This window comes from Flavobacterium sp., assembly GCF_031381455.1.
In the GTDB taxonomy this organism is placed as follows: domain Bacteria; phylum Bacteroidota; class Bacteroidia; order Flavobacteriales; family Flavobacteriaceae; genus Flavobacterium.
In genome coordinates this window covers 1-57,671 of record NZ_JANMXZ010000013.1, presented here as the reverse complement: position 1 = coordinate 57,671, position 57,671 = coordinate 1, and the positions used below count along the sequence as shown (strand labels likewise).

Here is a 57,671-nt window from a genome sequence, read left to right as displayed (position 1 = left end):
GAGTATGAATCTCGATGTTGATGGTAAAGGATTTACTCAAAAATACATCAATACTTCTTTTGCAGGCGATGTTTTTCAATTGAAATATAACGGTTATAATTACACCAAAATCATTGTTGACGGCAGCTTCAAGCAGCCTATATTTAAAGGGAAGTTTTATGTAAATGATCCAAACTTGTTCATGGATTTCAACGGAGTTTTAGATTTATCCAAAAAAGAAAATATCTTTGACTTCCATACTAAAATTGATTATGCCAACTTAGTAAAATTGAATTTCATTAAAGATTCTATTTCAGTTTTTAAGGGCGATATTGTGGTAAAAGCTTCAGGCAATTCGTTTGATAATCTGCAAGGAAATCTATTGCTTACTAATGCCTCGTATCAAAATAAAAAAGACATCTATTTTGTTGATTATTTAAGTGTTAATTCAAGTTTTGATGCCAGCGGTGAAAGAGCCATCATCGTTAGTTCTCCTGACGCCGTTGAAGGTTCGGTGGTTGGTAAATACAAGTTCAATCAATTGCAGAAAATGGTAGAGAATTCTTTGGGAAGTTTTTACTCCAATTACAAACCCAATAAAGTGTTGCCAAACCAATATCTGAAGTTTGATTTTGATATAAACAGTAAGCTAATAGAAATCTTTAATCCTGATATTTCTCTGGCAAAAAACACCAAATTAAAAGGAAATATCAGTTCCGAAAGTAAGAATTTCAAACTCGATTTTAGTTCACCAAAAGTAGTTGCTTATGAAAATACATTTGACAATATTTTGGTTCAGGTTGATAACAGAAATCCTCTGTATAATGCCTATGTTCAGTTGGATTCTATAAAAACGAAGCATTACAAGATTCGGGACTTTAGTATGATTAATACGTTTTCAAATGATACGTTGCATTTCAGAACCGAATTTAAAGGAGGAAAAAGCGGTAATGACTTTTACAATTTGAATTTTTATCACACCATAAATAACGATAATAAAAATGTCGTTGGTTTTAATAAATCAGAGCTGCAATTCAAGGATTATTTATGGTTTTTAAATGAAAATGACAATCCGGAAAAAAGTAAAATTGTATTTGATAAAAAACTTAGTAATTTCTCTTTCGATAATTTAACTGCCTCACACGGAAACCAAACTATCAATTTTATTGGCACGTGGAATGGCAAGCAGAACAAGGATTTGCAACTCACATTTGATAATGTCAATCTGAATAAAGTCACGCCCGATGTCGAGAAATTTAAATTCGACGGAAACCTAAACGGGAAGATTAATTTCAAGCAAAGCAATGCTATTTTTCAGCCTACATCAACCTTGAGAATCGATAGCTTAAAAGTCAATGATATAGCACTCGGGAAGATGAATTTGGATATTCAGGGAGACGAAACATTGCGTAAATTCTATTTGAATTCCAATTTAGAAAATGAAAATGTAGAAGCTTTTAGTGCCAATGGCGATATTCAAATTGTAGACGACAAGACCTTATTGGATATTGATTTAAACTTTGATAAATTCAACCTTGGCGTTTTAGGAAAAATAGGTGGAGATGTCATTACTAACATTAGAGGATTTGCTTCGGGAAGTGCCAGAATTGATGGTGATTTCAACAGTTTAGATTACAACGGAAGACTGTTTGTTGATGCCGCCGGATTAACAATTCCGTATCTTAATACCGATTATGTGTTTGATAAGAATTCCGTAGTTGATGTTACCGAAAACAAATTTATAATCAGGGAATCTAATATTACCGACACCAAATTTAATACCAAAGGAAGCATCAGTGGATTTATCAAACACAAACAATTTAGTGATTGGCAGTTGGATTTGTCTATTTATACCAAACGACTTTTGGCTTTAAATACGGTTGACCAAGAAGATGCGGCTTATTATGGAAATGCTTTTATGAATGGTTCGGCCAGTATAAAAGGACCAACCGGCAATTTGATGATAAAAGTGGATGCAGAATCCGCTAAAGGAACGGATATTAAAATCCCGATAAACGATGCCGAGGCAGTTCAAGATAGCAAATTCATCCGTTTTAAAACGCCTGAAGAAAAGAAAAGAAAAGCAAATGCAAACGGTGCACAAGCTAAAAATTACAACGGACTTGAATTGGAATTTAATTTTGAGATTACCGAGATTGCGAATATTGAAGTAATCCTAAACAGAGAAAGTGGTCACGGTATGAAAGGCAAAGGAAACGGAACGCTGCTCTTTAGAATTAATACTTTAGGAAAATTTCAAATGTTTGGAGATTTCTCCGTGGTTTCCGGTTCTTATAATTTTAAATATGGTGGATTGATTGACAAAAAATTTGATGTAAAAAAAGGAGGTTCTATTATTTGGACAGGCGATCCAATGGCTGCAGTATTGAATTTGGATGCTGTTTATAAAACTACAGCAAATCCTGCTGTTTTGATCGACAATCCTTCTTTCAATAAAAAAGTGGATGTTGAAGTTATTATTGGTGTCAAAGGAAGTTTGAGTAATCCTGAACCCGATTTTAATATTAATTTCCCTAATGTAAGCAGCTCGTTAAAATCGGAAATTCAATATAAACTAGACGATAAAGATACCCGACAAACGCAAGCTTTATATTTGCTTTCTACAGGTAGTTTCTTGAGTCAGGATGGTGTTAGTCAAAATCAATTGTCTAATAATTTATTTGAAAAAGCCAGTAGTCTTTTTAGTGATATATTTTCAGGTGATAATGATAAAATTTCTATTGCGCCCGAATATATTGTTGCCGATAGAACTCCGGGACAACAAACGGACGGACGTTTTGGTGTTACCGTTTCTTCTAAAATAAATGATCGAATTACCGTTAACGGAAAAGTCGGTGTACCTGTAGGTGGAATTACCGAAACCGCCATTGTTGGAGACCTTGAAGTGCAATATCGTGTGAATAGAGATGGTACGCTTAACCTAAGAGTTTTTAATAAAGAAAATGACATCACCTATATTGGTCAGGGAATTGGCTATACACAAGGATTAGGAATGTCTTATGAAGTTGACTTTGATACTTTTAAAGAATTGGTAAATAAGATTTTCAAAAAAGATGTAATTGAAACAATTCCACCCAATGTCAAAATTAAGATGGATGATTCAATGCTTCCTGATGACATGGATAAACCTGAAGAAAAAGAAAAGAAAAAAGACGATCCAAAGCCAAATCAAGAGGCAATTCCGGTTGAGTAATAGCATCGCAATGGCACTAAAATTCTAATAACGTAAATAACTTATTAACGAAAACGTTTGAATTCCTCCAATTTATTAATAATATAAAAATATGGGGCTAACAATGGTTCTTCTTTGTTAATTTTACATTTTAATACTAAAAAAATGTCAAAAGCCATAAAAAAAATAGGTGTGCTAACTTCAGGAGGCGATTCTCCTGGAATGAATGCAGCCATTCGTTCCGTTATTAGAACTTGTGCTTATCACAACATTGAATGTATTGGTATTTACAGAGGTTACCAAGGAATGATTGAAGGCGATTTTAAAGAGATGGGACCAAGAAGCGTTAATAACATCGTTAACAAAGGCGGAACTATTCTAAAATCTGCACGTTCAAAAGAATTCATGACTGTTGAAGGCAGACAAAAAGCATATAAAAATTTAGTGAATGCCAAAATTGATGCCTTGGTAGTGATTGGTGGAGACGGAACTTTTACGGGTGCTGAAATTTTTAATACTGAATTTGACTTTCCTGTAATGGGAATTCCAGGAACGATTGATAACGATATTTTTGGAACAAGTCACACCTTAGGATTTGATACTGCCTTGAATACTGTCGTTGAATGCATCGATAAAATTCGCGATACGGCCAGTTCACACAACCGTCTTTTTCTTGTCGAAGTTATGGGAAGAGATGCGGGTCATATTGCTTTGAATGCCGGAATTGGTGCCGGAGCAGAAGAAATCCTGATTCCGGAACAAGATTTAGGATTAGAGCGTCTTTTAGAATCTTTGCGCAAAAGTAAAGCATCCGGAAAATCATCAAGTATCGTAGTCATAGCCGAAGGCGATAAAATAGGGAAAAGCGTATTCGAACTTAAAGAATATATCGAAGAACACCTACCTGAATATGATATTCGAGTTTCGGTTCTGGGTCACATGCAACGTGGCGGTGCACCATCCTGTTTCGACAGGGTTTTAGCCTCTCGTCTTGGGGTAAAAGCAGTAGAATCATTACTAGAAGGAAAATCAAATTTCATGGTCGGAATGCTAAGTGATAAAGTGGCACTAACGCCATTGGAACAAGCTATAAAAGGAAATTCAGAAATAGACAAGGAATTATTAAGAGTTTCTGAAATTATGTCAACGTAAAAATTAAAAAATGTTTGTGGTTTGTAGTTTATAGTTCAAACCATAAACCATAAACTATAAATAAAAAACATAAAAAGAATGTCAACAGTAAAATTAGGAATAAACGGTTTCGGTAGAATTGGTAGAATTGTATTCAGAGAAACCTATAACAGAGACAATGTAGAAGTAGTAGCCATCAACGATTTATTAGATGTTGATCATTTGGCTTATTTATTAAAATATGATTCAGTTCACGGTCGTTTCAACGGAAAAGTAGAAGTTAAGGATGGAAAACTGTATGTAAACGATAAATTCATTAGAGTGACCGCAGAAAGAGATCCAAAATTAGTTAAATGGGATGACAAAGATGTTGATGTAGATGTAGTTGCTGAATGTACTGGTTTCTTTACAACGATCGATACGGCAAAAGCACACATCGATGGTGGTGCTAAAAAAGTAATCATTTCAGCACCTTCGGCTGATGCTCCGATGTTTGTTATGGGAGTAAATCACCTTGAAGCTAAAGCTACTGATTTAGTAGTTTCTAATGCATCATGTACCACTAACTGTTTAGCGCCATTAGCTAAAGTAATCAATGATAACTTCGGAATTGTAGAAGGTTTGATGACGACAGTTCACGCTACAACATCAACACAAATGACTGCTGACGGACCATCTAGAAAAGACTGGAGAGGCGGACGTGCTGCAAGTGTAAACATTATTCCATCATCAACCGGAGCTGCAAAAGCGGTTGGAAAAGTGATTCCGGCACTGAACGGAAAACTTACAGGTATGTCTTTCCGTGTTCCTACGGTTGACGTTTCTGTGGTAGATTTAACTGTGAAAGTGGCTAAAGAAACTTCATATGAAGAAATCATGGCAGTGTTGAAAAAAGCTTCAGAAAATGAAATGAGAGGAATCCTTGGATACACCGAAGATGATGTAGTTTCTCAAGATTTTATTTCTGACACAAGAACCTCAATCATTGATGCTAAAGCCGGAATTGGTTTGAACTCAACCTTCTTCAAATTGGTTTCCTGGTATGATAACGAATATGGTTATTCGAGTAAATTGATTGATTTAGCTGTTCACATCTCTGGTCTAAAATAAAAGAACATAGAAAATAGAGTATAGAATATAGACAAAAAAAATATCTTTACTCTGTTTTTTATAACTAATCAAAATAGTGACAGAAATGGCTATATCTATTTTCTATATTCTATTCTCTATACTCTTAAAAAAATATGAAATTACTAGTTGATAGTGGATCTACCAAAGCCGATTGGATTGCCATTGATGATAATGGGAAAGTACTTTTTACTACGCAAACACTGGGTTTAAATCCGGAAGTTTTAGATAAAGCAGAAGTCATTGCGCGTCTTGACGATAAATTTGATATCGAACACAACAAAGAAAAAGCATCCCATCTTTACTTTTACGGTGCCGGTTGCGGAACCGATAGAATGAAAGACTTTTTGACCAAAGTGTTTCAGGAATACTTTACTAAAGCTATCGTTTTGGTTCATGAAGATACGTATGCTGCAGTTTATGCGACCACGCCAAAAGGCGAAGAAGCCATAGTTTGCATCCTTGGAACAGGTTCTAACTGTAGTTATTTTGATGGTAAAGTGTTGCACCAAAAAGTGCAGTCATTAGGGTATATTGCTATGGATGACGGTTCCGGAAATCGTTTTGGAAGACATTTACTCCGTGGGTATTATTTCAACAGTATGCCCAAAGAATTGGCTAAAGAATTTGCAGAAGAATACAATTTGGATGCTGATTATATTAAAGCTAATTTGTATAAAGAAGCCAATCCAAATGCGTATTTAGCGACTTTTGCTAAGTTTATCATAAAGCATAAGGATAATGATTTTTGTAAAAAGATTATCAAGAAAGAATTAAAATCGTTTACCAAAAACTATATCATGCAATATGAAAACCACAAAGAAGTGCCGGTGCATTTTGTAGGTTCAATAGCATTTTATTTGAAAGATGAATTGGAAGCTATTTTAGCCAAATATGAAATCAAAATAGGCAACGTACTAAGAAGACCAATTGACGGTTTGATTGCGTACCATGTTTTGAATAAATAATCTTCAGACCTGACTTGTTTTCTAACCCTGTCAGATCTTTTTTTAACCACAAATTACACAAATTACACAAATTTTCACAAATTAATTCGTGGGAATTTGTGGTTATTTTTTAGAACTAAAATCGTTTTACAAAACCTGATATAATGCTATCAAGTTTCTTTGCGTACTTTGCGAAAAAACTTTGCGACCTTTGCGGTTAAAATTTTAAAAGCTAAATGCGATTGTAAAACCTGATATAATGCTATCAAGTTTCTTTGCGTACTTTGCGAAAAACTTTGCGACCTTTGCGGTTAAATAACTTAAACTTGAGATTGCTTCGCAAGCTCGCAATGACATATGGAAATAGCCATTATAGCTCACGACGGAAAAAAAGCCGACATGGTTCAGTTTATCAATAAAAACAAAGCACTACTTCAAAAAGAACACATAAAACTAATTGCTACCGGAACAACAGGAAGTAAGGTAGAAGCCGTTGGCATTAAAGTAAAAAAAATGCTTTCCGGACCAATGGGTGGCGATGCCCAAATTGCGGCACGAGTTGCTGAAGGCAAAACCAAAATGGTACTGTTCTTTAAAGACCCAAACTCAAGTCATCCCCACGAACCTGATATTAATATGTTGATTAGAATCTGCGATGTGCACAATGTGCCTTTAGCCACCAATGAAGCCACAGCGCAGTTGTTATTGTTGGGATTGGATGAGATGTAATCCTGGATTGTCATTAGCTGCGCTCAGTTCGAGCAAGCTCTCGTGTCCCGCGCAGGCGGGAATCCATTCGTTCATTTTTGATGGTTACTTGTCATGCTGAGTATGCGGGAGCACGAAGATTTCATAAATCATTAACCAACTATTACCCGACAACATCATCAGCTTTATTCTCAACAGGTGTCGCTAACTGCGGTTTTTCTTTTTTCCAGCTAAGAAATCTGATTTTCTTACGCTGTAGCAAATGATTCACCACTTTATGCTCTACATAATGATGAAAAGGTAAGAGCATAGCAATCAAAATGATTTTAATAGACAGAATTTTCCAAGGTTCACCATGCGTTAGTTTGTGAATGGCAGTATCGAACAGTAAAATCAAGAATTCAAAAAAGAAGATAAAAGCAAAAAAGCTCAATCCTCTGATGATAGTAGTACTCGAACTAAAAACTCCCAACAGCACTAATAAGATAAATACAGAAGCTATCCCAGCTGTTATACCCATATACTGAATATTGTGGCTTGCTCTTGTTTCTGCTTGCTGTCGTTGATTCTCATTCACAATCTCCAATACTACTAAGTCACCATCTTTAGACAATACCGCTACACTGTCCTTAAATTGCATCCAAAGCGTTTTATATTGATACGCTTTTTCATAGTTTCCTTTGTTCGAATAGAGCGTATCAAGGTTGGCATAGCGTTCAATGCGTGCCTCAATATTGTTATCAAATCCTTCACTAGAATCTGCTTTACTATAATATACAGCTGCACTATCCGCATTATTGATAAGCTTGTAATAATTACCGAGGTAAGCATAATATGTCCAATTGTTCACTTGCTTTTTTGTGGTAGCTGATTTCATTTTTTGCAGGGAATACCATGCTGAATCTTTCATCCCAAGTTTTGTATAACATTCTGCCAGTCCGCCATAATAGTCATAAGCACTAGTATTACCATCCTTTTTGAAGAAACTTTTTTTAATATCATCCTTTTGAAAAAGGCGTAGCATTTTTTCATAGTCTTTGGCACCACTATAAATGTCCAGTAGGTCATTATCCTCTGTTATAGGAGTGTGGTTTTTCTTCCGGAACTTATTGGTTTCATTGTAATAATATTTTGCAGTGTCAAATTCACCAACATTGGTATAATAATGTGTTAGTAGATGATAACCACCTTCTATCCAGTCGGGCCAATTCTTTTTCTTGCCTGTTTCCAGTATTTTCAGGGCATATTCCTTTGCCTTTGGATACTGTTTCAAAGTGTTATAAAACCAAAACATTTGCCAGTAGGTACCTGCAGCTATCCGACCATCTCCTATTTCTTCTGACAACGAAAGTTGATGCATGTATGATTTGTATTCCAATAATCTTTCACCTTTGCTATTGTGAATGTTACCTATCATCCTGCTTGTCTCGAAAGCAAGGGAATCAAGTTGGTTGTCCATTGCAATAGTATTGGCTTCCCTTATTAGCTCTACAGCTTTAGTTGAATTGCCTTTTTCAAAATGCTGTATCATACCGCTATATAAATAATACCATCCCTGGAATTCTTCATTTTTTTTCTCTTTAGCCAAGGCAAACATTTTATCTAAGTACAATGAGACGGATTCTGGCCCTGACAACTGAGTCATAAAACGATAGGTACGCAACTGCAGGTCGGTATTGTTGCTTAGCTCGGCGTTGAGTAAGATTGCGCTCTTGTATTTGTCCCTTGGCTCTACCAACGAAGACAATTCTTGGTACAATTTGAATTTAGCTTGAGGGCTTTTTGCCTTCTTCAATTCACGTGTAAGGCTGTCAACCAAACGCTCATTTTGTGCATTGAGGTTGGATAAAGGGGACGCAATTATCAACAGCAATAATAGTAAACGTAAGTGCATATAGTTGTTTTTGAGGTAAATATAAATAAAATACCTTACATATACTTGCTACTATAACTTGAAATTTACACCATTTCAGAAACCAAAGTATTTTCTTTGTGTCTTTACTTTTTCTTTGTGCCTTTTGTGGTTAAAAGAAAATATAATAACTACAAATTATATAAAACCACTCCAGTATTATATAAGACATTTTCTGGATGTTAGAAGTAAATTTGACATAGTACCAATTCTAATACGTTACACTATGCCAACTGTCAAAATCCAACAAAAACTAACACCCTGCCTTTGGTTTGATTCCAATGCTTGGGATGCAGTCACTTTTTACACTACCGTTTTTAATAATGTCGAAAAAGGTAAAATCTCCTATTACGGATCCGATATGCCAATGCCTCAGGGCAGCGTACTAACGATTCAGTTTCAGATTGAAGGGCAGGAGTTTCTCGCGCTTAACGCGGGACCTAATTTTAAATTTACCGAAGCGGTTTCGTTTATGATAAACTGCGATACCCAGGAGGAGATTGATTACTATTGGAACAAATTAACCGAAGATGGTGGGGAAGAGGGCGTATGTGGCTGGCTGAAGGATAAGTTTGGTCTTTCGTGGCAGGTAGTTCCGGCTATTATGGGCGATATGGTTGCCAACAGCGATGGCAAAAAGGTTAACAAGGTAATGCAGGCGATAATGAAAATGAAGAAGCCCAACATTGCGCAGCTGGTAGAAGCCTATAGCGGAAGCCCTGACGTAATAAAAGCTTAAAAATAGATTAGTATGGAAAAGATGAATCCCGTAGTGCATTTTGAAATGCCTGCAGAAGACAGAAACCGAATGGCAGTTTTTTATGCCGATGCTTTTGGTTGGAAAACACAGATGCTGGGTGAAGATATGGGTAACTATGTCTTGGTTACAACCACAGAAACAGATGAAAACGGAATGATAGCAAAATCCGGAGCCATAAACGGAGGTTTTTATCCTAAAAATGAGGAAACACCCGATCAGTCTCCGACCTTGGTAATTGGTGTTGAAGATATCCGTGAGGCAATGAACAATATCATAGCCGCCGGAGGTAAACTAATTGGCGAACCATCAGAAATAAAAGGCTATGGTCTGTATATCTCTTTTTTTGATACCGAAGGCAATAGGGTAAGTATGATGCAACCTTTTATGAAAATGCAGTCTTCAGGATAATGAAAAAGTATTGCATAGCTGTAGTAGCTACTTTTTTTATCTTCTCCTGCAATCAAAAAGAGAATGTCAAAATCATTCCGGTTAATAGTACCGATACTATTGTTACCGAAAAGGATAGTGAGGCTCATAAGGATGTGAATGAACAACTGGCAGATACCATCCTGATGCTGTTGAAGGACGAGAAAGGAAGCTACACCGCCATTGGAAAAATTGATTCCATACACCCACGAATTTATTTGAAGTTCACTAACGAAGCTACCGGAAACGTACACGCAGTAGTTACTCCAATAAACGGAGAAGGTAACATCCGCTTTAACCAAATCCTATATCCCGATAAAACGGCTGACGGTCCTTTCGGTAAAGAGTTAGAATTAGAACTAAAACAAACCGGCGAACACTCGCTGATAATTGGTCATTCGTTAATGGTAGATTCTCAATATCAAGGGAAGTTCAAAGTGGAGCTAAAATTGAGTCATTAGAAAGCGAACTGTCAATTCGAGTTTTTTTTGCATAGCCAAAAAAGTTTCTAGAAGCCAAACCAATCTGATGTCATTAGCTGCGCTCAGTTCGAGCAAGCTCTTGTGTCCCGCGCAGTTTGTCATTCCTGCGCAGGCGGGAATCCACTCTCCAGCTTCAAGATGTTTCTATAACACCAATACAGCAGCACAAAGCCAAAAACCCCAAATGAACAATCAATCAATTGCCAGTAAAAAGGTATACCTCTTAGTGCTCCGGCAATAAATGCCAAAGGAAAAACCATAACACAGGCAATCATCCCAAATTGAATTACCCAAATGTTCTTTACAGGATCTCTCAACGGACCAATAAAGGCAACTGCAATGACAAGATGTGCAAAAGCAAGCCAATCGGTGCCATAACTTAGGTACGGATAATTGGTATTGGTGTCTTTTACTGCAAAATACACCTGATTAATCCAGAGTTCTAATGACTCAGGAAGAAAAGAACTATGTGCATTCAATACCGCCAATTGCGTTTCGATAGGGAAGGCGGTAATACCGCTTAGTACCAATCCTATGATAAAAAGGATGATAAGGTTTTTTATTCGTTTTCTTAGTTGGGTTTCTGGTGTCATAGGTATTTTGTTGTTTTTGTCATTAGCTGCGCTCAGTTCGAGAAAGCTCTCGTGTCCCGCGCAGGCGGGAATCCATTATTGTCATGCTGACAACGAAAGCATCTATATGTTACCACACGAAAGGATTCGTGCGGGAGCGGGGGAGCGAGGGTTAGTGTGGGTTGCATGGTTTTTTTTGTTTTTGTTCATTTAACCAATCTTCCATAGATGTTCTTATTACTGAACCATGGTAAAAATTTTCAGTATAATTTTTTGTTAGCATATCTTGATATAACTTATCATTAGTCCCTTTGAAACCATTTAAGTCATCATAAACGACTTGAGAGATAACGATTTCATTAATACCATTTTTATTTCCTTTATTACATAATTTACTGGCTTTGTTTACAACACCTCCCATATAAATGACATCATTGATACCACTACTTTTGAATCCTGCTAAAACCATCAATGCTTGACCTTTATCAATGCCAATACCAATTTTAATTGGATCAATCCCTTTATGACAAAGTTTATAATTCAAGTTTCTGATAATTGAAACAGAAGAGTAAGCTGCTTGAAAAACATTCATTACATCATCTTTGGTGCTATATTCAAATATAGCCCATACACTATCTCCAACAATATTTATTTCTTTGCAATCAACATATGATTGTAACAATGCTACTATTTAGCTTATGAATGCTCTATATATTTTTGCTAAAGTAGGTTTTCTATACTTTGTTGTTAGTGTTGAAGATTCTCTAACATCTATAAAAATTGCATAGCAATTTATATAATAACCATTATTATAAGTCAGTTTGTCACTGTTCGGAATATTTGAAACTTCATCAAATGTTTCTGTTGAATCTAAAATTTCTTGAAGTCTATCGAGACTTTTTGTTTCGTCGAAATTAATGTTACTTGTTACTCTCATTAACATAGATGTATTTAAAACAGCTATTACCAGCTGGCTTTATTTAATTAAAATGTATATTAAAAAAAATCCAAAAGTTACTAATGACCATAATAGACTTTTATTATAGTATTTAAATTTTTCTGTAACAATATTAGAATTAATAAATATTTGTGAATTTATATCATTTAGGTATTTTTCGTTATTCTCACCATTGGTTTCAATTTCAAAATCCTTAAAAGTCTTTGTAGAAATAGTTCCAAAAAAAAGATTGGAGTTTACATTCAATTTTTCTTGAGAGTATATCTTTGAATCAATTCTACCGATTAAGGTTAAATAAATATTATATAAAGTAATTATTGAACTAATAAAAAAAGATATTATAATTATTAAACCAATAAACCTCTTTACACTTTTCCAATCAATTTCATTTGCCTTTGAAAATGATAAAGATTGTATCATTTCGTTTCCAATATTTGAAGTAAAAATTATTGTTATAATGACTCCAAAGAACGTCATCACAAATGAACTTTTTGTATCACAATTTGAAATCCATTGATTAATGATTTCTAATTTTTTCAAGCTTTTTTCCATGTTTTTAAATTTTCCAATTTACTGTTCCGCCATATATGTTAGTAGCAACATTTTTTATTTGATGATTTGCAATTTCTTTCCAAAAATTACCAGTTATACAAATTCTAGTTGGATTTGCTTTTTTGAAGCCATTGTAAACAGCCGGAGTCATTAAGATAGGAGGAAATTCAATTTTTGAGTCTATTTTATCAAACCTAATTAGTTTTCCACCTGAATAACAAACACCAAGTGTGTTGTTAAAACTCAAACTTTTAGCAAATTCTTCATTTGTGTGAATTTTAGTTGTTGCAGTATTTAAATAAAAATCATTTGATTTCTTTACGGGCTGTTGTTCAAAAATACTAGTCAATCCAAACATATTCCCAAAATTATGAGGATAGTATGTTACCTTAACCGAAGAATTATTTATAGTTTTATTAGCGACATCAGTTAATCTTGATGCAATGTTAGCAGGATAACCAACCCAAACTAAATTTTTATTATCAATATTTTCAGTGCCTTTTCTATGCAATCCTACTTTTACAACTTTTAATAAACCAAAATCAATTCCAATACCGCATTTAAATTCAACTTCTTTGAAGTTTGAATTGATAATATATTCCGAAACATGATGAATAGAGATTGCACAGTCGACAGCATTTGTAAAACAGTCTTTAGTAGGAAATATAATCATAACTCTGTCACCGATAATATTTCTAACAGAACCTCCTTGTTTTTTCGCTAATTTGAGCATTGATTTAGAAAATATACTATAAATTCTTCCCATAGTTTGAGTATGATGTTTTCTATTTAATTCAACAGAATTTCTAATATCAACGTAAAGGACACAAGTTTCAATCTCTTTCCCTACCTTGTCTTGACCTCTTTCAAAAGTAAGAGAAGTATCGTGTCTTGAAGGGACAAGATTTGTAGAGGAATATTGAAAATTTTTGTTTTTGATGTCTAACACATCCGCAGTTATTTCATCAAGTATTCCCTTCATTTTATTTATAATATTTATTTGTTTGGGTATATTTATAATCTACACCTTTTAAATCAGTTGATATTGGTTTTATTTTCTCAAGAGTCCAAAGCAATGTGTTTTGATTTAGATTTTCGTTCCAGTTACTTACAAAAGAATACTTTACAAAATAGTTTATCTTTTCATTTTCACTAATTGATTCAAGTCTAAATAATTCCGTTAAAGGTTTTCCAACAATAGTCAATTCATTGTAAAATGCAGATTTATTTCTAAAATAATTTATTTTACCAAAATGAAATGCAACTTTACTTTTAAATTTTTCTACCTTATTTGTTTCAACTATTATTTTTTTTGCACATTTGTCTGCTTCAATAATGCATTCATTTATGGTTTTATTCAAAAATGGTTGACCAAATAGACAAATGATCCCATCCCCAATAATTTTATCGATTTCACCACCAAATTCATATATTATTGGTATTACTAAATCATAATATTCATCAAAAAACGCACTAATTTGTTTACCATTTAGGCTACTGTTTTTACTTGAAAAATCACAAATATCAATAAATAGTAATGCAACATCAGCATCTTTTCCGTCATCAAAGTATTGAATAAAGTTTGTTCCTAGACTACTAATATTATTTTGAATAGAAAGTTCAATGTTTTTAGAATCTAAAGATTCATTAATTGAAAAAGTTTTTATTGAACGAGTAAAAGCACTCGCTTTATTGTACTTTAAATTAAGTTTTTTTATTTGTTCTAAATTTGCCATAATATTGGTTTAAGCTTACTAGTAACTTATAAACAGCCGAAATCCATCTACTTATAAGCATGCTTTTTTACTCCCGATAAAACGTTTAGTGGTATTTGTTCCGGTAGGACAAAGCTAAAGTAAGAATAAAATTAACAAGTGGATATTTTTTGCTATTTATTTTAAAATTGTAATAAAATAAAATTTATATAAAAAATTATTACAAAACTGTAATAAAAGATTACAGTGGTATAAAAATTGTTACAAAAAAATTATGAGAGCAAAAAAACAACGTATCAGGGATTTATTAGGCCTTGCACAAGAACAGCTGTCTTTATTGTTGGAGGTAGGTCATAGTCAATTGTCGTTGTATGAATTGGGATTACGCCGGCTGCCATCAACTGCAATCCAAAAATTGGCTGAAATGATTGCTGTGGTAAATACAGCAGCTTCTTCAGCGTTTATGAAATCGGTTGCTGCCGAAGAAGCCGTTCAGCATAAAGTTATCATTCAAAAATTACGTAAAGAAAACAGTTATCAACAGGAACGCCTCTCTCGTATACTAGTTCCTTTGGAGCAAAAATACCAATCCAACCTCACAGCCTTGTATTTAGTGCAACAACTGCATGTTGAATGGGGAACTAAAGCACCGCACCAAATTGGATATCTGGGCACGTTGAAAAATAGTATAGGCAGCGCCTTAGAGAAAAACAGTTATTCTAAATTAGTGCAGTACCAAATCAAGTTGAAAGTATTGCAAGGGGAGGAGAAAATATTGCGTGAGGCCCTTGGACCCTTCGACTCCGCTCAGGGCAGGCTTGCTCAGGGTGACAGGTGAATAAAAGAAGAAGAGGCCTTAGGCCCTTCGACTACGCTAAGGACAGGCCTGCTCAAGGCGACGGAAGCAAAAGGCAAGAAGCAAGAGAAAAGACCCGAGGCGTAGCCGAACTGTATGGAGCGTAGCGGAACAATATAGAACATAGTTTGCTTCGCCAGTCGCTTCGCTCGTGTCCCTCCTGCATGGGTCACTTGAGCTTGCTCGAACTGAGCGCAGCTAATGAAAGAAACCTTTCGACTGCACACAAAATGGTCAAACCCACCTACACCAGCCATATTTGAATACACGGAGATGGGAAGATGGAAGACCGTTGAATATATTGTCCCTACGGGACTTGGTTTACCGGGGGTATCTTTTTCTACCGCTATTTCATCCCTAACGGGATATTAGATTACCCATTTAGGAGGTAATGTCACGTAGGGACAAAATATTGGTAGAAAATAAATAATCCCCATAGGATAAGTCCCGTAGGGACGATATAAAAAAGAAACAGGGAATAAAACCACCCCGCCTTTCAGACACCCCTCAAGAGGGGAAAGAGTAAAAATGATAAACGGATAGACGATAGACAAGAAACAAGTACATGGACTAACTTCATTAGAGATTGAACATATCTTTTAATTTAATAATTATTGATTATTATTTACTTATTTAGTACTTTAGCCTTTAACTACGGTAAATAAGTATTTCCTGCATAATTCATCATCTTGGATGATTATCCACCGAAACTCAAAACCTTAAGTAATTTAACTAGTTTCATAACGAATAAAGACGGGCATTTTTCCAGAATTAAATTGCCATTATTTTGATTAACAGTTTGGCTTTATGACCAAAAAAAGTGGAGAAAATGCTCGTGAATCGGGTGCTGGCATGAACGATATGGTTTTTCAGAATATTGCAAAATCTAAAAAAGCATTGGCGCATAGCATATCTGATAAGGAACCGGCAACACAGGATAACGAAAAAGAAAAACCTACTCCGAAATTGGTTACTACCAATGAGGAACTTATTTACCAAATACAGGAAAAAGAAAAACTTGCAATCGCTCTACTGGCTGTAAATCAGGAATTACTCTACCAAAACGCAGAAAACGAAAAGCGCGCTGCCGAACTTATCGTTGCAAACAAAGAACTTATTTTTCAAAATGAGGAAAAAGAAAAGCGTGCTGCCGAACTCATTATTGCCAACAAAGAACTAGCTTTTCAAAACAGCGAAAAAGAAAAGCGTGCGGCTGAGCTGATTATTGCCAATAAGAAACTTGCCCGTGAAAACATTCGCAAAGCAAAATTGAATGTGGAAAAAGTGCAACGCGCTACCGAATTAATTGTAACAAACAGGGAACTTGCCTATCAGGAAAACAGAGGCACAGAACTCACGCTTGCTATCGATGAACTCAATAAAGCCAAAGAGGAATTGGGTGCTTTTTCCTATTCCGTATCCCATGATTTACGCGCGCCGATTCGGGCAATAAACGGATATACGCAAATTTTAATAGAAGATTATGCTGACGCTATCAATGACGAAGGCAAAAAGGTGCTGGAGGCCGTTATTTACAATTCAAAAAAAATGGGACTGTTGATTGACGATCTCCTTGCTTTTAGTAAGCTTGGCCGTAAGCAGGTTACTTCAACCGATATTAACATGAACGCGCTTGTCAAAAGTGTGATAGAGGATATAGCTATTGAAGAAGGCGGCACAATCCCGCAATTTGAAGTGGCCAATCTCTTGCCAGCCAGCGGCGACCAATCATTAATTAGGCAAGTATGGATAAATTTAATATCCAATGCGATTAAATATTCAAAATACAAACCCGAAACCAGAATCAAAATTAGTGCAACCGCCGAAAATGGTAGTGTTGTGTATTGTGTACAAGATTGGGGTGCCGGTTTTGATATGGAATATTACGATAAACTGTTCGGTGTATTTCAGCGTTTGCATTCGCAGGAAGAATTTGATGGTACCGGAATCGGGCTTGCCATTGTACAAAAAATAATAGACCGCCATAACGGAAAAGTCTGGGCTGAATCTGCATTAGATGTAGGATCAAGTTTTCGCTTCAGTCTTCCTAGTACTAACCCATTAAATAAATAAAAATGAATTACGACAATGTTGAAATTTTGTTCGCAGAAGATAGTCCGGATGATGCCATTCTGACGATTCGCGCATTAACCAAGAGCGGTTTTACCAATAAGCTTCTGCATGTGAAAGATGGTGCTGAGGCGCTTGACTTTATGTATTGCAAAGGAATATATTCGGAAAGAAACCCGAAGTCCCGCCCTAAACTATTGCTTTTAGACCTGAAGATGCCAAAGGTATCAGGTATGCAGGTTCTTGAAAAAGTAAAAAGCGATCCTGATTTTAAATCGATTCCGGCAGTTATTCTGACTTCTTCTCAGGAAGATCCGGATATTGCAAAATGTTATGAACTTGGCGCAAACAGTTATATCGTTAAGCCAGTGGACAGTGATAAATTTTTCCATGCTATAAAGGAAATGGGGATGTATTGGATGATATTGAGCCAACCGTCTACCTAAACAACGTACGTAAGGTTGCCAAAAAAGCTACCCTGAATCCAACTTAAGGTTTTTATGCAAAAATCAATTAAAATTCTATTACTTGAGGATAACCCGGCAGATGCCGATTTATTAGCGCGGCAACTGGCCAAATCAGGCCTGTTATTTTCAATTGAAGTAGTAGAAACACGCGAAAAGTTTGTAGAATTGCTCAACTCTTTTTGCCCCGATTTAATATTATCAGATTATTCGATGCCTTCATTTAATGCCCTTTCCGCCTTTAATATCGTGAAAGAAACAGGGAATCCTATACCTTTTATAATAGTTTCTGGTACCATAGGCGAAGAGAATGCTGTAAATTTGATAAAGGATGGAGTAACGGATTTTGCATCCAAAAATAACCTTGCTGCACTTCCTCAAAAAGTAAACCGTGCAATAAAGGAAGTCGCAGAAATACAGGAGAAGAAGGACATTCTCGAAAAATTGAAAAGTCAGACTGCAAGTCTGCTGATTGCAAACGAAGAATTGATTTTCCAGAATGAAGAGAAGGAAAAACGCGCAACTGAACTACTAAATGCCAACAAGGAATTGCTTGCCTTTAATTATATCTCCAGTCACGACTTACAAGAGCCACTGCGTAAAATCCAGACCTTTATATCTATTTTGATGGCAGATGAAAAGGCAAATCTAACAGCAAACGGTGTAAAAAATCTTGACCGGATTCAATCATCAGCAACGAGAATGCGGGGTCTTATTGATGACCTGCTTGCTTTCTCGCGGATTAGTACAGTAGACCGTGAATACGAATTTACAGATTTGCATCCTATTTTAAATGACGTACAATCAGAACTGAAAGATGTTATTATCGAAAAGAAGGCAACCATTTCAGCAGTTGGGCTTTTGCCTGTCAATATTGTCGTGTTCCAGTTTCGTCAGCTAATCTATAACCTTATAAGCAACGCACTGAAGTTTTCATTTACAGGCAGGCCACCAGTAATTACAATAGAAACCCATATTATAAAGCGCGGCGATACCGAAATAAGAGCGCTAAAATCACTCCCACAAAACTGCGACTATTGGAACATTAATTTTAGTGATAACGGTATTGGTTTTGAAGCACAATTTAATGAGCGTGTTTTTGTGATGTTTGAGAGATTGCTTCCTAATGAAAATTATTCCGGCACAGGAATGGGCTTAGCCATTGTAAAAAAAATCGTAGAGAACCACAATGGTATAATTCGGGCTAAAGGCGAATTAAATAAAGGCACCACTTTTGAAATTTATATTCCCATAGTTTAAAATGCAAAACAAAAGACTCGACGCGTAGCCGAAACGAAACTTTAGCGAACTGGCGAAGCAATTGTTTGGAGTGCACCGAGATAAATATAGAACATTGAGAATAGACTTGTCTAATTCTAAAGACTTCTTTATTCTTTGCTCTTTGCTCTTTTTTCTTTTTTTTGAAATTGAAACACTTATACATTTAATCTACCATAGCATTAGTAGGTTAAGTTTATGGTAGATTTGGGGCAAAAAGGGTGAAAAGAAATTTTCACCTTTTTTATTTTATGTACATTATAAACCAGCTACACTTGTCACGAGTGCTTGCTCGAACTGAGCGCAGCTAAAAACAAAAACCTTTCGAATGCACACAAAATGGTCAAATCCACCCACATCAGCTATATTTGAATACGCGGAGATGGTAAGATGGAAGATGGAAGACCGTTGAATATATCGTCCCTACGGGACTTGGTTTACCGGGGGTATCTTTTTCTACCGCTATTTCATCCCTAACGGGATATTAGATTACCCATTCAGGATTCAATGTCCCGTAGGGACAAAATATTGGTAGAAAATAAATAATCCCCATAGGATAAGTCCCGTAGGGACAATATAAAAAAGAAACAGGGAATAAAACCACCCCCGCCCTTTGGGCACCCTCAAGAGGGGAATGAGAAAAGAAGCAAGAGTAGATTCCCGCCTGCGCGAGACATGAGAGCTTGCTCGAACTGAGCGCAGCTAATGACAAAAACGCCTGTGGGGGACTCGAGAGCTTGCTCGAACTGAGCGAAGCTAAAGACAATCCTTCGACAACAGTTCGACGCAGCCTCGACAAACCTCCGACGCGGCTTCGACAACTATTCGACCGTAAGCATGACAAGAAGCAAGAAGCAAGAAGTAAGAAAAAAGATAATAGAACATAGAAAATAGACTTTTCGGCTTCTACAGACTTCTTTCTTCTTTGCTCTTTGCTCTTTTTCTCTACTACAAATGCCTAACCTTTTCTTCCTCCATATCCAAATTATGCTGTAGCTTACGAACGATTCCCTCATCCAGATTTCCATTTTTGCGGTTCTTTTGAATCAGCCATTTTCGTTGTTGGCGAAGAATGTTGAGATAGATGATTTTACCATCGGCAGTCATTTCGGTGTCCTCGGTCAGCAACTTGCTGGCTTCCCATTTCTCGGCTATTTTTTGGAGTAATGGTTGTTCTTCCAATGCCTTTCCGTATTGGTTTTGTAGTTTTTCCAAGGCAAAGGCTGCCATTTCGTATTTTAGAAGTTTATACTGTTGTTGTTCTTCTGCTTCCTGTTCGGGTGTCATGAGCTGCATCCTGCGTATAAAGTAGGGTAGTGTTAATCCCTGTAAAATCAGCGTCAGCAGTATAACCACAAAAGTGATAAAAAGGATAAGGTTCCGTTGCGGAAAAGGATTCCCATTATTTAAGTACTCCGGAATCGATAAGGCTGCTGCCAACGATACCACACCGCGCATTCCTGTCCAGCCAATGATAAATGGTCCTTTCAAACCGGGGTTAGTTGTATCGGCTACTTTGATAAAATTGCGCATAATCATCGTAGTGATTACGGCTCCGTAAGCCGCCAACATCCTCACTATAAACAAAACAAGTGTAATCAGCATACCATAGCCAACCGCTGCATTAAAGCTAACACCTTCCTTTTCAAGTCCGGCTGTAACCGCCGGAAGCGAAAGCCCAATCAGCGTAAATACCAGACCATTCAATACAAAAACAAGGCTCTGCCATACGTTATAACCTCGTACACGAGACTCACTCGATAAAAAAGAATGCCTGTTATAGGATAAATATAAACCAGCACTTACGACAGACAATACTCCCGAACAGTGCGCTTCCTCTGCAGTAAGATAAATGATATAGGGCATCACCAAGGTAAAGACAATATCCATATTTGCATCGGTAGGAAGGTATTTGTGGAGTTTCATAAAAACCCATCCAATCAAAAGCCCTATACCAATGCCACCCAATACCATCCAGGAGAAACTAACCACCGCTTTCGAAAAGATAAACTGGGTTGTACTAACAGCCACTAAGGAAAACCTAAAAATGATTAGGGATGAAGCGTCGTTCAAAAGACTCTCGCCTTCTAATATGGAGGATATGGTGCGTGGGACTTTTACAAATTTTAAAATCGCACCAGCACTTACGGCATCGGGAGGGGAAACAATGCCTCCTAATAAGAAACCTAATGCCAGCCCGAATCCAGGTATAAAATAATTCGCGACTAAGGCAACTGATAATGCGGTCAGGAATACCACGACAAAGGCGAAGCTTAATATAACCCTGCGCCAATGCCATAGCTCTTTCCATGAGATAGTCCACGCAGCTTCATAAAGCAGTGGAGGAAGGAATATTAAAAATATAAACTCCGGATTTATTTTTATGGTTGGAATTCCCGGAATGAAACTAATCAATAATCCGGCTATGATCAATAAGACAGGGTAGGCAACCTTAATCTTCTCGGCAATCATCATGATGAGGACTATGGAGAAGATGAGGATGAGGTAAAAGGGGAAACTGTCGAGCATGACTTGGAGTTTAGGAGATAAACAAAGATAAGGTAATTTAGTAGTGTTCAGTAGCAGTTTTCAGTCTCAGTCTCAGTTTTCAGTATTCAGACTGCGACTGAGACTGCGACTGGAAACTTACTTCACCGCTATCATCGAAATCTCAACATTCACGCCTTTTGGCAGGCCAGCTACTTGAACGGTTTCACGTGCTGGTGCTGTTTTTTCGTCAAAGTAACTTCCGTAAACGGAATTAATACGAGCAAAATCGCCCATATTCATAATGAATATTGTCGTTTTTACTACGTTGTCAAAAGTCATATCGGCAGCTTCGATAACGGCTTTCATGTTTTCCATGACCTGTTTGGTTTCGGTTTCTATATCATCAAGGACTAATTCCATAGTCGCGGGATGCAATGCTATTTGCCCCGAAGTATAAAGTGTGTTTCCAACCAAAACGGCTTGGTTATATGGTCCAATTGGGGCTGGGGCTTTGTCTGTAAAGATTATTTTTTTCATAATTAAGGTTTTTGGTTTATAGTTTGTAGTTTACGGTTGTAAACTGTGACTGAACACTGCGACTGAGCACTGAACACTGAGCACTATCTCAAGTTTCTATCTGCCTGATTTCGTTTATCCCATTTGATATCGCTCAAAACACCCGATTTTATTCCGATAAAAAATCCCCAATACGGATTATCTCCAAACGGCACCCAATTGAAATCCATTCGCCAACTCAGCAAATCTCTTTCAAATCGAAGCTGTGTAAATGTGACTCCTTTTTGCACAAAATCATAACCTGTTGAAGCGCCAATTTTCCATTTAGGCGTTAAATCAGTATTCATAGAAACCATTAGCGAGTTTCCGGTTATTTTTTTCTCTCGATTGTTATTAGAATACGTCAGCGAATAGGCGAGTGTCACATTCCAGGGTAATTCATATTTAAAGAGCTCACTTGGGGCAGCTTCTTTGTCTTCATCATCGTCACCAAATTGACTCTGTCGTCTGTCGCTCAAATCAGTATTGCTACCAAACAAGTCGTCTTCACGACCACCATTTCTTTCACCTTGAGTGTTTTTCTTTTCCGCATCATCACCATCTTTACTAGAGAAAGCATAGTTTAAAGTCATATTAGCACTGGTCATTCTAAACAAACTACCGCCATTGTCAATGTTCCAAGTGTCTATTCGTCTTCCGGTATTGCTAATTGCATAGGGATCGAGTGTCACACCAAAATTCACATTCATCTTTTGTTTAAACAATAATGTTCCGCCGCTAACACGCATTGGAGACCATTTTAATGAATCTGCAGTAATATCATAATTTGTTGAAAAATTTAGATTGTTCAGCAACATTACTTTTTTAGGTTCTGTTTTGGTTGAATCTTTCTCGGTAACTTTGGCTTCAAAGGTATTGCTCAAATTGAATCCTAAATTATTGGACATATTTTTTCCCGGTGAACCAAAAATTCCGTTGTCAAATCGCGTGTACTCTTTTATCATAGTGCCACTTCCGTCAGAATCGTAGGTGTCATAGTATTTTGAAAAACTTGGCGTATAACTGTAGGAAACATTTGGACGCATTACGTGTCGGATTGCCTGAATTTTTTTGGTTTCACCAAAATTAAACGTCCCATAAATGGTTGTTCCTAATCCAGCGCTAAAGGAATAGGTTCTGAAGGCATCAAATCCTTGTATTTCAGTATCAACGACTTTATTCTGTCTTGCGTCATATTGACGTCTTATCGTTTTTAAATACCATACTTCATTGTAATTCATCGAAGTTGTTGCACTAAGATATTTGAAGACTTTAAAGTTTGTACTCAGCGGAATACTGTGTTGAAAACCAATTTTAGCATCCTTGAACATTTGCGGTTTAAAGAAAAGCGAATCGGTAGTTTGTATTCGGTTTTCGCCTCTTAGGTTGTATTGTAAATTAATGTTCTTAAAAAACCCTTTTTTAGTGCCGTCTTTTGGTGCAAAAGGATACATTCTGTCAACACTCAATTGCAAAGTTGGCAAGGTCATGTTAATTTGTTCGGTGTTTGTATTTTGCGAATGTGTAGCTGTCAAAGACAAATTCACTTGTGGCACAGAATTGAACGTTTTAGAATAAGAAATCGAAGAACTCAAAGTGTTGTTCAATCGTGAACCTACATTAACCTGATTGATAGAATTGACAAAATATTTACTGCTTCCAAGATTTACCGAAGCTGAAAAACGAGAGTTCGGATTTGATTTAGAATCTTTAGAATGTGACCATTGGATGTTGTAAATATTAGTTCTCGAATAATCTGGATAACCTCTTTCGCTATTGATGAGGTTTTCAAAACGGATATTTACATTTCCTGAAAATTTATATTTTTTGGAATAGGATGATTCGAAGCGCATGGCATAACTTCCGTTAGTGTAATAATCACCAAGAACAGCTAAGTCGTAGTTATCGCTTAACGCAAAATAATAACCGCCATTTTGCAATGAAAAACCTCTTGTATTACTGTCGTTATAATTTGGTATAATTAATCCCGAACGACTTTTCTCTGTCATTGGAAAGAAAGCAAATGGCAATGCTAAAGGTGTTGGAACATCGGCAATAACCATATTGGTAAATCCAACCACCACTTTTTTCCCTGGTACTAATTTTACTTTATTGGTTTGAAAATAATATTCAGGATCATCAACGTCTTGGGCTGTGGTGAATCGAGCTCTTTTCATAAAGTAAACGGAGTCGTTTTCTTTTTTTGTTATTTCCGCTTTTACTTTAAACTCTCCTTGGTCTGTTCTTGAATTCCAAACCAACGCTTTTTTAGTTTTAAAATTAAACCGAATAGAATCGGGTTCTACAACATTACTTCCTTGTTTAAAAACAGGTCTTTGTGTGTAAGCTCCGGTAGAATCTTTTATTCTTCCGGCATAAACTTCACTTTTATTATAATCAATGACAATAATTCCCGATTTAAGCTCGATATCCTGATAATACACTTCGGCCTTATTGTAGAGTGTGATTAGCTTTTTCTTTTGGTCAAATTTTTCGTAGTCAACCGCTTTTCGTTTTATCTTATCTTCTAATAAAGGCTTTTTCTTGAGGCTATCAGGTACTTTAACTTCGGTAACTTCTAAGACAGGTTCTGTAGTGTTTTCGGGCTTAGTTTCTTGATTTTTAGATGGAAACGAATTGGGCTCCTTTTGCAACTCTTGTGAATATATTTTTGCGTTTCCCAGTGTTAGGAAAATTGTTAAAAAAACGATATAAAATAAGTTTCTTTGCAAAGGTTTAATTCTATTTTTGTAGAAATATGGCTTGATTTTTGACGAGGCAAACTTACACAATATTTCCGGTCAAAAATAAGGAAATATTGGTATTATACCCTTTCGGTTTTAATTAAAATTAACTTTTGAGTGAATGAGATTTTTAAATAATATAAAAACCTGTTTTTCAATACTTTTCCTTTTTTGTATTCTGAATGTTTTTGGACAGTCAGATTCTAATACCTTTTCTATAGTTCTTGATGCAGGACATGGCGGAAAAGATCCGGGAAATTCCTATCACGGATTTGTTGAAAAAGATATTGCTTTAAAGACAACTCTTAAAGTAGGTAAATTTCTTGAACGAGAAAAAGATTTTACAGTGACCTATACCCGTAAAACAGACGAATTTATAGAATTGGTTAACCGTCCAAAAATTGCCAATAAGATTGATGCTAATTTATTTGTTTCTATTCATTGTAATTCGGTTAAAAACTTTGAACCTGCCGGAACAGAAACATTTGTAATGGGACTTTCAAGAACTAATATGAATATGGAGGTTGCCAAAAAAGAGAACTCGGTAATTTTATTGGAAGACAATTATAAAAAAACCTATCAAGGATTTGACCCAAGTAAGCCGGAAAATTTGATAGGACTTCAAATTATCCAGGAAGAGAATCTCTACAGCAGCATTAGTCTTGCAACAACAATTCAGGAAAATTTCACCAATCGTTTAAACAGAAAAACAAGAGGCGTAAAACAACAACCTTTATGGGTTTTGGATGCAGCCAAAATGCCGGGCGTTTTGATTGAGTTAGGTTTCTTATCCAATAAAGAAGAAGGCGAATATCTGAATTCTGATGAAGGGCAAACCGAAATGGCACGCCAGATAGCAAACGCTATTATTCATTACAAAAAAATGTACTTCAATGAACCATTAACGGAAGAAGATATAAGCGCTATTGATAAAAAATTCAAAGAAGACCAAAAGGAAATTGCAGATACGGCAATGGCTAAGCCTGAGGAAACTGTAAAAGTTGAACCTGGACAGGCATTATATAAAATTCAGCTCTTTGCCAGTTCCAAAAAGAAAGACTTATATTCAAATGATTTCAAAGGTCTTAAAGATATTTCGTTTACATTTGAAAACAATCTATACCGTTATTATTACGGCAAGTCATATGATTTAGAGTACACGAAAAAAATGTATAGCGAAGCCAAGAATCATGGTTTTTCGGATGCATTTATTGTCCTATTTGCAGATGGAAAAGCGTCTGCAGTAAAATAATTAATTAAGTAAATTTTGAAAGTAATAAAGCAAATAAAAATAACAACAATTGCAGCGTTTGCTGTTTTATTGTTTTCTAATACGGTTCATTCTCAAAAGTTTAAAGTAACACTCGATGCGGGTCATGGTGATCATGATTATGGTGCCGTGTATCATGGACATATTGAAAAAAATATTGCTTTGGCAGTAGTGCTAAAAGTCGGTAAGCTATTAGAGAAAAGTTCAGGTATTGATGTGATTTATACCCGAAAAGGAGATCAGTTCATTGATTTGGTTGAGCGTGCTAACATTGCCAACCGAGCAGATGCCGATATCTTTGTTTCAATACATTGCAATGCGAATGCAAACAACGCCGCGGATGGTTGTGAAACGTATGTAATGGGTATGTCTAAAAATGCTTCCAATCTTGAAGCGGCAAAAAGAGAGAACGCGGTTGTGACCTTAGAAAAAGATTATAAACAAAAGTATGAAGGTTTTGATCCAAAATCTCCTGAATCTTTTGCCGGAATGACAATGGCTCAAGAATTATATCTAGATCAAAGTATCGCCTTAGCAGGGAAAGTGCAGAGTCAATTCATTCAGTTAGGCAAAAAAAGCCGTGGCGTAAAACAAGCACCTTATATGGTTTTGCACAAAGCATATATGCCAAGAGTTTTGATTGAAATGGGTTTTATTTCCAATCAAGCGGAAGGCTCTAAGTTAGATTCAGAAGCAGGACAACAAGAAATTGCAGAATCTATTGCCAATGCCATTATTAGTTACAAAAAGGAATATTTTGGAGCCAGTGATAATGATAGTGCAATCAAGCCATCACAACAGATAGAGCCTGTGAAAATGATTGATACAATCGCTAAAAAACCAACAGTAAAAAAGCCAGAAGTAAAAAAACCAGAACCAAAACCTGAGTCCACTCGAGCCAAAGGCGAACAGAGCGTAGCTAAACCTGAGGTTGTAAGTTCAGCTGTGGCTTCATTCAAAGTGCAGCTTTCAGCTAGTGGAAAAAAATTGGAGCTTGTTCCGAGTAATTTTAATGGTTTAAGCAATATTTCAATTTCATCGGAAGGAAATTTATACAAATATATGTATGGAGAAACAACCAATTACGAAGAAGCAAGACGATTATTATCGGAAGCCAAAGCCAAAGGATATTCCTCCGCCTTTTTAATTGCATTCAAAAATGGGAAGAAAGTATCGGTTCAAGAAGCATTAAAGCAATAATAACAAGGAGTTTTAATTATTTATTTTAACTTTGCCACTCGAGTCTCGTCCTAAAGACGAGATGAACATTACAAAATAAAAAAAGATTTACATTGAAAATCACTAGAGAAATCAAGACAGCAATTTTAGTAATTGCATCTATTTTATTGTTTATTTGGGGTTACAGCTTTTTAAAAGGCAGAGATTTACTTACTGATTATAAAATATTCTACGTTCAATATGACAATGTTGAAGGTCTGGTTAATTCAGCACCTGTAACAATCAACGGACTAAACGTTGGAAAAGTTAGCGCAATCAAATTCTTAGGTTCAACAGGTAGAATTGAAGTGACATTACAAATAAAATCAGATTTTACTTTTTCAAAATCGAGTATAGCCTCTATTTACGAACCAGGATTAATTGGTGGTAAGCAAATTATGATTACGCCAAATTTTGATGATAAATCGATTGCTGAATCAAAAATGACTTTAAAAGGTGACATCAAACCGGGTTTAACTTCTTTGGTTGCAGAGCGATTGACGCCGCTTCAGGAGAAAGTAGAAAAAATGGTGGTTTCTGCCGATGCACTTTTGAAAAATGTAAATTCTGTTTTGGATTCAAAAACTAAAGCGAATCTAAAAAGCAGCATCGCCAATCTTGACGAAACTTTAGCCGAATTTAAAGGGGCTTCCAAATCGGTTAATGAAATGTTAGCTGACAACAAGGGAAAAATCAACAATACGATGACCAACTTTGACAAAGCTTCCGGGAATTTTGCCAAAATCTCCGATTCTATTGCAAAAGTAAATATTGGAGCCACAGTTAAGAAACTCGAAAAAACATTAGCTAGCGTTGATAAGATTATGGCAGATGTACAAGCTGGAAAAGGAACGTTGGGCAAACTTGCCAAAGACGAAACGATGTATACTAACTTATCTAAATCATCTAAAGAATTAGAATTGTTACTACAAGATTTGCGATTAAATCCAACGCGTTATGTAAACGTATCGTTGTTCGGAAAGAAAAACAAACCCTATAAAGCACCCGTAAACGATACTATTAAAAAGTAACCCAAAGCCATGATGTATATCGACAACATACTCTTTGCTATCATTCTTGTTATTGGAATTGGTTTTTTTGCTAAAAATGTAAAAAAACTAAAACGCAATATCAATTTGGGTCATGATGTTAATCGTACGGATAATCCATCAGCACGTTGGGCAAATATGGCAATGATTGCGTTGGGACAATCCAAAATGGTTAAAAAACCAATTGCCGGATTGCTGCATATTATAGTGTACGCAGGTTTTATCATTATCAATTTAGAAGTTTTAGAAATCATCATTGATGGACTTTTAGGAACACACAGAATATTTTCATTCTTAGGTGGATTTTATGGTTTCCTGATTGGTTCTTTTGAAATTCTTGCGGTATTGGTTTTAGTAGCCGTGATTATTTTTTGGATTAGAAGAAATATTATTCGACTAAAACGTTTCGCAAGTTCCGATTTGAAAGGCGCACCAAAAAGAGATGCGGATATCATTTTGTATTTCGAAATAGTTTTGATGTCTTTGTTTCTGATTATGAACGCAACCGATTTGCATTTTCAGGCAATGAATTCCGGAAACATCATTTCACAATATATTAATCCTTGGTTTTCGTCATTAGATGTGGCTCAAGTTGAAGCTATTGAAATGATTGCGTGGTGGATACATATTATAGGTATTTTAGTGTTCCTGAATTATTTATACTATTCAAAACATTTGCATATTCTTTTGGCTTTCCCAAATACGTATTTCGCCGATTTGAATCCGAAAGGACAATTCGACAATCTGGAAAGTGTTACCAAAGAAGTAAAACTGATGATGGATCCAAATGCCGATCCATTCGCAGCGCAACCTGTTGATGAAAATGCGGTTCCTAGTAAATTTGGAGCTTCTGACGTGCAGGATTTGAATTGGGTTCAATTGCTAAATGCCTACACGTGTACCGAATGTGGTCGTTGTACTTCTTCTTGTCCGGCAAACCTAACCGGGAAAAAATTATCGCCACGTAAAATCATGATGGATACGCGTGACCGAATGGAAGAAGTAGGAAGAAATATAGATGCCAACAAAGGTGTTTTTGTACCAGATAATAAATCGTTATTAAATGACTATATTACGACAGAAGAACTTTGGGCATGCACCTCTTGTAATGCTTGTGTAGAAGAATGTCCGGTAAATATCAGCCCGTTGTCAATTATCATGGATATGAGACGCTATTTGGTAATGGAACAAAGTGCCGCGCCACAATCTTTGAATGCGATGATGACAAACATTGAGAACAATGGCGCACCATGGCAGTACAACCAACAAGATAGACTAAACTGGAAAAATGAATAATAATTGATTTTATTTATAAATCTATAAAAATAAACAAATTGCCAAAAATGTGAGGCTTGGGAATTTGTCAAATGAATGTGAAATATTAAAAAAAAGTAAAACAAAATGGAAGCGGAAGACATTGACAAAAACTTGCAAAGCATTACCGAAAACGGGCAACATTTAAGCCCGATTTTACCTGAAGGAATTAAGAACTATTTAATCGATATTGACGGAACTGTTTGCGACGATATTCCAAACGAAGAGCCTGAAAGAATGCTAACTGCAGAGGTTTATCCTGATGCATTAGTTACGTTAAACAAATGGTATGACGAAGGTCATATTATATTCTTCTTTACTTCAAGAACAGAAGCACATAGAGAATATACTGAGATTTGGTTAAAAAAGCATGGGTTCAAATACCACGGAATTCTATTCGGAAAACCACGTGGTGGAAACTACCACTGGATTGACAATCACTTGGTAAAAGCAACCCGTTACAGAGGAAAATTCACAGATTTAGTTGAAAAAGAAGTAACTATTCAGGTGTTTGACGACGAGCACCATGAGTAATATTAAATATTAGATTTTAAATTTTAAATTTAAATATCTTATATCTAAAATCTAAAATTATATGTCAGAAGTATTAAATGTGCCCACAATGGCAGAAATGATGGCTCAAGGCAAACAACCCGAAGTATTGTTTTGGGTTGGTTGTGCTGGTAGTTTTGACGACAGAGCAAAGAAAATAACTAAAGCATTTGTACGTATTTTAAATCGTGCGAATGTCGATTTTGCTGTTTTGGGTACAGAAGAAAGTTGTACCGGAGATCCTGCAAAACGTGCAGGAAATGAGTTTTTGTTCCAAATGCAAGCCATGATGAACATTGAAGTTCTGAATGCCTACGAAGCTAAAAAAATCGTAACAGCTTGTCCACATTGTTTTAATACACTGAAAAATGAATATCCTGAATTGGGTGGAAAATATGAAGTAATTCATCACACTGAATTCCTAAAACAACTATTAGATTCAGGAAGATTAACTATTGAAGGCGGACAATTCAAAGGAAAAAGAATTACGTTTCATGACCCATGTTATCTCGGAAGAGCAAATAATGTATATGAAGCTCCTAGGGATTTAATCCAAAAACTGGATGCCGAGTTGGTGGAAATGAAACGTTCAAAAGCTAATGGTTTATGTTGTGGTGCCGGTGGTGCCCAAATGTTCAAAGAACCGGAAACGGGTAACAAAGACATCAACGTAGAAAGAACCGAAGATGCTTTGGAAACCAAACCGGAAATAATCGCTGCGGGTTGCCCATTTTGCAACACAATGATGACCGATGGTGTTAAAGCCAAAGAGCAAGAAGCCAATGTTAAAGTAATGGACATCGCTGAATTAATCGCTAACGCACAAGATTTGTAGTAGTAAGCATTTTTGGGCAAGTATTCAAAATCAATGAAAAAATATAATTGCCTTCTTTTTTTATTTTTTACAAGTATTTTAGGTTTTGGACAAAATGGAGTTGCTGATACGATAACAATATCGAAAAATAGGCAGTTACAATTTAAGTACCAACAATTAATAATTCCAGTAGCCCTAATTGGTTATGGAATAGTCGGATTGGAAAGTGATAATTTAAAACTGTTTAACAACAATATTAGCGAAGAAGTTACTGAACATATTGACGAAAAAATTACCATTGATGATTTTTCACAATATGCACCATTGGCGACCGTTTTTTCTTTAAATTTATTTGGAATTGAAGGCAAAAACAACACCAAAGATAAAGCTATTATTGCCTCAACTTCAGCACTATTGATGGGTATTACAGTTATAGGATTAAAAAATATAACACACGTTCAAAGACCTGACGGTAACGGATTCAACTCTTTTCCATCAGGGCATACTGCTAATGCTTTTATGGGTGCTGAGCTTTTAATGCAGGAATATAAAAACGTATCCGTTTGGTACGGAATTTCGGGTTATTTGGTTGCCACCGGAACTGGAGTTTTCAGAATGTACAACAATAGGCATTGGTTTACCGATGTAGTTGCCGGAGCCGGAATCGGAATATTGAGTGCCAAAGCAGGATACTGGTTATACCCGATAACGAGCAAATGGTTCTCAAAAAAGACCCGAGAGCTAGGCTCGAACTGGCGAAGCAATTCAACAAATACTAAAACAGCAATGATTCCGTTTTATAATGGTAAGACCACAGGCTTTGCATTTGTAAAAACATTTTAATTAAAATTATGTATATCCCTTTTGAAAATTTACCTGAAGATTCTAAAATTTGGATTTACCAATCCAATAGAAAATTTTCAGATGATGAAATGACTGAAATCGAAAATGAGTTAAAAGTATTTATCGAAAATTGGTCAGCGCACGGAACCGAATTGGAAGCTTCTTATCTCTTGAAATATAATAGGTTTATCATTCTTGCTGTCAATCATGAAGTGCAACAAGCAACAGGCTGTTCTATAGATTCTTCTGTGAGTTTTATTCAAAACTTGGAACAAAAATACGAAGTCGATTTGTTGGATAAAATGAATGTAACCTTTAAAAACGGTGAACACATTGCGCATAAATCACTAATTGATTTTAAACGAATGGCTAAAGAAAAAGCCGTTACTGCTAACACTATTGTTTTTAATAATTTGGTGAATAGTATCGAAGAATTTAACGAAAACTGGGAAGTTCCTGCGAGCGAAAGCTGGCACAGTCGTTTCTTTTAATCCATTTACATGAAAAGGTTATTATTCAGTATAGTTTTATGCACAGGATTGCTATTTTTGATTACGAATTGTTCGTCAACCAAAATTGTCAATCAGCCTATATTGACAATACCTAAAGCTGAATTAGCCTTAGATGAAGAAGTCTACATTCCACATTTAAAAGCCGACCGAAAAAACTTTTTTCCTGAGACTTCAGGCGAAACACGTTGGGTTGACAGTATTTATAATCAAATGTCTTTTGATGAAAAAGTAGGACAACTGTTTATGGTTGCCGCATATTCTAATAAAGATACCATACACACTAACGCTGTTGAAAAATTGGTTCGCGATTATAAAATTGGTGGGCTTATCTTTTTTCAAGGTGGTCCAATGCGTCAGGCACGTTTGACAAATAAATACCAATCACTTGCCAAAGTCCCTTTGTTTATTGGAATTGACGCCGAATGGGGTTTGAGTATGCGAATTGATTCGACCTTTCGTTTTCCTTTTAATATGACTTTGGGAGCTATCAAAGATTTGAAATTGTTGGAAAAAGTGGGAACCAGCTTGGCAAAAGAAAGCAAAAGAATGGGAATTCATTTCAACTTCGCGCCAGTTTTAGATATTAATACGAATCCAAAAAATCCAATCATTGGTTACCGTTCTTTTGGTGAAAATAAAGTGAGTGTTACTGAACATGCTATTGCCTTAATGAATGGCGCACAAGGCCAAGGAGTTTTTTCTACTGGAAAACATTTCCCAGGCCACGGAGATACAGCAACCGATTCGCATACCTCTTTGCCAACTGTTAATGCTACTTTGGATCATATCGAAAAAGTAGAATTGTATCCCTACAAACGAATGTTTGATGAAGGTTTGGTTTCGGTAATGGTGGCGCATTTGAACGTTCCAAGCCTGGAGCCACGAGAAGGTTATCCAACCTCAATTTCCTATGGTGTTGTTACCAATTTGCTTAAAAACCAACTGGGTTTTGACGGACTTATTTTTACAGATGCTTTAAATATGAAAGGGGCAAGCAATTTCAGAGCACCAGGCGATATCGATTTGGAAGCTTTCATGGCTGGAAATGACATACTACTTTTTGCAGAAAATGTACCGCTTGCCGTAGAAAAAATATGTGTGGCTTATCAGGATAGCCTAATTACCGATGCAAGATTAGCAGAGTCGGTTAAGAAGATTTTACACTACAAATTCAAAGCAGGATTGAACAACTACAAACCAATTGAAGGTATCAATCTGTATAACGATTTAAATCCAAAATCGAATGAAACGTTGCAATATGAATTGTATGAAAATGCCGTTACCGTTGTAAAAAATGATGGAAATATTCTGCCGATTAAGAATCTGAATCAGAAAATTGCCTACGTAAAATTAGGTGATGATACCAACAGTTCTTTCCTTACTACTTTAAAGAAATATACTGAAGTCACAGAAGTTTCAGAGACTAATATCGATACCTTAATGACTAAATTAACCGATTATGAAACTGTAATTATTGGGTATCACAAATCGGATAGATCCTGGTGGAAATCGCCAGAATTGTCGGTGGCTGAATTGCAAGTAATTGATTCGATTGCCTCAAAAAAGAAAGTAATTATAGATTGCTTTGCCAAACCGTATTCCTTATCCAGAATTTTAAATTTTGATGAAATACCAGGCGTAATTGTATCCTATCAAAATGGGAATATTGCTCAAGAAGTATCGGCTGAACTTATTTTTGGAGCGATTGATGCTAAAGGATTACTTCCGGTTTCTATCAACAGCACCTTAAAAGCCGGTGACGGAATCACCACTCAAAAAATTAACCGATTGGGTTTTGCCACTCCGGAAAGTGTTGGTATGAGTTCAGAGAAATTGAAGCAGATTGAAACCTATGTTCAAAAAGCAATTGATGGTAAAATGGCTCCGGGCATGCAGATTTTAGTAGCCAGAAAAGGAAAAGTAATTTATCAAAAATCATTCGGAAAACAAACCTATGAAGGTGATGTTAGAGTTAAGAACAGCGATTTGTACGATGTAGCATCAGTAACCAAAATGGTAGCGACTTTGCCCAATGTGATGCAGGTTTACGATCAAAAGAAAGTAACACTCGAAACTACTTTAGGCGAAATGTTGCCACTGTTTAAAGGTTCGAACAAGCAGAAAATAACGTTTAAAGAATTGTTGTCTCACTATGGCAGAATGCAGGCGTGGATTCCTTTTTATAAAGCCACTTTGGATTCGGCTAAATTGCCAATGGACAAATACTATCGAAAAATGTATAGCGAAGGATTTACTAAACGTGTCTCCGATAGTTTATACTTGCGTGATGACTATCATGACACCATTATGAAGATAATCATCGAGAGTCCGCTTATTGATAAAAAAGAATACCGCTACAGCGATTTTACCTTCATTATTTTGAAACACTATTTGGAGAAAATTATGGGCAGACATTTGGATGAATTGGCTACTGACAATTTCTACAAAACGCTTGGGATGAATAATACACTTTATAATCCTTTAACAAAATTTGACAAAAGTGTGATTGCGCCAACAGAAATAGATAACTATTTCCGTCATGATACCATTCAGGGTTATGTTCACGATATGGAAGCTGCAATGGAAGATGGCGTAGGAGGACATGCAGGGATTTTTTCCAATGCTATGGATATTGCGAAGATGATGCAGATGTATTTGCAGAAAGGAAATTACGGTGGAATTCAGTACTTCTCAGAAGCCACGTTTACCGATTTTAACACGTGTTGGTTTTGTGGTGAAGGCAACCGTCGTGGATTAGGATTTGACAAACCGCAGATAAGTGGTGCTGGTCCAACATGCGGTTGTGTTTCGATGTCGAGTTTCGGTCATACTGGTTTTACGGGAACTATTGCATGGGCTGATCCGGAAACGGATATTGTTTATGTTTTCTTATCCAATAGAACGTATCCGGATTCTAATTTGCCAAATAAACTTTCTAAGGAAAACATCCGCGAAGACATCCAAAAAGTCATTCAGGATGCGATTATAGAGAAATAGTCTACTGTAATGTTTTTTTTCGAAGAAAATATTCCATTGAAATCACAATAAGTATTCCTGCAACATAAGAAATAATATCAGCCCAGGAAAAGGAAGTTCCGATAACGGTTCTGGCGATTTTCGAATTTTGCAATTCCAGCTTTTCAACAATATTCAGGTATTGCAGAAATTCTATAGTGAAGGCAAATAGCATTACGTATACTGATGCCGTTAGCACTTTTAATTTTAAAAAAGATTTTAGAAAGCAATAAATCAGAATTACAACCAGAACATCACCAAAGTAAGGACGTACAAAGTTGTCATGAACATATAGTGCGATTATCAATTCGATAATCAAAAGCGAAATAGTTAGTACAAAATATTTCAGATCGAATTTTAATATATCATTCCTCACCATCATCATCCAACTTAAATGGATAATCGCCAAAAAGAGCAGCTAGTTTTTTAGCTTGATATGTCTTTCTGGTAAACTTATTAGACAGCACAATAATTGTAACTTTCTCTTTTCTCAAGTTAATAAAACAGGAAGTGTTTCCATGCCACCAACCGTTATGATAATAAAATGGTTCACCTTTTTCAAACTCTGACATTCTAATACCTAAGCCATAATTACGTATTCCTTTGCTTTCATAACTATATCCTTGATACACTTTTTTGAGCAAATCAGGATTCAGGAAAAAAGGAGCATAGCGTGCTTTGTCGAATTTCAATAAATCTCTCGGAGTGGAATAGATGTTTTTATCGCCGTAAATTCCATCCAGGTAATCAATTCCAATTTCCATATTGTTTCCTTTATAGGATGGAGCAATCATGTCACGGTCTTTGGTGATGTCAAAAACAAAGGTATTGGTCATGCCAAGCGGTGCAAAAATCATTTCTTTCATCGCTTCAGGATATTTCAATCCGGTAACTTTTTCAATGACTATAGCAAGCATTGCGTAATTGGTATTGCAATAACCAAATCCGCTGTTGGTTGGTCTTTCTAACGTAATTTCTTTCTCCACCATAACCTTTACAATGTCTTCATTGGTCAGGGTTTCTTTTTTGTCCCAATTGCCTTTTTCAAAGGTGAAATAAGCATAATTTCTCATGCCGCTACGGTGATTAAGCAGCGTTTGAATAGTTACTTCAGGATAAGGAAAGTTCTTGATAATCGTATTTACCTTTTGGTCTAAGGTAATTTTTTTAGCATCGATAAGCATCAGAACAGCTGTTGAAGTCAATACTTTAGTCACAGAAGCAATATGCAAGGGCATGTTTTTAGAAATCATTTCCCCTGTTCTTTTATTGGCATAGCCCATATAATTTTCATAAATTATCTGACCATTTTTGGCAACCAAAAAAGCTACGTTATCGTTTTTCTCTGACCATGTTTTTTCGAAATAACGACTAACGCCATATTTTTTGTCATTAATATAAGCCGAAGTAAGCGCAGGTAATTCTTCTTGCAAAGGTTGCATAATAGGAATACCATTTTTATTCATCTTGATAATAGCATCTTCATTCTTCTCTTGCTTGGAACAAGAAACAGTAAGCAAAATGATAGCTAATAATTGAGTAGTATAGAGACTGATTTTGGATGTCATTATAATAATATTGAAAAACAAATATAATTATTCATTAAAGGTGTAAAATTACTTTTTAAGAAAGCTATCAACAGGTTTTTCACAATTATTTATGATAAATTTATAAAGTAGTAATAATCAATAGCAACGATAAATGGAGTAGAATTTATTTTTCAAAAAAAGTTTTGAAAACGTTTTCGTTACTACTACTTTTGGCATCACAAAAAAGCACCTATGAAACGCCATCTAAATAAATTAGTAGTAAGATAATAATTCAAGGCGTTGCATCTGACAAATAAAAAACAATAAGAGAGACTGATGAATTTTGGCATTATTAAAGAAAGAAAAAATCCACCCGATAGAAGAGTAGTTTTCACACCTGAAGAATTAGTTCGTTTGCAAAAAGAGCATCCCGATGCCAAAGTCAAAGTTGAAAGTTCAGATATCAGGGTTTTTACCGATGAAGCCTATAAAAGCTTAGGAATTGAAGTAGCTGACGATATTTCAGATTGCGATGTTTTCTTTGGTGTAAAAGAAATTCCGGTTGATTATTTAATTCCGAATAAGAAGTATTTCTTCTTTTCGCATACCATCAAAAAGCAAGTTCATAACCGAAAATTACTTCAAGCAATATTAGAAAAAAAGATAGAGCTATATGACCATGAAACTATTGTAGATGCGAGTAACAGACGTTTGATTGGCTTTGGTCGTTATGCCGGAATTGTTGGTGCTTACAATGGATTTAGAGCCTTCGGAATAAAATATGAGTTGTTCAATTTGCCAAAAGTAGAAACACTACAAAGCAAAGAAGATTTAATTGTTCGATTGAAAAGACAGGTCTTGCCAAACATTAAAATTGTTTTGACTGGTCATGGCAAAGTTGGAATGGGAGCAAAAGAAATTCTTGACGGCATAAAAGTAAAACAGGTTTCTCCAGAGGATTTCTTAAGTAAAATATACTCACAAGCAGTTTACACTCAAATCGATGTTTTGGATTACAACAAACGGATTGATGGAAAAGTAGCAGACGATAACAGCGATTTCTTTAAAAACCCACAAGACTATAGCTCTAATTTTGAGCGTTTTTCCAAAGTTGCTGATATCTTCATGGCAGGACATTTTCACGGAAACGGCGCGCCTGATATTTTGACACTTGAAATGCTTCAAGCATCCGATTGTAAAATAAAAGTTGTTGCCGATATTTCTTGTGATGTTGACGGACCAATTGCCTGCACGATTAGATCATCAACGATTGCGGAACCATTTTATGGTTATTTGCCAATCGAAAATAGAGAAGTTCCCTTTACACATCCGGGTTCAATAATGGTTATGGCTGTTGATAATTTACCTTGTGAATTACCCAAAGATGCCAGCGAAGGTTTTGGCGAAATGTTTATGGAACACGTTATTCCGGCTTTTTTCAACAATGATAAAGATGGAATTCTGCAACGCGCCAAAATAACCGAAAACGGAAAGCTAACAGAACGTTTTGCTTATCTTCAGGATTTCGTTGATGGGAAATAGTTAATTTTCCATTGGTTGCATTAGTTTGTTTCCTATAAAATTGGGGTTTAATACAATATCTTTTTTACATTTGGATTGTCAAATCTAATTTTGTGAAAAAGATATTTTTTTATTTTCTACTGCTACTATCCATTTGTAAAGTTCAATCTCAAGAACAGCTTCCCTTTGTAGAAAATTTCACGAAGTCAAATTATTTTGGGGACAACCAAGTTTGGAGTGTTGCGCAAGGAAGCGACAATGCACTTTATTATGCAAACAATCATTATTTTTTACGTTATAATGGCGTAAAATGGGAGAAATATGCTTTGCCCAATAAAACTATTCTGCGTTCCGTTTTTGTCGATGGTGATAAGGTTTATACAGGTTCTTATAATGAATTTGGTTATTGGAAAAGAATTTCCGGAAAAATGGAGTATACCTCATTAAGCAGAAACAAGAAACTTTTTACTGGCGCTTCAATCAATGAAGAGATTTGGAAAATTTTTAAGCATCAGAATAAAATTTATTTTCAATCGTTTAATGAACTTTTTGTTTATGCAGACAACAAAATTGTAAAAACCAGAATTCCGTTTCAGATTTCGTATTGTTTTGTTGTGAATGATACCATTTATCTAGCTTCAGTTACTAACGGAGTGTATTTGTTTGAGAATAAATCTTTTAAAAAGGTAACAAAATGGCAAGGATTGGAAAACAATATCATCCATGGGATTGCTACCAATAAAGGTCAAACCTATATTTTTACCCAACGAAATGGGGTTTTTGTAGAAGAAAACGGAAAGCTGATTCCGTGGAATAATTCCCTAAATTCGGTATTAAAGAAAGAAATCATCATCACGGCTAAGTTTATTGATGATTACAGATTGGCTATTGGAACCGCTTTTAAAGGCTTGTATATAGTCGATTTAAAATCTAATACGCATCAGAATATCAATAGAAACAATTCGCTAATAAACAATTCGGTGCTTTGCATTGGTTTTGACAAAGAAAATGATTTGTGGTTAGGATTAGACAATGGGATTTCTCATATCGAAATTAATTCGCCCTATACAATTTTCTCTGACAATACAGGTGTTTTAGGCTCTGTTTATACATTAGCAGCTATTAAAAACGGCTATTTGTTAGGTTCTAATCATGGTGTTTTTAAATATCAAAATAAAAATCTACAGTTGTTGCCAAACTCTCAAGGACAGGTTTGGGATATTCATAAGATTGGAGCAAAATATATTATTGGTCACAATGACGGAACATTTATTTATGAAAATGATGCGCTAAAAAAAGTAAATGGTATTAGTGGAGGATGGAAATTTCAGGAAAGTGATTATGATAATAAATATTTTCAAGCTAATTATTCCGGAATTATTATATACAATTCACCTATTGATTTTACGCAATATAAAATCGTTGATAATTTAACCAAACCCATTAAAAATATAGCGCAGAATAAACCAAAAGAACTCTGGGCAGTCGATAATTATAGAAGTTTGTATCGGATTACCTTTAATAATCTTTATGAAGTCGAAAAGGTTGAAAACATTACGCACCAAAACAAAATATGGAATGATTATGGGGTGAAAATTTTTAATTTTAAAAATGAAATTTTGTTCTTTATAGACAATGTTTGGTACAACTTTAATTCGATTTCCAATAAGCTGGAAAAGAATAAAATCTTCAATAAAAACTTTGCTACTATTTCGGAAATAATTCCGGTAAACAACTCTAATTTTATTGTATTAAAAGATAAATTATTATATGTTATTCATCAAATAGGTGACAACTATATTTGGGATTTAATTCCCGAAAAGTATTATGAAGGAAAGATAATTAATCAAGATACTAAAGTTTTTAGAGATGGCAACCAATTATTGATGAACCTCGACGATGGCTTCTTTTCTTTTCCACTTAAAAACTCTAAAACCAAAAGCCAAAAAATTGTTATTGAGGCATTTTATCAGGGTAAAATGATTGATGATAATACTTCTATACAATACAATCAATCTGTCGAAGTAGATGTCATTTCAGAATATTATGGCTACAATCGACTTGGATTGTTCTATAAGCTAAATGATTCCAGAACCTTTCTACCTGTAAAATCGGGAAATATAGTTTTAAATAATCTTTCAAGTGGCAGCCAAAGTTTAAAAGTATATTATAATAATGGTGAGCGTTTTATCCAGGTTGATGATTACCAATTTAATGTAGATAAACCCTGGTATTTCTCTTTGGTGATGATTTTTATTTATATACTGATAATTTCAGGTAGTTTTTATTTGTATTATAAATGGAACAAAATACGATATTTTGAAAAGTTAAAATTGAAAGAAGAAGAACTTAAGCATCAAAAGCAAATTCTGCAATTAGAACTCATTGCCGAAAACAAACTGAAGATGCAGGAATATGACAAACACATATTGGAAATGCAGGTGCAAACGAAAGCTTCAGAGGTAGCGGGTAAATCACTTTCGATTGCAAAACAGTCGGAAATGATTGACACCATTCAAAGTATTTTAGATAATGAAAGTGATATAAATCTACTTAAGAACAAAATCAAAAAGTCAATCAAGATTAATTCAATCAATAAAAATGAGTGGCAAAGCTTTGAGAAAAATCTAATGCAAAGCCATGAAGATTTTGTACATAAGCTTACACATAACTATTCTCAATTAACTTCAAAGGATATTAAGCTTTGCATCTATCTAAAAATGAATTTATCTTCTAAAGAAATTGCACCGTTGATGAATATTTCATTTAGAGGTGTAGAACTTCATCGCTACAGATTAAGAAAGAAATTAGAACTTAATCAGGATGTCAACCTCTCTAAATTTATGATAAACTTATAATTTTTGTTTATTTTTATCAATATTAGAATAATTCACCACTTTTTTTATCGTTTTGTAACTCATCACAACTACATCAAATATTTATTTATTAGATGTGTTTTTTGCAATGTAATTACAACTTAAATAACTGTTATATAAGAATTTAAAATAATATTAATTTGTTTTGATGTAATTTTGTTGTGATTATTATATAACAACTATAACGATGTAATTGACTAAATTAGCCTTATCAAACCAAAACATTATTTTATGAAAGGCACCTTTAGTTTTTTCTTATTCTTTTTAGTTACTTCAATCGCTAATTCACAAACAATAAGCGGAGTAGTAATTGATGACACAAATCAGCCTCTACCAGGTGTTAATATCATAGTACAAGCCTCAGGTAAATCAGCAGTGTCAGGCATAGATGGAAAATTCTCAATCGATGCAAATGTTGGGGATGTTATCAATTTTTCCTTTATAGGTTATGAAACTATTACTAAAAAAGGAGCTAATGAATCCATGACTGTTGTTCTGAAAACAGAGGCAAACAATTTAAATGAAGTTGTTGTTATTGGTTACGGAACAAAAAAGATGGGTTCTGTTACTGGATCAGTTGTACAAATAAAAGCAGCAGATATAATTAAAACAGCTGCTCAATCGCCAATACAGGCAATACAAGGTAAAGCTGCCGGTGTTAACATCGTAACAAACGATGAACCTGGAGCTAATCCTTCTATACGCATTAGAGGTTTGGGAACTATACTTGGAGGTCGTGATCCGTTATATGTTGTGGATGGAATTGAGACTAGCCTGAATGGATTAAGTCCAAACGAAATTGCAACAATTGATATTCTAAAAGATGCTTCATCATTAGCAATCTACGGTCAAAAAGGTGCAAATGGCGTTGTTATTATTACTACCAAAAAGGGAAAATTAGGGCAAATCAAAGTTTCTTATGATTCTTATTACGGCCAAAAATTTATTCAGAAAAATGTGGATATGGCAGATTCTTATCGTTTTGCCTATTACAATAATACTGCTGCAGGTTCCTCATCTTATTACAGTTTTGATCAGCCCTATAATACAAACTGGTTGGATGAAATAACGGATACTGGTGAAGTAATAAATAATCATATTTCTATTTCGGGTGCAAATGAAAATGCGAGTTATTATTTTGCCGCTACAAATTATAAGGAAAAGGGTATTTTAATGGGAACAGAATATGAAAGAAATAATATTAACTCCCGCAATGAATTTAAATTAATTGACAAAAAATTAAAAATTTCACAAAACATAAACTTAACAATTGCTCGAAACAACACAAAACCATTAAGTGCTTTTACGAATGCTTATAAGCAATCGCCTATTGTTCCGGTTAAGTTTGACAATGGAAGATGGGGAGTTCCGTTAAGAAATCCGACTACGGGTCTTATTGATATTAATGGTAGCGACCGTTTTAATAATGTTGGAAATCCGGTTGCACAATTGTATTACACAAATGACCAGAATAAAGATGTGACATTATTTGGTTCTATTTCAGCCGAACTAAAACTCTCCAAAGACTTTACTTACACCTCTAATTTTGGCGCTAGCTACAATAACTATAAAGGGTTTTCCTATATTCCAAACGATCAAATTTATCTTTCACAAAATGCAACCAGTAGCATCGAGGACTACGAAGCTTCATTTGGCACCAATGAAATTAAATACAATACACTGACCCAAAAAAGAAGCGATTATTACGAATTCAATTGGGATAACTATCTAACATTTAAAAGAACTTTTGGCAAGCACGATGTAACTGCTGTGGTGGGTATGTCAAGAACGACTAAAAAGGATTTTGAAAACTTAGAAGGAACACGATTTAACGTTCCGGCACAATCTAACTATTGGTCTTTTGATTTATCTTCTTTTAATACGCCTACTGCACCAGGCGCTGTTGTCACTAATCATCGCGATACACCTGTAGTGTCATTAGCCTATTTTGGAAGATTAGAATATGAATATAACGGAAAGTACTTGGTTTCAGCTACCATAAGAAGAGAAGGAACAAGTATATTCCAAGGAGGTAAAAATTGGGGAGTTTTCCCTTCTATATCCGCTGGTTGGTTGGTAAGTGAAGAAAAATTTATGGAGAACAATAAGTTCATAAACTTCTTAAAAGTACGTGGTGGTTATGGCGAAATCGGAAATGCAAATTCATTGAATTCTTTAAACGTTCCAATTTTTTCATCAGGAGCAAATTATGCTTTGGGGAGTACCCAAAATATTGCTCCCGGAAGTTACCAGCCTTATGCTGTCGATCCAAATTTAACATGGGAAACGATGCAGGAACTTGATTTTGGTATTGATTTTAAAGTTTTGAAAAATAGATTATCAGGAACAATTGATTTGTATGACCGAAAATCATTGGATGTAATTTTACCTGTTGATCTTCCGGATGTTATTTCAGAAGGACGAACCGTAGTAAATACAGGTGATGTAAGCAACAAAGGAGTTGAAGTTTCTTTGAGATGGGATACCAAAATAAATGACAACTGGAGCTATTGGGTAGGAGGAAATTACTCTTATAATAAAAACGAATTGGTAAAAGCCGACAACTCCTATTTCGCGACTCTAATTGGTGGCGGATTGGGTAATGGTCAATGGACAAAGCAAGTACTTGTTGGAGAAGCTTTAGGGAGTTTCTATGTGTATCAAGTTACCGGGAAAAATTCAGATGGTAACTTTACTTATAGCAACGAAAGAGTGGTAGCGGGTTCGTATTTGCCAACCTATACTTATGGTTTGAGTTTTGGAATAAACTATAAAAACTTTGATTTTTCAACCGATGCTTATGGTGTTGGAGGTAACAAAGTGTACAACGGAAAAAAAGCACAACGTTTTGGAGGTGAGAATATTGAATCCGATTACCTAGATAGTTTTTGGACACCATCAACACCAAACGGCGCAAATCCGGCACCGTTCAATGAAGTACCTATTGCATCAACTTATTATGTTGAAGATGGTTCTTATTTAAGAATAAATAATATTACCCTTGGATATACATTGCCAAAATTCTTTGATAAAATTGATAAGGTAAGAGTGTATGCCACCGCTATAAACCCATTTATGTTTACTAAATATTCAGGGTATTCGCCTGAAGTATCAGGCAGCAATAATGCGGATCCATTGGGTAGCGCGGGAATTGAATTGGATGCATATCCAACCAATAAAACATTTCTATTTGGTTTGAATGTAAGTTTTTAATAAAAGAGTAATATGAAAAATATAGTAAATAGTAAACTAATAGTTTTTTTATTTTTAACATTAACTCTCATCTCGTGTGAAGACGATTTGAATGTGGAACCCAATGACGTTCAAAATGTAGATGATTTTTTGAAAGATCCTAATAACGCAATCCAATTAGTTAACGGTGTTTATAGCAAACAGTTAGATTACAACATGTATTCCTTCTCATGGATTGGCATTACCAGCATAATCTCTGATGATGCTGATAAAGGATCAACACCTTCTGATAGCGGAGTTGATAAAGGCAAAATGGATAATCTGACATTTACATCAAGCAGTATTTCATTCAGTGATGTTTGGGAAGGCAGATATCAGTTAATAGGGAGAGCTAATACGGCACTTTTCTATTTGGAACAATTTGATATTGATGAAACTCAGAAAAACCGATTCATAGGAGAAGTAAAATTTTTGAGAGCCTTGTCTTATTTTGATTTAGTACGATGCTTTGGAGGTGTACCTTTAGTTACAACTAAAATTGACATTAATGATTCAGACGCCATTAATACTATTGTTTACACCCGAAAAACCAAGCAAGAAACGTATGCACAAATAGAGGAAGATTTATTAGATGCAATAGAGAGATTACCTCTTAAAAGTGTTTATGCAACCAATGATTTAGGCAGAGCAAGTAAAGGAGCAGCTCAGGCCCTTTTAGCAAAAGCCTATTTATATCAGGAAAAATGGCAACAAGCTTACGACGTGTCAGGATTAGTGATGTCATCAGGTCAATATGCATTGCTCCCAAATTATGCTGATGTATGGAGAGAAGTTGGTGAAAACAGTTCTGAATCCATCTACGAAGTGCAAGCCACACTAACAAAAGGACTTATTGATTATACCAATGTGCAAGGACCAAGAGGAACACCCGATTTAGGATGGGGGTTTAATACGCCGTCATTAACTTTAGTAAACTCCTATGAAGCGGGAGATCTTCGAAAAGCTGCAACGGTTATGTTTGTTCCCTCTGTATTATGGGACGGATTTATTGCACCACTAACATGGACAAATCCAAGATACAATTATAAAGCCTACCAAAGTACTGTAGCTGAATCATGGGATGGCAACAGAGGACAAACTGCCAAAAATCTGAGAATACTTAAATACAGCGACATTCTTTTGATTAGAGCAGAAGCAGCCTTCCATATTGGAATGACATCTGAAGCTGTTGACAGAATTTCAGAAATTAGAGTTCGGGCCGGATTGTCAGCTGTAACTTCGGTAACACTACAATCAATTCTTAAAGAACGAAGAGCCGAAATGGCAATGGAGCATGACCGCTGGTTTGATATTGTAAGAACAGGCCAAGGACCAACAGCTATGAGCCTTGATGGAAAAAGCTTTATAGTGGGAATACATGAATTATTTCCAATTCCACAAGACCAAATTATTGCAAGCGATAACCGTTTAACACAAAATCCAGGCTATTAATAGTAACATTAACATTTATATAAACTTAATAATTAAATATTTTAAATCATGAAAACAAACAAAATTTTAGTATCGGCATTTGCATTTTCTTTAGCATTTGCATCATTTACAAGCTGTAGTAGTGACTCAGGCAGTTCATTACCACCAATTGGAGGATATGATAATGCAGGCCAAGTTGGAGAAGCGGACTTAGTTGCCTATTGGCCTTTAAATGGGAATGGTAAAGAAAGTAAATCCAACACGTCACCAACTAGTACAGTTGGTGCAACTTATGAAGATGGAATTAAAGGGCAAGGTGCAAAACTCACGAATGGTTATATGAAATATCCTTCTATAGCAGCTTTGACTGGACCAATGAATGCATATACCATTAGCGCTTGGGCTAAACTTACAAACAACCAGACACCTACAACAGGTTCTGTTTCAGTACTTTTATCATTAACTCGTCCTGGCGAATGGGAAGGAAATTTAAACTTGTATGCTGAAACTGGACAACGACCAGCAGTAGAAGCAAGCGGAATGGTAAACGACTCTATTGTTTTTAAAAGCGGTTTTAGAACAGCAGCTTCTGATGGTCAAGCTTATGAAAACCTATTGCATTTAGAGCCTTGGATGATAGCTGACAATTTAGTTACACCTAACAAACATGTTGCTCGTCCGATTGCAGTTGCTAGAACATGGGCTCATGTTGTTGCTACATGGGATGGTACAACTAATAAATTTATTGTTTATATCAATGGAGTGAAATCTTCAAATCCAGCGTTTGAAGTTAGAGGCTCAAATACTTCAATTATTTTTGACACTCCTACATCACCTGTAATTGGAGGATTTGGAAACGTTGATACTACATCTGATACTTGGAATAAACCAATGACAGGTAGTGTAGACGAAATCAGAGTGTGGAAAAAAGCTTTATCAGCAGCAGATGTCAACTCATTATATGAGTTAGAATTAGTAGGAAGATAATATTTCCATTCTAAAAAAACCTAATAGGTAGACTAATCTATTAGGTTTTTTTATAAAATAAAAATAAATCAACACTCATATCATGAACACACTGCTTAGGTCATTAATAGTATTACAGTTTCTCTTGGTTTCTTGCTCGTGTTCGAATCAATCGAATGATGTTCCTTCAGAAGAGCAATTAACGGACGAGCAATTATTGGATTTAGTTCAAAAAGATGCGTTGAAATATTTTTGGGATTATGCAGAAACCAATTCAAAATTAGCCCGAGAAAGATATCATGTAAATGATATTAATACAGATGCTAATTTGGTCACTACTGGTGGATCAGGTTTTGGATTAATGACAATTTTAGTTGGAATTGAAAGAGGTTTTGTTCCAAGAGCAGAAGCCTTAACACGACTTAATACTGCACTAAGCTTTTTAGAAAATGCAGACCGTTTTCATGGGGCATGGTCTCATTGGATTAACGGTACTAATGGGTATGTAGTTCCATTTGGAGCAGATGATGATGGGGGAGATATAGTGGAAACTTCCTTTTTATGTCAAGGTTTAATTTGTGTCAGAGAGTATTTCAAAAATGGTACTGCCGAAGAACAAGCACTTGCCTTAAAAGCAGATAATCTTTGGAAAGGAGTAGAATGGAATTGGTACACCAAAGGAGAAAATGTCATGTATTGGCATTGGTCACCAAATTTCGCGTGGATAAAAAATTTCAAACTTGAAGGTTATAATGAATGTTTAATTACATACGTTATGGGAGCTTCATCGCCCACACACGCCATTCCTGTTGCTCCCTATACTGAAGGTTGGTCAAGAAACGGAAATATTGTTAGCGCTGCAACAAATTATGGATTTCCAAAAATCTTTAATTATAATGGTACTTCAGGCGTTGGCCCTATGTTTTGGGCACATTATTCCTATTTGGGGTTAGACCCAAGAGGTTTGTCTGACCAGTATGCAAATTATTGGACATTGACACAAAATCATGCTAAAATAATGAATGCTTATTGCCTCGCCAATCCATTAGCATGGAACGGTTATAACGAAAATTGCTGGGGTTTAACAGCTAGTTATTCCCGAAATAGTGATGGCTCAACAGGTTATACTGATCATAGACCTGGGAATGATAGAGGCGTAATTTCACCAACAGCAGCCTTGTCTGATTTTCCATATACGCCAACAGAATCAATGAAAGCTTTGCGTTTCTTTTACGAAAATTCAGAATGGAAAGACAGATTAATAGGAGTAGCCGGACCTTATGACGCCTTTTCCCCACATTATGATTGGGTTACACCAAGATATTTAGCTATCGATCAAGGTACAATCGTTCCCATGATAGAAAATTACAGAACTGGTTTGCTTTGGAATTTATTCATGCAGGCACCAGAAGTGCAAACCGGACTTCAAAATTTAGGATTTTCATCAACACAACACGGATTTTAAAAAGTATTTTTGAATTATGAAAATCAAAATTCTACTTATTATTTTTTTAATGAGCTTTCCTTGCATTGTTTTATCGCAAGACATTGAAGGAAGTTTTAGCACTGAGATTCATACACCATATACCTATAAATATTTACTCCATAAGCCACAAAATACTAAAGAAAAAAAACCATTAATTATTTTCCTTATTGGTGATGGAGAAAAAGGAACCGATGTTGAAAAAGTAAAAATTCACGGACCATTCAATTTTTTAAAATCTCACAAATTAGATGCTTATGTACTGGCGCCACAATGTCCGGAAAATGAATCCTTCAATTCAGAAACCTTGTACAGGTTAATTTTAAAAATTCAAAAAGAGAATACTATAGACAGTAATAAAATTTACCTCACCGGATTAAGTTCAGGTGGTTGGGCAACATGGAATCTGGCATTATTGCATCCAGAGTTATTTGCAGCAATAGTTCCCATTTCAAGTTATGTGGATTTGAATGAACAAGATTATGCTTGTAAATTAAAAGACATCCCTATTCGAATTTTTCATGGATTGCTCGATGATGTCGTAAATCCATATTATCCAATTAGTATGTATAAATTATTAAAAGCCTGCAATGCTACTAATGTGAAATTAACTATTTTTGATGAAGATAATCACGACTGTTGGACACGAGTTTACGACAACCAGGAAATTTATGATTGGATGTTCCAACAAGTTAAAAACGATACTATAAAATAATGAAAATAAAATTTGCCATACTAGTATTCACCTTTTTTGGAATGGTTTCTTCCTTTGCTCAAAAAAGTAAAAAAGTAATACCAATAGCTCCAAAAGAAATTTTTGTTTCCGATTTGCTGTCCAAAATGACCTTGGATGAAAAAATAGGGCAACTAAATTTACCAACATCCGGAGATATTACTACAGGTCAAGCCAACAGTTCTAACATCGCCAAAAAAATTGAAGAAGGAAAAGTAGGTGGCTTATTCAACATAAAATCAGTTCAAAAAATAAAAGAAGTTCAAAGAATTGCAGTAGAGAAAAGCCGTCTAAAAATTCCACTGCTTTTTGGTATGGATGTAATTCATGGATACGAAACTACATTCCCAATTCCGCTAGGTTTATCCTCTAGTTGGAATATGGATTTGATAAAACGAAGCGCACAAATAGCTGCACAGGAAGCTAGCGCAGATGGAATCAACTGGACATTTTCACCTATGGTTGATATTTCTCGTGAACCACGCTGGGGAAGAGTTTCCGAAGGTTCGGGTGAAGATCCCTATCTTGGAAGTCAAATTGCCAAAGCAATGGTTCATGGGTATCAAGGTGATGATTTATCAAAAAACAATACTATTTTATCTTGTGTAAAACATTTTGCTCTTTATGGTGCGCCAGAAGCAGGACGAGAATACAACACGGTTGACATGAGTAGAATTAAAATGTACAACGAATATTTTCCGCCCTATAAAGCTGCTGTCGAAGCCGGAGTAGGTTCGGTTATGGCCTCTTTCAATGAAATTGATGGAATTCCAGCTACATGTAATAAATGGTTGATGACTGATGTTTTAAGAAATCAATGGAATTTCAAAGGCTTTGTTGTTACCGATTACACAGCAATACCTGAAATGTCGGAACACGGTATAGGCGATTTGCAAACCGTTTCCGCATTAGCATTAAAAGCTGGTATTGAAATGGATATGGTTGGAGAAGGTTTTCTAACCACACTGAAAAAATCGCTTGAGGAAGGTAAAGTAACTTTGGCACAAATTGATAATGCTGTTCGATTAATTCTCAATGCAAAATACGATTTAGGGTTATTTCAAGATCCATATAAATATTGTGATTTAGAAAGAGCAAAAACAGAAATTTTTACTCAATCTAATAGAACAGAAGCTAGAAAAACAGCTCGAGAATCTATGGTTTTATTAAAAAATAAAAATCAACTTTTACCTTTAAAAAAATCTGGGACAATTGCTCTTATTGGACCATTGGCTGACGCCAAAGAAAATATGGCAGGAACTTGGAGTGTGGCAACTAAACAGGAAAATTCGGTTTCATTATTGGCAGGTATAAAAGCTGTGGTTGGGGTTTCTGCCAAAATAGTATATGCTAAAGGCAGCAATCTTGATGATGATGCAGCTCTTGAAGAAAGAGCTACTATGTTTGGTAAAACCCTGCATAGAGATAGCAGAACTAAAGAAGAATTGTTAAATGAAGCATTGATTATTGCTAATCAATCAGATGTTATTGTTGCTGCACTAGGTGAATCTGCCGAATTCAGTGGGGAATGTAGCAGCAGAACCAATCTTGAAATCCCGAAGGTTCAAAAGGAGTTACTGCAAGCTTTATTAAAAACAGGAAAGCCGGTTGTTTTGGTTTTATTTAATGGAAGACCATTAGTTTTAAATCAGGAAAATGAAACTGTACCAGCCATATTAGATGTATGGTTTGCAGGAAGTGAAGCAGGTTTGGCTATTGCCGATGTTTTGTTTGGAGATGAAAATCCATCAGGAAAATTAACTATAACTTTTCCAAGGAGTTTAGGGCAAGTACCCATTTATTATAATCATAAAAACACAGGAAGACCTTTAGATAATAAGGATGGCGTTTTTGAAAAATTCAAATCTAATTATATTGACGAAAGAAATGAACCGTTGTTTCCTTTCGGATACGGACTAAGTTATACCACTTTTGAGTATTCAAATTTGAAAATTTCATCAGCTAAAATTTCACTATCAGAAACTTTAAAAGTTACTGTTGATATTGCCAATACCGGAAATTTTGACGGAAAAGAAGTGGTGCAATTATACATTAGAGATTTGGTTGGTTCAGTTACAAGACCAGTTAGAGAATTAAAAGGCTTTCAAAAAATAACAATCAAAAAGGGAGAAAAGCAAACCGTAACATTTCAAATTACAGCAGAAGATTTAAAATTCTATAATGCAGATTTACAATTTGTTGCAGAACCAGGTGAATTTGAAATATTTGTTGGAAGCAATTCCAACGCTGAGTTAAAAACTTTGTTTGAGTTAGGTCAATAAGTTTTTTTATGCACTTTGAGAAAAACTCTTTAGTCATTGCTAGAGGTTTTTTTTAATATTAAACGTTCTTTTTATCTTTATAAAAAATATCGTCTATGAAAAAATATATTGCTATTTCATTTTTGTTGTTAGTGTTTTTTAGCAATGCACAAACCGTTCAGTCTCCATCAAAACAAATTACACTCGATTTTAAATTAATCGAAAATGGAAAACCAACGTATTCGGCAACCTATAAAAATAAGCCAGTAATTGCTACAAGCAGATTAGGCATAAAACTAAAAGAAGGTGGCGACTTAATGGATGGTTTTAGTATCGATAGCGTTGGCCAATGGACTATTAACGAAACTTGGAAGCCAGTTCTGGGAGAACAAACCAACATCAAAAATAACTACAACGAACTCACTATTGCGCTTTCGCAAAAAGCAACTGGAAGAAAAATCAATATTACTTTCAAAGCTTTTGATGAAGGTGTGGCTTTTCGTTATGAATTTCCAAAACAAAAAAACTTAAACTATTTTATTATTTCAGATGAAAAATCAGAATTTAATTTAACCGGTAATCACAAAACGTTTTGGCTTCCTGGCGATTTTGATAGCCAAGAATATGCGTATACCGAATCAAAACTTTCTGAAGTAAGCACAGATAATATCGATAAAAATAATGGTATTAATTTAAAAAGCATAGCCGGAAAATACGTCATTCAATCACCATTGATGATGAAATCAGCCGACGGTTTGTACATCAATATTTTTGAAGCAGCTGTGATTAATTACCCTGTTATGCACTTAGATTTGGTTCCAAACGAGTTTAAACTAACATCACATTTAGTTCCAAATGCTATTGGATATAAAGCCTATTTGCAAACACCTTGTGTTTCGCCTTGGAGAACGATAATGGTAAGCAATGATGCTCGAGATATCGTTGGTTCCAAAATAATTTTAAACTTAAATGAACCATCCAAAATCGAAGATGCTTCTTGGATAAAACCAATGAAATATGTTGGTGTTTGGTGGGAAATGCATGTTGGAAAATCTACTTGGGACTTTGCCGGTTCACAAAATGCACAAAACGCTGCTGATGGAAAATTAATCCCAACAGGAAAGCACGGAGCCACGACTGAAAACACAAAACATTATATTGATTTTGCGGCCAAAAACGGATTTGATGGCGTATTGGTTGAAGGATGGAATGTAGGTTGGGAAGATTGGTTTGGAAACTGGAAAGAAAATGTATTCGATTTTACAACACCTTATCCCGATTTTGATTTGAAAGCCGTTAATGATTATGCCAAATCTAAAGGAATCAAAATGATTATGCATCACGAAACTTCGGGTTCGGTGGCTAATTATGAAAGACATTTAGACAGAGCGATGGATTTGATGAAAAAGTATGGTTATCCTGCTGTGAAGTCAGGTTATGTGGGCAGAATTATTCCGCGTGGCGAATTTCACGATGGTCAAACAATGGTGAATCATTTTAATTATGTGGCGCAACGAATGGCAGAAAATAAACTGATGGTGAACTCGCACGAAAGTTCAAGACCAACAGGTTACAGCAGAACGTATCCAAACTATATAGCGGCAGAAGCGGCAAGAGGCAATGAGTTCAATGCATGGAGTAATGGAAATCCACCAATGCATGAAACCATTTTACCTTTTACAAGATTGTTAGGTGGACCGATGGATTACACACCGGGAATTTTTGAAATCAAAATGAGTTTTTATGACAAAACCAAAACAGCTCAGGTGCATACTACTTTGGCAAAACAATTAGCCTTATATGTAACGATGTATTCTCCGTTGCAAATGGCTGCTGATTTACCCGAAAATTATGAAAAATATGCAGACGCGTTTCAGTTTATAAAAGAGGTAGCTGTTGATTGGCAGGATTCAAAATATTTAGAAGCTGAACCAGGTGATTATTTGACCGTTGCTCGTAAAGATAAAAATTCAGAAAAGTGGTTTTTGGGAGCGATTACTGATGAAAATCCAAGAAATACCGAAATCAAACTTGATTTTCTTTCACCAAATAAAAAATACAAAGCCATCATTTATCAAGATGGTAAAGCAGCGCATTGGGAGAAGAATCCAATCAATTATGAAATTAAAACTCTGACTGTAACTTCTAAAAGCAAACTGAAATTGGTTTTAGCTGGTGGTGGTGGTGCTGCCGTTAGTTTGGAACCAGTCAACTAAAATTTAAATGAAAAAAAGTATTGCTTTAATGTTTTTGGTATTGATTGTGGAAAGTAGTTTTTCGCAGCAAAAAACGTATTGCAATCCGATTAACATAGATTATGGATATTGTCCGATTCCTGATTTTGTAAAACAAGGAAAACATAGGGCTACAGCCGATCCGGTCATTACTTTTTTCAAAGGAGAATATTATCTTTTTGCTACTAATCAATGGGGTTATTGGCATAGTAAAGACATGTTGAATTGGAAGTTTATTTCAAGAAAATTTTTAAAGCCAGAGAATAAAGTTTGGGATGAATTATGTGCGCCTTCTTTGTCTTTTGTCAATGACACTCTGATGGTAATTGGCTCAACACATACCAAAGAATTTGCTTTATGGATGAGTAAAAATCCCGAAAAAGATTCTTGGAAAAAATTGGTTGATAATCATCAAACCGGAGCTTGGGATCCCCAAATTTTTTGGGACAAAGACAAAGATGAACTTTATGAATATCATGGTTCGAGTAATTTGTATCCTTTGTATGGCGTAAAACTTAACAGAAAAACATTCCAACCCGAAGGCGAAGTCATTCCGGTTTTAGCTTTGAATGATGATGTACACGGTTGGGAACGTTTTGGTGAACACAACGATAATACCTTTTTGCAACCCTTTACCGAAGGTGCTTTTATGACCAAGTATAACAATAAGTATTATCTCCAATATGGCGCACCAGGAACGGAGTTTAGCGGTTATGCTGATGGCGTTTATGTTGGCAACAATCCACTCGGGCCATTTGAATACCAATCCCACAATCCGTTTTCTTATAAGCCAGGAGGTTTTGCACGCGGTGCCGGACATGGAGCAACTTTTCAGGATGCCAATAATCAATACTGGCATGTTTCCACGATTGGTATTTGTGTAAAAAATAATTTTGAACGACGCATCGGAATTTGGCCAGCGGGTTTTGACAATGATGGTGTTTTGTATTCTAATACAGCGTATGGCGATTATCCGACGTATTTGCCTTCGCAAAATAAAAACCATTTGGATTCCAATTTTTCAGGTTGGATGTTATTAAACTATAACAAACCGGTGCAAGTTTCATCAACACTTGGAGGATTTCAAGCTAATCTTTCCGTAGATGAAGATATCAAAACGTATTGGAGTGCCAAAACGGCAAACAAAGGAGAATATTTCATTTCTGATTTAGGAGAAGTAAGCACTATCAATGCCATCCAAATTAACTATGCCGATCAAGATGCTGAATTGATGGGGAAACCGGAAACGACTACTGGACACAAGTACATTATCTATTCTTCTGACGATGGAAAAAAATGGAAGTTTTTAGTAGATAAAAGTAAAAACACAATTGATGTTCCTCATGATTATGTAGAACTTCAAACCCCATCAACTGCACGTTTTCTTAAATTGGAGAATATTCAAATGCCAACGGGGAAATTCGCGTTAAGCGGTTTTAGGGTTTTTGGAAAAGGAGCAGGAGAGAATCCCGCTGCGGTTCAGAATTTTGTTCCGTTGCGTTCAGGTCCAAAGGTTAAAGGAGAACGTAGAAATGTTTGGTTCAAATGGCAACAAGAGCCAAATGCTGATGGGTATGTGGTTTATTTTGGAAAAACAGCAGACAAATTATACGGTTCGATTATGGTTTATGGAAAATCAGAATATTACTTTAACGGATTAGATAAATCGGATGCGTATTATTTTCAAATAGAAGCTTTTAATAATAATGGAATAGGACCAAAAAGTGAAATTAAAAAAGCAGAATAAAAATGAAAATAAAGTTATAAGTTACAATTCAATTAACGACTTTTATAAATTAATTTAAACAATAATAATTAACCAACACCAAACCAACTTATGAGTACATCAACCGCAAAAACCAATTGGGCGCAATTTATTCCCTTAGTAACCGTTTTCTTCTTTTGGGGATTTGTTGCCGCCAGTAATGACATTTTAATTCCAGTTTTTAGAAAAGCATTTGATTTAACCCAAGGACAAAGTCAGTTGGTCTCAGTTGCTTTCTACGTTGCTTATACAGTAGGTTCAATCATTTATATGATTATTTCCTATTTGACAAAAGGAGATTTAATCAATAGAATTGGGTATAAAAATTCGTTAGCCTTAGGATTAGTGATTTCGGCTTTAGGTACACTATTGTTTTATCCTGCAGCGAATATGCATTCATTTCCTTTAATGCTTTCTGGATTATTCACGGTGGCTTTGGGATTCTCTTTGCAACAAACGGTAGCCAACCCATTAGCTATTGCATTGGGACCAATAACAACAGGTTCTCAACGATTAACATTAGCCGGAGGAATCAACAATTTAGGAACTACCATTGGGCCGCTAATTGTGAGTTTTGCCATTTTTGGAGCCGCAACTTCTACGAATACCGAAATGAGTATTGAAAGTGTAAAAACGCCATATTTAGTTTTAGGAGCCGCTTTTTTAATAGTAGCTGTTATGCTTAAAATGTCTTCAATTCCGGATAAACCAGCAGCTGTAGTTGAAGCTGAAGGCGATTCTAATGCAAGCCGCAGTTCAGCATTAAAATATCCTCAATTGATTTTAGGAATGATTGGAATCTTTGTTTATGTTGGGGTAGAAGTTTCTACAGCAAGTAACTTACCGGCATATATGGAAGGTAATTTAGGATTTCAAACCAAAGATATTGCACCATTTATCTCTTTATATTGGGCGAGTTTAATGATTGGTCGATGGACTGGTGCGGTTGAAGCTTTTACAGATAATATGAATACACAAAAGTACTTACGCTTTTTGGCACCTTATTTAGCTTTTGGAGTTTTCCTTGCGGTGAATAAATTCATGGATCACGATTTGTCGCACTTTTATATTTATGCTGTAATCATTTTAGTTTTGATAGCTGCTGATATGGCTAGCAAAGGAAATCCGGCTCGAATGTTATTGATATTCTCCATTTTAGGAATCGTCGCTTTATTAGTTGGAATGGCAACAACTGGAATGACGAGCGTTTATGCCTTTACTTCGGTTGGATTATTCTGTAGTACACTTTGGCCGTGTATCTTTACTTTAGCAATAAGCGGATTAGGGAAACACACCAGTCAAGGAAGCAGCTTCTTAATTATGATGATTATGGGTGGCGGATTTGTGAGTTTGTTGCAAGGTTATGTTGCCGATGTGGTAAGTATTCATTCTAGTTATATCGTTGGTGTTTTGTGCTTTGCTTATTTAGCTTTCTATGCATGGAAAGTAACCGGTATTTTAAAAGAACAAGGAATCGACTTTGATAAAAAAATAAGTGGCGGACATTAATAGTGTTTGCAGTTAAAATAAAAACTCCGAAAGATGATTATGCTTTCGGAGTTTTTTTATGGATTTATTTTCCCCAATCAATTTTTCTGGAGAAATACATTACCGCAGCGAGAATTAGGAACAAACCGATACTACCCACCAATAGCGCATAATCTTCCAGTTGGATAATCACAAAGATGAAAGTATACAACACCGAAAGTGAGATTCCGATGAATATTGGGAATTTTCTATTCTTTAAAATGGAAATGGAATACAGCGTAATCAACGCTACAACTGCTGTTCCTGCAATGGCATAAGCTAAAGTGAAACTACTATGTTCTGTAATGGAAATCAACAACGTATAGAACATGATAAGCGCAATACCAATCATAGAATATTGGAAAATATGAATGTTGATTTTGCTAATGGATTGAATCAGAAAGAAGATTAAAAACGTTAAGCCAATTACCAGAAAACCATACTTGGACGCGCGTTCGTTTTGTTGGTACTCATCCACGGTTTCAATTAGTTTTACGCCAAAGGAGTATTCGTTTAGATTAGGTATTTTAGTACTATATTGTTGGGAGAAGGAGCGATTAATGTCCAATATTTTCCAATCGGCGTGAAACCCTTTTTTATCTACTTT

At 35.5% G+C, this 57,671-nt stretch carries 44 protein-coding genes (1 of these 44 running past the window's edge); 32 read left to right on the top strand and 12 right to left on the bottom strand.

What is annotated here, in order from left to right:
• The 5 genes from RMN97_RS04150 to RMN97_RS04130 form a co-directional block, all read left to right on the top strand.
• Positions 1–3,193, top strand: partial view of a translocation/assembly module TamB domain-containing protein gene (locus RMN97_RS04150; RefSeq protein ID WP_309613263.1) — the 3' portion only. Its footprint begins 1,325 nt before the window's first position; only the last 3,193 of its 4,518 coding nucleotides appear in the window; its start codon lies beyond the left edge, outside the window; its stop codon occupies positions 3,191–3,193.
• A 144-nt stretch (positions 3,194–3,337) separates the two neighbouring features.
• The gene (gene pfkA / locus RMN97_RS04145; protein ID WP_309613262.1) at positions 3,338–4,324 is read left to right on the top strand and encodes a 6-phosphofructokinase; all 987 of its coding nucleotides are present in this window, start codon (positions 3,338–3,340) and stop codon (positions 4,322–4,324) included.
• Positions 4,325–4,402: 78 nt separating this feature from the next.
• Positions 4,403–5,413, top strand: coding sequence for a type I glyceraldehyde-3-phosphate dehydrogenase (gap, locus tag RMN97_RS04140; protein ID WP_309613261.1), 1,011 nt, complete (start codon positions 4,403–4,405; stop codon positions 5,411–5,413).
• A 134-nt stretch (positions 5,414–5,547) separates the two neighbouring features.
• Positions 5,548–6,399 carry a BadF/BadG/BcrA/BcrD ATPase family protein gene (locus tag RMN97_RS04135; protein WP_309613260.1) on the top strand — a complete coding sequence of 284 codons (852 nt, stop codon included), beginning with the start codon at positions 5,548–5,550 and terminating at the stop codon, positions 6,397–6,399.
• Between the two features lie 336 nt (positions 6,400–6,735).
• Positions 6,736–7,107 (top strand): methylglyoxal synthase, encoded by a 372-nt coding sequence (locus RMN97_RS04130; RefSeq protein WP_309613259.1) that lies wholly within the window; start codon positions 6,736–6,738, stop codon positions 7,105–7,107.
• A gap of 142 nt (positions 7,108–7,249) precedes the next feature.
• On the opposite strand, the gene RMN97_RS04125 is transcribed toward RMN97_RS04130, so the two are convergent.
• Positions 7,250–8,980 carry a hypothetical protein gene (locus RMN97_RS04125; protein WP_309613258.1) on the bottom strand — a complete coding sequence of 577 codons (1,731 nt, stop codon included), beginning with the start codon at positions 8,978–8,980 and terminating at the stop codon, positions 7,250–7,252.
• Positions 8,981–9,038: 58 nt separating this feature from the next.
• Here RMN97_RS04125 and RMN97_RS04120 point away from each other — a divergent pair, with 58 nt between their 5' ends.
• The 3 genes from RMN97_RS04120 to RMN97_RS04110 are packed head-to-tail and all read left to right on the top strand — an operon-like array spanning position 9,039 to position 10,645.
• On the top strand, positions 9,039–9,737 hold the full coding sequence (locus tag RMN97_RS04120) for a VOC family protein (RefSeq protein ID WP_309613257.1): 699 nt from the start codon (positions 9,039–9,041) through the stop codon (positions 9,735–9,737).
• A 12-nt stretch (positions 9,738–9,749) separates the two neighbouring features.
• On the top strand, positions 9,750–10,166 hold the full coding sequence (locus tag RMN97_RS04115) for a VOC family protein (RefSeq protein WP_309613256.1): 417 nt from the start codon (positions 9,750–9,752) through the stop codon (positions 10,164–10,166).
• Entirely contained in the window at positions 10,166–10,645 is a 480-nt protein-coding gene (locus RMN97_RS04110; RefSeq protein WP_309613255.1) for a hypothetical protein, read from the top strand. Before RMN97_RS04115 ends, RMN97_RS04110 begins: the two co-directional genes overlap by 1 nt.
• 119 nt (positions 10,646–10,764) lie before the next feature.
• Here RMN97_RS04110 and RMN97_RS04105 read toward each other — a convergent pair whose 3' ends face one another.
• The 5 genes from RMN97_RS04105 to RMN97_RS04085 all read right to left on the bottom strand — a co-directional run bounded on the left by RMN97_RS04105 (position 10,765) and on the right by RMN97_RS04085 (position 14,484).
• Positions 10,765–11,259 (bottom strand): hypothetical protein, encoded by a 495-nt coding sequence (locus RMN97_RS04105; protein WP_309613254.1) that lies wholly within the window; start codon positions 11,257–11,259, stop codon positions 10,765–10,767.
• A gap of 151 nt (positions 11,260–11,410) precedes the next feature.
• Complete coding sequence (locus RMN97_RS04100) at positions 11,411–11,920, bottom strand: adenylate/guanylate cyclase domain-containing protein (protein ID WP_309613253.1); 510 nt, start codon at positions 11,918–11,920, stop codon at positions 11,411–11,413.
• Positions 11,921–12,214: 294 nt separating this feature from the next.
• Positions 12,215–12,748 carry a hypothetical protein gene (locus RMN97_RS04095; protein WP_309613252.1) on the bottom strand — a complete coding sequence of 178 codons (534 nt, stop codon included), beginning with the start codon at positions 12,746–12,748 and terminating at the stop codon, positions 12,215–12,217.
• 4 nt (positions 12,749–12,752) lie between these two features.
• Positions 12,753–13,730, bottom strand: a complete 978-nt coding sequence (locus RMN97_RS04090) for an adenylate/guanylate cyclase domain-containing protein (RefSeq protein ID WP_309613251.1) — start codon at positions 13,728–13,730, stop codon at positions 12,753–12,755.
• 1 nt (position 13,731) lies between these two features.
• Positions 13,732–14,484 carry an adenylate/guanylate cyclase domain-containing protein gene (locus RMN97_RS04085; protein WP_309613250.1) on the bottom strand — a complete coding sequence of 251 codons (753 nt, stop codon included), beginning with the start codon at positions 14,482–14,484 and terminating at the stop codon, positions 13,732–13,734.
• Positions 14,485–14,737: 253 nt separating this feature from the next.
• On the opposite strand from RMN97_RS04085, the gene RMN97_RS04080 reads away from it, so the two are divergent.
• The 4 genes from RMN97_RS04080 (at position 14,738) to RMN97_RS04065 (ending at position 19,113) form a co-directional block, all read left to right on the top strand.
• Entirely contained in the window at positions 14,738–15,301 is a 564-nt protein-coding gene (locus RMN97_RS04080; RefSeq protein WP_309613249.1) for a helix-turn-helix transcriptional regulator, read from the top strand.
• An 825-nt stretch (positions 15,302–16,126) separates the two neighbouring features.
• The gene (locus RMN97_RS04075) at positions 16,127–17,392 is read left to right on the top strand and encodes an ATP-binding protein (RefSeq protein WP_309613248.1); all 1,266 of its coding nucleotides are present in this window, start codon (positions 16,127–16,129) and stop codon (positions 17,390–17,392) included.
• Positions 17,393–17,394: 2 nt separating this feature from the next.
• The gene (locus RMN97_RS04070) at positions 17,395–17,835 is read left to right on the top strand and encodes a response regulator (protein ID WP_309613247.1); all 441 of its coding nucleotides are present in this window, start codon (positions 17,395–17,397) and stop codon (positions 17,833–17,835) included.
• Between the two features lie 54 nt (positions 17,836–17,889).
• A complete protein-coding gene (locus RMN97_RS04065; protein ID WP_309613246.1) occupies positions 17,890–19,113 on the top strand; it encodes an ATP-binding protein in 1,224 nt (407 codons plus the stop codon).
• 966 nt (positions 19,114–20,079) lie between these two features.
• On the opposite strand, the gene RMN97_RS04060 is transcribed toward RMN97_RS04065, so the two are convergent.
• From RMN97_RS04060 to RMN97_RS04050, 3 genes are all read right to left on the bottom strand, one after another.
• Positions 20,080–21,660 carry a Na+/H+ antiporter gene (locus RMN97_RS04060; RefSeq protein WP_309613245.1) on the bottom strand — a complete coding sequence of 527 codons (1,581 nt, stop codon included), beginning with the start codon at positions 21,658–21,660 and terminating at the stop codon, positions 20,080–20,082.
• A 117-nt stretch (positions 21,661–21,777) separates the two neighbouring features.
• Positions 21,778–22,158 (bottom strand): RidA family protein, encoded by a 381-nt coding sequence (locus RMN97_RS04055; protein WP_309613244.1) that lies wholly within the window; start codon positions 22,156–22,158, stop codon positions 21,778–21,780.
• 83 nt (positions 22,159–22,241) lie between these two features.
• A complete protein-coding gene (locus RMN97_RS04050; RefSeq protein WP_409024874.1) occupies positions 22,242–24,830 on the bottom strand; it encodes a putative LPS assembly protein LptD in 2,589 nt (862 codons plus the stop codon).
• A gap of 211 nt (positions 24,831–25,041) precedes the next feature.
• Here RMN97_RS04050 and RMN97_RS04045 point away from each other — a divergent pair, with 211 nt between their 5' ends.
• The 9 genes from RMN97_RS04045 to RMN97_RS04005 all read left to right on the top strand — a co-directional run bounded on the left by RMN97_RS04045 (position 25,042) and on the right by RMN97_RS04005 (position 35,489).
• Positions 25,042–26,172: an N-acetylmuramoyl-L-alanine amidase gene (locus RMN97_RS04045; RefSeq protein WP_309613243.1), complete on the top strand. Its 1,131-nt coding sequence runs from the start codon at positions 25,042–25,044 to the stop codon at positions 26,170–26,172.
• A gap of 15 nt (positions 26,173–26,187) precedes the next feature.
• Positions 26,188–27,390 (top strand): N-acetylmuramoyl-L-alanine amidase, encoded by a 1,203-nt coding sequence (locus RMN97_RS04040; RefSeq protein ID WP_309613242.1) that lies wholly within the window; start codon positions 26,188–26,190, stop codon positions 27,388–27,390.
• 92 nt (positions 27,391–27,482) lie between these two features.
• Positions 27,483–28,439, top strand: a complete 957-nt coding sequence (locus RMN97_RS04035) for an MlaD family protein (protein ID WP_309613241.1) — start codon at positions 27,483–27,485, stop codon at positions 28,437–28,439.
• A 9-nt stretch (positions 28,440–28,448) separates the two neighbouring features.
• Positions 28,449–29,753 carry a (Fe-S)-binding protein gene (locus RMN97_RS04030; protein WP_309613240.1) on the top strand — a complete coding sequence of 435 codons (1,305 nt, stop codon included), beginning with the start codon at positions 28,449–28,451 and terminating at the stop codon, positions 29,751–29,753.
• A 105-nt stretch (positions 29,754–29,858) separates the two neighbouring features.
• Positions 29,859–30,305 (top strand): phosphoheptose isomerase, encoded by a 447-nt coding sequence (locus RMN97_RS04025; protein ID WP_309613239.1) that lies wholly within the window; start codon positions 29,859–29,861, stop codon positions 30,303–30,305.
• Positions 30,306–30,366: 61 nt separating this feature from the next.
• A complete protein-coding gene (locus RMN97_RS04020) occupies positions 30,367–31,158 on the top strand; it encodes a (Fe-S)-binding protein (protein ID WP_309613238.1) in 792 nt (263 codons plus the stop codon).
• 33 nt (positions 31,159–31,191) lie between these two features.
• A complete protein-coding gene (locus tag RMN97_RS04015) occupies positions 31,192–31,980 on the top strand; it encodes a phosphatase PAP2 family protein (RefSeq protein WP_309613237.1) in 789 nt (262 codons plus the stop codon).
• A gap of 8 nt (positions 31,981–31,988) precedes the next feature.
• Positions 31,989–32,471 carry an ABC transporter ATPase gene (locus RMN97_RS04010; protein WP_309613236.1) on the top strand — a complete coding sequence of 161 codons (483 nt, stop codon included), beginning with the start codon at positions 31,989–31,991 and terminating at the stop codon, positions 32,469–32,471.
• Positions 32,472–32,480: 9 nt separating this feature from the next.
• The gene (locus tag RMN97_RS04005) at positions 32,481–35,489 is read left to right on the top strand and encodes a glycoside hydrolase family 3 N-terminal domain-containing protein (protein WP_309613235.1); all 3,009 of its coding nucleotides are present in this window, start codon (positions 32,481–32,483) and stop codon (positions 35,487–35,489) included.
• A 1-nt stretch (position 35,490) separates the two neighbouring features.
• On the opposite strand, the gene RMN97_RS04000 is transcribed toward RMN97_RS04005, so the two are convergent.
• Positions 35,491–35,826, bottom strand: a complete 336-nt coding sequence (locus RMN97_RS04000; protein ID WP_309613234.1) for a DUF2809 domain-containing protein — start codon at positions 35,824–35,826, stop codon at positions 35,491–35,493.
• 46 nt (positions 35,827–35,872) lie between these two features.
• On the bottom strand, positions 35,873–37,075 hold the full coding sequence (locus tag RMN97_RS03995; protein ID WP_309613233.1) for a serine hydrolase domain-containing protein: 1,203 nt from the start codon (positions 37,073–37,075) through the stop codon (positions 35,873–35,875).
• 297 nt (positions 37,076–37,372) lie between these two features.
• Between RMN97_RS03995 and RMN97_RS03990 the strand changes: the two genes are divergently transcribed.
• The 11 genes from RMN97_RS03990 (at position 37,373) to RMN97_RS03940 (ending at position 57,046) form a co-directional block, all read left to right on the top strand.
• A complete protein-coding gene (locus tag RMN97_RS03990) occupies positions 37,373–38,578 on the top strand; it encodes an NAD(P)-dependent oxidoreductase (RefSeq protein ID WP_309613232.1) in 1,206 nt (401 codons plus the stop codon).
• A gap of 92 nt (positions 38,579–38,670) precedes the next feature.
• On the top strand, positions 38,671–41,415 hold the full coding sequence (locus RMN97_RS03985) for a histidine kinase (protein WP_309613231.1): 2,745 nt from the start codon (positions 38,671–38,673) through the stop codon (positions 41,413–41,415).
• Positions 41,416–41,664: 249 nt separating this feature from the next.
• Positions 41,665–44,646 (top strand): TonB-dependent receptor, encoded by a 2,982-nt coding sequence (locus RMN97_RS03980; protein WP_309613230.1) that lies wholly within the window; start codon positions 41,665–41,667, stop codon positions 44,644–44,646.
• 12 nt (positions 44,647–44,658) lie between these two features.
• Positions 44,659–46,116, top strand: coding sequence for a RagB/SusD family nutrient uptake outer membrane protein (locus RMN97_RS03975; RefSeq protein WP_309613229.1), 1,458 nt, complete (start codon positions 44,659–44,661; stop codon positions 46,114–46,116).
• Between the two features lie 48 nt (positions 46,117–46,164).
• Entirely contained in the window at positions 46,165–47,082 is a 918-nt protein-coding gene (locus tag RMN97_RS03970; RefSeq protein ID WP_309613228.1) for a LamG-like jellyroll fold domain-containing protein, read from the top strand.
• A gap of 82 nt (positions 47,083–47,164) precedes the next feature.
• A complete protein-coding gene (locus RMN97_RS03965; protein ID WP_309613227.1) occupies positions 47,165–48,526 on the top strand; it encodes a glucoamylase family protein in 1,362 nt (453 codons plus the stop codon).
• Between the two features lie 16 nt (positions 48,527–48,542).
• Positions 48,543–49,259: a prolyl oligopeptidase family serine peptidase gene (locus RMN97_RS03960; protein WP_309613226.1), complete on the top strand. Its 717-nt coding sequence runs from the start codon at positions 48,543–48,545 to the stop codon at positions 49,257–49,259.
• The gene (gene bglX / locus RMN97_RS03955) at positions 49,259–51,559 is read left to right on the top strand and encodes a beta-glucosidase BglX (protein ID WP_309613225.1); all 2,301 of its coding nucleotides are present in this window, start codon (positions 49,259–49,261) and stop codon (positions 51,557–51,559) included. Before RMN97_RS03960 ends, bglX begins: the two co-directional genes overlap by 1 nt.
• A gap of 95 nt (positions 51,560–51,654) precedes the next feature.
• Positions 51,655–53,754: a glycoside hydrolase family 97 protein gene (locus tag RMN97_RS03950; RefSeq protein WP_309613224.1), complete on the top strand. Its 2,100-nt coding sequence runs from the start codon at positions 51,655–51,657 to the stop codon at positions 53,752–53,754.
• A gap of 7 nt (positions 53,755–53,761) precedes the next feature.
• On the top strand, positions 53,762–55,519 hold the full coding sequence (locus RMN97_RS03945; RefSeq protein WP_309613223.1) for a family 43 glycosylhydrolase: 1,758 nt from the start codon (positions 53,762–53,764) through the stop codon (positions 55,517–55,519).
• 90 nt (positions 55,520–55,609) lie between these two features.
• The gene (locus RMN97_RS03940) at positions 55,610–57,046 is read left to right on the top strand and encodes an MFS transporter (RefSeq protein WP_309613222.1); all 1,437 of its coding nucleotides are present in this window, start codon (positions 55,610–55,612) and stop codon (positions 57,044–57,046) included.
• A 64-nt stretch (positions 57,047–57,110) separates the two neighbouring features.
• On the opposite strand, the gene RMN97_RS03935 is transcribed toward RMN97_RS03940, so the two are convergent.
• Positions 57,111–57,671 (bottom strand): inner membrane CreD family protein (locus tag RMN97_RS03935; protein WP_309613221.1); only part of this gene is annotated, 561 nt, incomplete at its 5' end.

What these genes read in the sequence shown, in the direction of transcription:
- pfkA (WP_309613262.1), top strand. Translation starts at nt 3,338, where the DNA reads ATGTCAAAAGCCATAAAAAAAATAGGTGTGCTAACTTCAGGAGGCGAT.
- gap (WP_309613261.1), top strand. Translation starts at nt 4,403, where the DNA reads ATGTCAACAGTAAAATTAGGAATAAACGGTTTCGGTAGAATTGGTAGA.
- RMN97_RS04135 (WP_309613260.1), top strand. Translation starts at nt 5,548, where the DNA reads ATGAAATTACTAGTTGATAGTGGATCTACCAAAGCCGATTGGATTGCC.
- RMN97_RS04130 (WP_309613259.1), top strand. Translation starts at nt 6,736, where the DNA reads ATGGAAATAGCCATTATAGCTCACGACGGAAAAAAAGCCGACATGGTT.
- RMN97_RS04125 (WP_309613258.1), bottom strand. Translation starts at nt 8,980, where the DNA reads ATGCACTTACGTTTACTATTATTGCTGTTGATAATTGCGTCCCCTTTA.
- RMN97_RS04115 (WP_309613256.1), top strand. Translation starts at nt 9,750, where the DNA reads ATGGAAAAGATGAATCCCGTAGTGCATTTTGAAATGCCTGCAGAAGAC.
- RMN97_RS04110 (WP_309613255.1), top strand. Translation starts at nt 10,166, where the DNA reads ATGAAAAAGTATTGCATAGCTGTAGTAGCTACTTTTTTTATCTTCTCC.
- RMN97_RS04105 (WP_309613254.1), bottom strand. Translation starts at nt 11,259, where the DNA reads ATGACACCAGAAACCCAACTAAGAAAACGAATAAAAAACCTTATCATC.
- RMN97_RS04095 (WP_309613252.1), bottom strand. Translation starts at nt 12,748, where the DNA reads ATGGAAAAAAGCTTGAAAAAATTAGAAATCATTAATCAATGGATTTCA.
- RMN97_RS04090 (WP_309613251.1), bottom strand. Translation starts at nt 13,730, where the DNA reads ATGAAGGGAATACTTGATGAAATAACTGCGGATGTGTTAGACATCAAA.
- RMN97_RS04085 (WP_309613250.1), bottom strand. Translation starts at nt 14,484, where the DNA reads ATGGCAAATTTAGAACAAATAAAAAAACTTAATTTAAAGTACAATAAA.
- RMN97_RS04080 (WP_309613249.1), top strand. Translation starts at nt 14,738, where the DNA reads ATGAGAGCAAAAAAACAACGTATCAGGGATTTATTAGGCCTTGCACAA.
- RMN97_RS04075 (WP_309613248.1), top strand. Translation starts at nt 16,127, where the DNA reads ATGACCAAAAAAAGTGGAGAAAATGCTCGTGAATCGGGTGCTGGCATG.
- RMN97_RS04070 (WP_309613247.1), top strand. Translation starts at nt 17,395, where the DNA reads ATGAATTACGACAATGTTGAAATTTTGTTCGCAGAAGATAGTCCGGAT.
- RMN97_RS04065 (WP_309613246.1), top strand. Translation starts at nt 17,890, where the DNA reads ATGCAAAAATCAATTAAAATTCTATTACTTGAGGATAACCCGGCAGAT.
- RMN97_RS04060 (WP_309613245.1), bottom strand. Translation starts at nt 21,660, where the DNA reads ATGCTCGACAGTTTCCCCTTTTACCTCATCCTCATCTTCTCCATAGTC.
- RMN97_RS04055 (WP_309613244.1), bottom strand. Translation starts at nt 22,158, where the DNA reads ATGAAAAAAATAATCTTTACAGACAAAGCCCCAGCCCCAATTGGACCA.
- RMN97_RS04045 (WP_309613243.1), top strand. Translation starts at nt 25,042, where the DNA reads ATGAGATTTTTAAATAATATAAAAACCTGTTTTTCAATACTTTTCCTT.
- RMN97_RS04030 (WP_309613240.1), top strand. Translation starts at nt 28,449, where the DNA reads ATGATGTATATCGACAACATACTCTTTGCTATCATTCTTGTTATTGGA.
- RMN97_RS04025 (WP_309613239.1), top strand. Translation starts at nt 29,859, where the DNA reads ATGGAAGCGGAAGACATTGACAAAAACTTGCAAAGCATTACCGAAAAC.
- RMN97_RS04020 (WP_309613238.1), top strand. Translation starts at nt 30,367, where the DNA reads ATGTCAGAAGTATTAAATGTGCCCACAATGGCAGAAATGATGGCTCAA.
- RMN97_RS04015 (WP_309613237.1), top strand. Translation starts at nt 31,192, where the DNA reads ATGAAAAAATATAATTGCCTTCTTTTTTTATTTTTTACAAGTATTTTA.
- RMN97_RS04010 (WP_309613236.1), top strand. Translation starts at nt 31,989, where the DNA reads ATGTATATCCCTTTTGAAAATTTACCTGAAGATTCTAAAATTTGGATT.
- RMN97_RS04005 (WP_309613235.1), top strand. Translation starts at nt 32,481, where the DNA reads ATGAAAAGGTTATTATTCAGTATAGTTTTATGCACAGGATTGCTATTT.
- RMN97_RS03995 (WP_309613233.1), bottom strand. Translation starts at nt 37,075, where the DNA reads ATGACATCCAAAATCAGTCTCTATACTACTCAATTATTAGCTATCATT.
- RMN97_RS03990 (WP_309613232.1), top strand. Translation starts at nt 37,373, where the DNA reads ATGAATTTTGGCATTATTAAAGAAAGAAAAAATCCACCCGATAGAAGA.
- RMN97_RS03980 (WP_309613230.1), top strand. Translation starts at nt 41,665, where the DNA reads ATGAAAGGCACCTTTAGTTTTTTCTTATTCTTTTTAGTTACTTCAATC.
- RMN97_RS03975 (WP_309613229.1), top strand. Translation starts at nt 44,659, where the DNA reads ATGAAAAATATAGTAAATAGTAAACTAATAGTTTTTTTATTTTTAACA.
- RMN97_RS03970 (WP_309613228.1), top strand. Translation starts at nt 46,165, where the DNA reads ATGAAAACAAACAAAATTTTAGTATCGGCATTTGCATTTTCTTTAGCA.
- RMN97_RS03965 (WP_309613227.1), top strand. Translation starts at nt 47,165, where the DNA reads ATGAACACACTGCTTAGGTCATTAATAGTATTACAGTTTCTCTTGGTT.
- RMN97_RS03960 (WP_309613226.1), top strand. Translation starts at nt 48,543, where the DNA reads ATGAAAATCAAAATTCTACTTATTATTTTTTTAATGAGCTTTCCTTGC.
- bglX (WP_309613225.1), top strand. Translation starts at nt 49,259, where the DNA reads ATGAAAATAAAATTTGCCATACTAGTATTCACCTTTTTTGGAATGGTT.
- RMN97_RS03950 (WP_309613224.1), top strand. Translation starts at nt 51,655, where the DNA reads ATGAAAAAATATATTGCTATTTCATTTTTGTTGTTAGTGTTTTTTAGC.
- RMN97_RS03945 (WP_309613223.1), top strand. Translation starts at nt 53,762, where the DNA reads ATGAAAAAAAGTATTGCTTTAATGTTTTTGGTATTGATTGTGGAAAGT.
- RMN97_RS03940 (WP_309613222.1), top strand. Translation starts at nt 55,610, where the DNA reads ATGAGTACATCAACCGCAAAAACCAATTGGGCGCAATTTATTCCCTTA.